We start from the raw sequence: 57,671 nt of genomic DNA on the forward strand, positions 1-57,671 counted from the left end.
TTCGCGAAGCCGGCGAACAGCGGCGTGGCGAACATCAGCAGCATGATCGTGCCATGCATGGTGAACGCCTGGTTGAACTGCTCGTTCGTCATGATCTGCAGACCGGGGCGGGCCAGCTCGGCGCGCATGAACAGCGCCAGGAGACCGCCGATGCAGAAGAACGCGAACGACGTGACGAGGTAGAGCGTGCCGATCGTCTTGTGGTCGGTGGTGGTCAACCACCTCACGGCCGCGGAACCGGGGCTCTTGCGGAGCGTGGGCGGGGCCGCCGGTGCCGCGACAACACTGTTGTTACTCATGCCCGGTAGGTGTCCGGCACCCTGCTCGATCGTCACAGGGGAGGCGGGAAAAAGAAACTTTCCCGTAGGTGTGATGATCAGGGGCGTGCCGGACACCTACCGGGCATGAGCCCCGACGAAGCCTTCGACACCGCCTACCGTGAGCATTACTGGGCGGTGAGCCGCTTCGTGGCGCGACGGCTGGACGGCCAGCCGAGCGAGGTCGAGGAAGTGGTGGCGGAGGTGTTCGCCGTCGCCTGGCGACGCCGCCGCGAGCTGCCCGATGCGCCCTTGCCCTGGCTGTACGGGGTGGCGCGCAACTGCCTGGCCAACGCCGTGCGCGGGCGCGGGCGGTACCGCAGACTGCTCGCCAGGCTCGGCCATCATGAGGTGACGGGGGGTCAGCGCACCGTGGCGAGCCCGGACGCCGACCGGCCGGGCTCCTGGGTGCTGGAGGCGCTGGACCGGCTCACCGAGGCGGATCAGGAGGTGCTGAAGCTGACGGCGTGGGAGGAGCTCACCGTCGAGGAGCTGGCCACCGCCCTGGGGTGCGGCCGGTCGGCCGCGGCCATGCGGCTGCACCGGGCCCGGCAGCGGCTGCGGGCGCAGATCGACACGGTGCGCGGGGCTGTCCCGGTACCGGCGCGAACGAGCACGGAGGATGAACGGAAATGACCGACGAACTCGATCTGCTCCGCGGCGCCAACCCCGTCCCCGCCGACGCCGACCGCTGGCGGGACCGGCCGCTGGACGGCGAAGGCGAGCGACGGCTGCGGCAGCTGGTGGCCGGCGCCCGCCGGCGCCGTACCGTCCGGCGGGTCGTCGTGGGCGTGGCCACGGCGACGGCGGGCGCGGTCGTCGCGATCGCCCTGACCGTCTCGGGCCCGGCCTCCTCCCCGGCCGTGGCCGCCCCGGTGGCGCTGCGGCCGCATGCCTCCAGCGCCGACGTATCGCTGGCGGAGATCGCCCGCCGGGCCCGGGCCGCGGCGGCCGCCGAGCCCGGGAAGTCGGTGCGCGGCAGTCATGTCCAGGACTGGTCGATGGGCCTGGAGTCGGGGAAGGACGCGGTGACGGTTCCCCAGGAGACGCTGACCCGCTGGAACGCGGACGGCAGCGGCTCGCTGCTCGTGGTCGCCACCGACCCCCGCCACCCGGGGCGCCCGGTCATCGACGACAGCTTCCCGCCCCGTACGGTCCACGACGGCAAGGTGGTGCGCCGGGAGAACTACCCGCCGGGCATCAGCGGCGCGAACCAGAGCTTCTTCGAGCCGCCGCCGGCCGGCGCCGCCGCGCTGCGCGACTATCTCGCCGTCTGGCACCCGGACGCGGACCGCGACCCGGACGAGCTGCTGGGCGCGGTCCAGGACTTCCTCCGCGTGTGGACACCCGGTCCGCGCGAGATCGCGAACCTCGCCACCCTGCTCTCCCGTGACGCGGGCCTGCGCCCGGCCGGCCGGGTCACCGACCGGATGGGCCGGGAGGGGCAGGCGTTCGTGCGCACCGGGGGCGAGCTGCAGCGCATGGTCGTCCTCGACCCGGACGACGGGAGGGTGCTCGATGTAGAGGAGACCTGCACCCACGACGACCCCGAGTACCGGGTCAAGGCGGGCGATGTGCTCTCGTACACGGCCTGGCTGTCGTGAGCGCTCCGGCCGTCACCTGTTTCCATCCGTTCGTCATGATCCGTCCGGCTGGCAGCGGGGGCACCAGGTCGTGGTTCGCCCGGACATCCGGCCGCGGCGCAGCGGGCCGCCGCACCGCGGGCAGTGCGGGTCGGGGTCGTCGCGGCGGCCGGTGAGCCAGGAGGGGCTGGTGGGCACGTGCCCCGCCTGCACCGAGGTGCGCAGCACGCCGCGCATCGCGCGCTCCAGCCGGGCGCGTTCCTCGGGGGTCAGATCGGCGGTCCGCCGCGCCGGGTGGATGCCCGCGCGCCACAGGATCTCGTCGCCGAGGAGATTGCCGAGCCCGGCGACGACGGACTGGTCGGTCAGGGTCGCCTTGACGCGTCCGCGCCGCCCCGCCAGCCGCTTGTCGAGTTCGGCGCGGCTCACGGACAGCGCGTCCGGGCCCTGGTCCCCCAGGATCCGGTCGACGTCGGCGCCGGTGGCGGCCAGCCACAGGCCGCGCAGCTTGCGCTGGTCCCGGTAGCGGAGGTCGTGGCCGTCGTCGAGGACGAAGGTGACGCGGTCGTGCGGGTGGGACGGGTCGTCGTGCGGGCGGCACAGCAGGTCTCCGGTCATCCCGAAGTGCAGGAGTACGGTAGGACCGTCGGTAGGGGCGATCAGCCACTTGCCGTGCCGCTCCGGCGCGTCGAAGCGGCGGCCGGTCAGCTCCCGCCGCAGCCGTTGAGGCGTCACCCCGCGCAGCACTCCGGCGTCGCTCACCTCGACGCGCTCCACCCGGCGGCCCTCCGCGCAGGAGGCCAGCACCCGCCGGTAACCCTCCACATCGGGCAGCTCTGGCATAGCGCCACACCCTCGTGATTCACGGCCTTTACAGAACGGTAACTCCGAAATATCCCGTAATCCGATTAAAGTAGCAGGTTATGCGATTCATCCGCTCTTCGGCGGACCGGGGGGCGTACGGTCACAGCCGTAGGCTCTTCGCGGTTGCGCGGTGCCTGCCCTTCGTGGCCCTGGTCACCGTGATCACGATCGAGTTCTCGCCGGCCCATGTCATTTACACCGGCCCCCTGCTGTCCCCGGCCGCGGCACTGGCCGCGGTGACCATGGGGCCGCTCGGCACGAGCGTGGTGGGGCTGCTCGCCATCGGGGTGAGCTCGACCACCGCGACCGTCAACCATGCCTGGGGCACCCAGCAGGTGTACGCCAACATGACCGCGCTGCTGCTGGTGGCGATCGCGAGCGTGGTGGGCAGCACGGTGCGGGTCCGCAGGACGCGCGAGCTGACACAGGTGCGGCGGATCGCCGAGGTCTCCCAGAACGTGGTGCTGCGGCCGCTGCCCAACCGGATGGGCATGGTGACGGCCGCCAGCGTGTATCTGGCGGCCGAGCGGGGGGCGCAGATCGGCGGCGATCTCTACGAGGCGATGACCACCCGGTTCGGGGTGCGTCTGATCGTCGGGGACGTACGGGGCAAGGGGCTGGCGGCCGTGCGGTCGGCCGCCGCGGTGCTGGGCGCCTTCCGCGAGGCGGTGCACTACGAGAGCGACCTGGCCGAGGTCATGCACCGCTGTGCGGCCGCGCTGCAGCGGGAGTACGCGCTGCTGGACCGGACCGACCCGCGGAACTGGGAGGAGCAGGCCGAGCAGTTCGTCACCGTACTGCTGGCGCAGGTGCCGGACGACGCGACGATCCAGCTGATCAACCGCGGCCATCCGCCGCCGCTGATCGTCCAGGGCGGATGCGTACGGCCCCTCGCCCCCACCCGCCCGCTGCCGCCGCTCGGCCTGGAGGAGTTCCTCACCGGCCCGCCCATCGCCACCGAGAGCTACCCGTTCGCCTCGGGCGAGCGGCTGCTGCTGCACACCGACGGCGTGCTGGAGGCGCGCAACCGCTCCCACGAGTTCTTCCCGCTGTGGGAGACCCTGGAGATCCTGGACGGCGCCACCCCGGAGGAGTACCTGGACCGGCTGCGCCAGGCCCTGGTCCGGCACGCCGAGGGGCACCTGGCCGACGACGCGGCGATGATCCTGATCGAACGGGCCGACGGCTCCCCCGGGGCCGGGCCGCCCGGCGACCCGTAGCTCCCGCGGGCCGGTGACAGCGCCCGCTGGCCGTCGTCGGGCGCGGTCCACTGGAGCGCCCCGTCGCGGACCAGCGCGGTCAGGTCGGTGACCGAGTCCCGGTCCAGCGGCAGCGGCGCCGGGGCCGCGGCGGGTGCGCCGGCCGGGCTGACGCGGGCTGCCTGCACCCAGAGCAGCCTCCGGGCGGTCACGCCCTCGGCCGGTGCCACCACCGGCGGCGGCACCGGGCCTGCGTAGGAGCCCTGGGAGCCCTGGAAGACGACCAGGCCGTGGGCCAGCTCGCGGGCCGCCGCGTCGCTGTCCGGGGTAACGGTGGGTACGGCGGCGGGCCAGGCCGGGCCGGGCCGATGGTCACATCGACGGTGAGGCCCCGCCGGTCGGCCTGGCGCAGCGCGCTCTCCAGACCGGCGCCCCAGGCCGCGGTCCCCCAGCCGTGGCGCACAGCGTCAATCGGCTCGCTCAGGCTGTGGGTGACGGCCGCGACCTCCATTCCGCCGAACCCCGGCGTCGGCGATCTGGTCGACCTCCCGGGCGATCTCGGCCGGGTCCACCAGGCCGTCCGGCCACCACCAGCGGAACTTGGGCCGCACCGCGCGGCCGGGCGAGGCGAACGCGGCGGCGAAGCCGGGCCGCGTGGCCTTGCCGCGCGCCGCGGCGGGAGCCGCAATCGCCGCAGTCGCCGGGAGGACCGCGGCCGCCCCGGCCGCCGCGCCCAGGCCGAGCAGCGTGCGGCGGCGCGGGCCGTCCGTGCTCGGGTGGTTCCTGCTCGGGTGGTTCGCCTCGCTCATGCGTCGCTCCCGGTCCGCGGTTCGGATACGGACTGGTATACGGACGTGAAGCTCCAGGTCCCGGCGGCCTGGGCGGCGTCTGCCCGGTGACGCGGGCGGCCTCGGTGAACGGGCCGGTGGCCGCGTCCGCGGTGGCGACGGTGGAGTCGACGGGGAAGCCCGGCACCCGGCCGTCGGCGGTGAGGACGTCGGCGCGCGGGCAGAGCAGCACCCGGTCGAAGCGGGCGGTCTGCTTCAGGTCCAGGGTGAGGGTGACCGGCGTGGCGGAGACGTCGGCGTCGGGGTGCGGTTTGCTCGCGTACCCGGCGGCGGTCTGCGCCCCGCTGTTGGTGAGTCCGTCCACGGCGAGGGCGGGCTCCCAGGTCTTGCGGACGGTGTTGCTCTCCGAGGCGGTGACCGCCGCCCCCTTGGCGAGGTCGGGTCCTTCGGGATCGGCGTCGTCGCGGACCTCGACCTCGGCCAGCTGCAGCCGCCGGGTGAGGGCGGGGAAGTCGCCCTCGGCGAGCGGCAGTCCGAGCCGGGTGACGTCGAGCCGCACATAGCGGGCGGTGGTCTTCGGCAGCTCGACGACCACGGGCGTGACCTCACGGCCGCGTCGCTGCCAGTCGGGGTGGCCGATCCACCGGGCGGACCAGTCCTTCGGCGAGGTCAGCCCGGTCTCGAAGACGGATGGCGCGCTCCGCGTAGGTGGTCCGCGGCGCGGCGGAGCCGACCCGGCCCGAGTCCCACAGGTCGGGGCGGCCCGCCTCCAGCCGGGCCGCGCTGGTGGCGGCCTGTACGCGGTAGGCGCGCTGCAGGGTCTCCCGGCCGGTGACGGTCGGCCGCCAGCTGAGCTCGGGCGTGGTGTCGTCGATGCCGAGCGCCTGCCGCAGGGCCCCGGTGCGCAGCGCGGTGGGACGGCCGGTGTCGCTCGCCTCGGCGGGGGCCGCCGAGGGCACGGTGGAGGCCAGGGCGGCGAGGGCCGCGAGGGCGGTGGTGACGAGCCGGGCGAGACGTCTGCGGCGCAGTGGTGGCCGCGGGGGTCGGTCCATGGGGAGTCTCCGTGAGTGGTCGGGGGCCCGGGAGGGATACGGGCAGAAGTCGGGCGCGCGCGGACGCGAAACGGGCGCCGGGCGGGCGCGGGGCGGGCGCGGGGCGGGCACGGGGCGGTCCGCGGGGCGGGCGTCGGTCGGGCCCAGGTCAGGCGGCGCGGGTGAGACGGACCGTCACCGGGCGCAGCGGACGCAGCGCCACCGGCCCCAGCAGCCCGGACGGCAGTGCCTTGCCACGCTCGTTGGCGAGGGTGTTGGCGACGCGGACGGCGATGGAGTTGACGCCGGGGCGGAGGTGGTCGGTGACGTCCACGGTGTACGGGGCCCACAGCGCGGGCGGCAGCGCGGTGCCGCCCACCGTCACCCGGGCCACCTCGCGTACCTCGCCGAGGTCGAGGTGGAGGCGGCGGCCGTCCAGGTCCGCCCGGGTGAGGGTGATGTCCTTGGTGTAGGTGGCGCTGCCGGAGAACCGCGGATCCAGGTCGGTCCAGCTGCCGAGCGGCCGTACGACGGGCTCGGCGCCGTCCCGCTCCAGGGTCAGGGTCCAGTCGCCGTCCAGCGCGATCGCCCGCAGCGGGTCGGTCACCTGGACCTCGCCGCGGTAGGCGTGGCGCCCGTCGGTACCGGTGAACGCGTACCGGCCGGGGGCGTCGGCCAGCGCCTTCGCGCGCAGTCGGCCGTCGTCGGCGGTCACGGCGGTGACCGGGAGCTCCGCCCGGGTCAGATGAGGGCGGGCCCGGGCGCCCGCGCGGAACACCACGGCCAGCGTCTCGTACGGACGGAGGCGCAGCGGGAGCCGGGTGGCCTCGGCGCCGGGCCGGCCGGCCACGTCGTGGACGGGGGCGGCGGTGACCGCGCCGGTGGCGGGGTCACGCAGCTGTGGTGCGCCGCCGACCGGGAAGACCGCCTCGGTGACCACCGTTTCGGCGCTCTCGTTGTTGAGCAGGAAGGCCGTGTCCCGGCCGGAGGTGGTGCGCAGCACCAGCACCGAGGCGGCGGGCGGATCGAGCACGGCGGCCGCCGCGCCCGCGGCACGGACCGCCTCGCCCAGCGCGGCGGGGTCCGCGACCCGCGCGGCCCGGCCCCGGCCGACCCGGCGGCTGCCCGGGACCTGCTCGGGGAACAGGGCCCGCAGGGCGCGGCGCAGCGCGGCGTCGTCGCCGCCCGCCTCCTGGCCGGGCAGCTCGCCGACGGCGAGGACCGTGCCGCCGCCGCGGGCGAACTCGGCGAGGGTACGGGCGGTGGCGGCGTCCAGGACCGGGGTGTCCGGCAGGACGGCCACCGCGTAGCGGGCGTGGCCGATGGCCAGGGTGTCGCCGTCGGTCCGGGCCTGGTCCCGCAGCGCCCGGTCGCCGGACAGGGCACCCTCGTGGACGAGGTCGAAATCGGTCTGGGCGCTCTCCAGCGCCCGGGCGGCCGCGCCGAACGCGGTGTCCAGCGCGGTGCCCCGGTCGGTGCCGCGCCACTGTTCGGCGGCGCGCTGCGGCTGGATCAGGGCGGTGCGGGCGCCGGAGGTGCCGCGAACGGACTCCATCACCCGCCCGGTCCAGTCCGCCAGCGGGCGCATCGCCCACCACCAGGGGGCTCGCGGACCGAAGGGCGGCGGGAAGTAGACCCGTGTCTCGTCGGTCCACAGCGCGTGCAGCACGGTCATGTTGACGCCGCGAGCGGCGGCCGCGCCCAGCAGCGCGTGGGCGAAGGCGGGCGCGACCTGCCAGCCCATGTTGCCGAAGGCCTCCAGCAACACCCGCTCGCGGCCCGCCTGGTGGGCGGCGCTGGCCGGGTTGCGCGGGATCATGGTGGGCTTGCCCGCCTCGTACTCGCCGGTGATGATGTCCCCGCCGGGGATCTGCGCCCACTGGTTGATCTTGTGCAGATCGCCGGTGGAGGCGATGCGTTTGGCGGGGGCGGTCTCGTCGTAGAGCGGGTTGGTGATCAGCGCGACGCGCCGCTCGGCGTGCCAGCGGGCCTGTTTGCGGAACGAGAGCGCGAACCGGTCGGACACCGCCTGCCAGAAGCGCCCGCGCAGCACCCGGCCCTCCCGGCCGAGGCCGTCGTCGAAGAGCGCGGCGTACGCCCGGCCGGGCTCGGCGCCGACCGCCCGCAGGGCCGCCTCCAGCGTGGGCGACCAGGGCAAGCGCTTGAAGTGCGGTTCCGCGGAGGCGAAGAACGGCTCGTCGTCCCAGAAGCCGGGCACGACGGTGCCGAAGTAGCGGCCGAATCTGCGGTGGTACTCACCGGGAACCATGTCCAGCAGCAGCTCGACGGGTTTCTCGTCGAGCAGGTCGACATAGGCGCGGCTGTAGCCCTGGGTGTCGTCGACGAGGGCGGTCCCGCCGAACACATCGATCTGCCACCGCCCCGCGGGCACCTCCCAGCGGCGGGTGGTCCGCAGCCGCTCGGTCAGCTCGACCAGCCGCGTGGCGTCGGCCGCGCCAACCGGGCGGGCGGCGGCCGCCACCGGCGCGGCGGTCTCCGGTCCGCGGCGCGGGGCGAACTCGCCGGGGGCGGCCGGGTCGGCGAAGTCCTCGCGGTAGAGGACCGTGCCGTCGGCCGCGGTGACGGTCAGGTCCTCCCACAGGGCGCGCTGGGTACCGGTGGCGTGCACACCGACACTGCCCGCCGGGTGGGCGTCGTCGGTGACCGTGCCCTTGTCCCTGTCGTCCAGCCGGACGGCGAGCGTGGCGCCGCTGACGGTCACCCGCAGGGTGTGGAACTTGGTCCGGTTGAAGCCGTCCGTGCGGGTGCTGCGGGCGAGTTCGGTCCGCTCACCGCCGCTGCGCCGGGAGATGGTGACCACCCCGGTCTGGTCGAACTCGACCACATAGCCCTCGTCTCCGGTGGCGGAGGCGCGCAGCAGCAGACCGGCGGCGGCGGTCTCGGCCTTGGCGCTGCCGGTGACCGTGCAGTCGCCCCAGCGGGCCCCGCGGCGCAACACGGCCGCGCCGCCGAGGACCGCGGCGTCGGCCACCAGCCGGCCGCTCTCGACGCCGACGCCCGTGGTCTCGTACAGGTCGACGGTGGCCGGTCCCTCCACCACGGTGGTGGACCGCCACAGCGCCTTGAGCCGCAGCTCGGGGCGGGCCGGGTAGTGGCGGTTCCCGACCGTGCCGCCGTTGACGATCAGCCCGGCGGCGCGCCCGCTGGGGAAGTGGTTGTCGTTGAACACCCACACCCGCATCCCGGTCCGCTCGGCGACGGCCAGGACGTGTCCGACCGCGTCGAACCAGCCCTCGCTGAAGAACACCGGGCTCATCTCGGCGTTGTCGAAGGGGAAGATGACGACCTCGTACATCCCCTTGTCTCGCAACTCGGCCATCTGGCGGTCGATCAGCTCGTGGGTGACCGGTCCGTTCCAGTACCAGTACACCGTGGGGCGGCTGTCGCGGCGGGGGTCGGCGAACCGGGCGGCCGGGAAGCCGGCCGCGGACTCCGCGTGGGCCGGGGCCGCGCCGGGCAGGCCGGTGCCGAGTGCGGTGACGACCGCCCCGGAGGCCATGACGAAGTGGCGCCTGCTCGGTCGGATCGGTCTTTCGGGCTCTGGTGCGCCGGTTTCGGGCATGAGGATGCTCCCAGAGGGACAAAGGCGGGGACAGGGGTGCGGACGGGAGTGGAGGTAGAGGTGGAGGTGAGGTGAGAGGTGAGGTGAGGGGTACGGGTCAGCCGGAGCAGCCGGCTCAGCTGTCGCGGCGATGCAGCGCTGCGACCTCGGCGGTGGTCAGGGCGCGCCCCAGGACGCGGAAGTCGGCCACGGCGCCGTGCAGATACGGAGGGGCCGGGTTCTGCGAGCGGCCGAGGTAGTTGCGGGCGGTCGCGCCGAGCAGCAGCGGTCCGGAGACCACCGCCTCGTTGCGCCCGGCCTCATCGCCGTCCACGTACAGCACGCCGGTGCCGCCGCCGAGGGTGAGCGCCAGATGGGTCCACCGGCCCGGCTCCAGGGCGGCCGAGGCGTCGAGGTAATCCTCGCCTCCATGCCCGCGATCCTCCACGCCGCGCGGGCCTTGCCGGCGCCGGTGCAACGGGGGTGAGTTCGGGCAGGCCCGTCAGCAGCACCCGTCTGCGGTTCATACAGGGCCCTGCGACTGATCCGGATCCGGTCATGGCGGTGCGTCTCCTTCGGGGGCAGGGTGGTCCCGGGGTCGCGACCTGCCCGAAGTTGAAACGTTTCGATTTGATGGCCAGGAAGCTATGGGCGTATGCGGCCAGGCGTCAAGGGTTGTGCGGTCCAGAGAAGTTGACACGATTCAGCCACGGCACCGACACCAGCCGACGGTCCGGTTGGCGGTCCGGTCGGCGGACCGGCCCGGCGACCGGGCCTCGGGCCCTGGGCCCGGGCGACGGACATCGGCACGGGAAATCCTCCCCGCGTGCCGGATATTGAGCGGTACGACATTCGGTGCGAATTTCTCCCGGGGATGCCGCCGCCCGGCAAAGCAAACCATCATCTGTTGACGCATCATGCCTATCCCTCATGTATGCGAGCCGAGTAACCTGTTCCTCTTGCCGCAACTGTCGAGCTTGGGAGGCTGAGAGCCAGTGATCGTGCTCGGTTACAACGGATTCAGCAGAGGTGCGGAGCTTTTCGGACGTCTCTACGGGGCGACTGGTGTCGGCCGTAATCTTTTGGTGGGTCACGACGCCGCGGCGGCTCTGGTGATCGACGGCGAGTTGGTCGCGGCGATCGAGGAGGAGCGGCTGAGCCGGGTCAAGAAGACCTCCGATTTTCCGGTCAGCGCAATCAAGTGGTGCCTGGACTCCGCCGGTGTCGACCTCGACCAGGTGGATGTTTTCGCTTTCCCCTGGCGCTTTTCGCCGACGGTGGCCGAGGGGATGATTTCGCAGATATGTGACTCCGACATGCCGGTCACGGCGAAGTTCGACGCCCTGCGCAGCACGGGTGAGCTCTACACCGACATGCTCAGCCGCGAGGCGGTGTACAGCGACTTCGTCCAGCGCACCGGCTATGAGCTGGATCCCAACAAGCTCACCCTGGTGCCCCATCACCTGGCCCATCTCATGTGCGGCGCCTACCTGGCCGGCGGGGGGGACGCCGCCTTCCTCGTGAGCGACGGCCGGGCGGAGACCCTGTCCTCCGTCATGGGCGAGCTACGGAACGGCGTGGTCAGCCTGTTCGAGGACAGCACCGTCCCCATGACCAGCTCGCTCGGGGTGGCCTATGGACGGATCACCCGCTACCTGGGGTTCGTGCCCAACAACGACGAGTACAAGGTGATGGGCCTGGCCGCGTACAGCCCGCCGCCGCAGCACAACCCACTGCTCGAACACGTCGTACGGCTGCACGAGGACGGCTCGTACACCATCTCCATCCCCCGGGACATCGGGGCCTACTACGCGCTGTTCGACAGCCTGTTCGGCGGCGACAGCGAGAAGCGCGAGCAGTTCGACTTCCGGGTCAAGGTCGCCGGGCTGGCACAGCACATGGTCGAGGCCATCACCGCTCATCAGCTGCGGACGCTGACCGCGGCCTCCAGTCTGGACACCCTGCTCTTCGAGGGCGGCCTGGCGCTCAACTGTGTGGCCAACACGAAGATGCTGGAGAGGTCGTCTTTCACCGGCATGGAGGTCAGCTTCGGGGCCAGCGACCCGGGCGTCGCCATCGGCGCGGCCGTGTACACCGCCGGTCTCAGGAATCGGCCGGTCAACACGGTCACCACCCCCTACCTGGGGCCCTCGTACGGCGAGAGGCAGGTCCTGGACGCACTGGCGGAGTACGCGGACCGCGTGGAGTGGCAGGAGGAGCCCGACGCCGCCGCGGTCGCCGACAGGACGGCGGAGCTGCTGGCCGGGAAGAACGTCGTGGGCTGGTTCCAGGGCCGCGCCGAGTTCGGACCGCGCGCCCTGGGCAACCGCAGCATCCTCGCCAACCCGGCCTTCCCCGACATCAAGGACATCATCAATCTCCGGGTGAAACACCGGGAGCCGTTCCGCCCGTTCGCGCCCGTCGTCCTCGAATCCGAGGCTCCGCGCGTCTTCGAGCTGGGCAAGAAGACCTCGTCCCCCTATATGACGTTCGTCTTCCCGGTGCGGAAGGAATACCAGGAGCGGATCCCCGGCGCCTGTCACGTGGACGGCACGGCGCGGGTCCAGACGGTCGACGAGCGGCAGAACCCCGCGTTGGCGGAGCTGTTGCGCGCCTTCACGGCGCGGACGGAGGTGCCCTGCCTCCTCAACACCTCGTTCAACGTGGCCGGTGAGCCCATCGTCTGCTCACCGCGGGACGCGCTGGAGTGCTTCCTCGCCACCGAGATCGACTACCTGGTGATCGACCGGTTCGTGATCACCAAGAAGGAAGGGTGAGCCGTCGGCCCGCAGGGCGGTTTCGCCCTGCGGGCCGACGTCCTTCAAGCCTTTCAGAGCTGAATGGGCTCGTTGGGGCCGCCCTTTGTCTCGATGGTCAGGAACGACAGAACTTCATCGCCGATGTTCTTCAGGTCATGCAGATGGCATCGCCCTGTCGCGACATCAAAATACCGGGTCTGTCCGCGGACATAGGAAATCTCTCGCGTGCTGCCATCGCTGTTGTGCTGACGGGCCCGGCCGCTTGTGAGGGCTATCCAGTGGTAGTCCAGGACATGCCGATGGACAGGAATCCGCTCGCCCGGCTGGAGGTGGGTCTCCCAGATGCGCAGCGAATCGGTCTCTTTCAACAGTGACTGACCGACGCAGCCGTTGTGGGCGTTGTTGTCGAATTCCTTTTTCAGCGCGGGGCTCCAGCGATCGAACCCTTCGGCGACGACAGTGCTGGAAAGGGGGGAATCGGAGCAAGAATCGTTACCCACGAAGCGGATCCTTTCGGCTGAACGGTATGGCTCACAGAGCAGAGGAGAGTGCTTCGAGCAGGGCGGTGTTCGCACGCTGATCGCCGATGGTGATGCGGCAGGTATCGGGGACGAGACGCCCTACATCGGCGACGAGAATCCCCGCACCGCTCAGCTGTTCCACGACGCGCTCGTGCTTGTGAAACCGGACCAGCAGGAAGTTGGTCTCCGAGGGGAACACTCGATCCACGGCGGGGTGGTCGGCCAGTACCCCGGCCATCCGATCGCGCTCCGCACGGATGCGCCGGATGCCGTCGAGCACCGGTTGCGAGTTGGTCAGCCGGTCCCGCGCGGCGCGCTGCGATGCGTTGGTGAACCCGAAGGGCACCTGCACCCGCCGCAGCGCCTCGATGATGCCGGGGTCGGCCAGGGCGATCCCGCAGCGCGCGCCGGCCAGGCCCCACGCCTTGGAGAGCGTCCTGAGCACGATGAGGTTGTCGTGCTGGCCGACCAACCCGGCGTACGAGGGCTTCTCACTGAATTCGACATAGGCTTCGTCGATCACCACCAGCCCACGGCCGCGCGTCACCAGGGCGTGCACCTGTACCGGATCGATCCTGGTGCCAGAGGGGTTCCCCGGATCGCACAGGAAGGTCACCCGCGGATCAGCCGCCAGGATCCGCTCGGTGTCGACCTGGGACAGATCGTCGCCACCCAGCGGCACCTCGGTGACGGGCAGGCGCAGGACGCGGGCGAAGTGGCCGTAGAGCGGAAAGGTGGGGGGCGTGACGCAGACGCCCTCGCCCGGCGAGGCCAGCGCCGCCAGGAGCAGCAGGACGCCGTCCACCGCTCCGCTGGTGAACAGCAGGTGTTCCGCGCTCAACGCACCGACGCCGTCGTGACCGGGCAGCTTCGAGATGGTCGTCAGATATGTGTGGGCAAGCTCAGCCGTGTCCAGGTCGGGATAGTTGCCATCGGCACCCAGGAACGGGTTGGTGTTGCTCGACAGGTCGATCTGGTCGAACCGTGGCACATGGCGAAAGCGGGCCGGACCCGGGACCGGCACGGCCGCGACGGGGGGCGTCGCGAACTCCGACAGCGCCTGCTCCTCCTTCTCCGGGGTCGCGAGGCCGGGGGCGCGGAGCCAGTGGTCGAGGGGGACGAACAGGTCCGCTCCGAGGCGCCGCATGTGGTGCGCCTCCCCCCGGCCGAGATGGACCCAGTCCAGGCCGGAGTGACGGGCGTGGAGGTACAGCCGGTACGCGGACGCCAGGGAGAAGTCGCGGCGCGCATCGGGATCGTCGTGGTCGATGGCCCGCGTGAGGACGTAGAGCCCCCTGCCGTTGTGGGACCGCGTGATGAGCCCGGCCTCGGCCACGGTGTTCTCTCTGTGGCACACGAACATCTCGGTACGGTCCGCCAGCTCTCCCTGTGCCAGTGCGGCGAGGGCGTCGGCGTTGTACAGGTTGGCGTGGCCTCCGTCGCGCTCGGCCCGGCGCTGGTGGAGCTCCACGAAGGCATCCCGCGCCCACGGCTTCCCGTCGAGGTCAGTCAGCGGGATGTGCTCCCAGGCGACGTCACGGGACACCTCCTCGTGGCGGCGCCGCAGTTCGCCGAGTTGCTCGGCACCGACGCGCTCCCGCAGGACATCGTCCAAAGCGCCCGCCGCCGGCTCCCCGGGCAGCCGGACGACACACTCGCTCTCGGCGGCGACAGGGACGAGGCCGGCTGCCCGCAGCGCGCCGGTGTCGTCACTGCGGCGCACGTTGGGCACGAGGATCTGGGGCACGCCCAGCTCCTCTGCGCGGCGGACCAGCTCATCGATGGCGTGGGGGGTGGGGGCGGGGTTGGTCGGGTTGTGCAGGGAGCCGCCGCCGACGAGGGTGGGGCGCTCGAGCACCGCGGGGTCCAGGGCAGCGAACGCGCGGGCGTCTTGGCCTAGTCGAGCCAAAGAGCACACAGGCGCGCGGGACCCGAGGGCAGCGCACAGCACTTGCTCAAGCGCGTCGATATCCGCGGACCTGCGCATGCTCGGATCTCCACTCCTCGTTGTCACTTGGACGTCTCGGCTGCGAGCGCATCGGCGTACTCGTCGATGCGGTCGCGGTATTCCTCGAACAGATCGGCCAGGGTGCGGGCGATCCCGGTCTTCCAGCCGACGGAGCAGTCGCCGATCAAGGCGCGGCGGGCGCTGTGGTCGAAGATCGCTGTTTCTCGGCTGTAATCGCCGCGGTCCAGTTGCACCGGCACGCCGGTGAGCGCGGACATGTATTCCAGCAGGTCGGTGATGCCGACCTCCTCGTCGCCGCCCCAGTTCACCACCCGCGCGGGCGCCTGCGCGACATCCCACAACAGCGGTACTTGGCGGACGAGGTCATCGGTGTGCAGCAGGTTGCAGTAGTTCTGCCCCTCGCGAGGCACCGCGCACGGCTGTCCCCTGCGCATCTCCCTGAACAAGATCATGGGCACGCCGCCGTGACCGTACGGGCCGTAGGCGATGTTGAGGCGGGCTATCACCGTCGGCAACGCGAGCGTTTCGGCCAGGCCGCGCACCACCCCTTCGGCGGTGATCTTGGCGACGGGGTACGTCGGCAGCCATGGCGCCGCCCCGCCCAGAGGATCGCTCTCCCGGTATCGATGTGTCCGATCGGCCCGGTTGTAGACCACGCCGGACGAGACGTACAGGAACGACTCGGCCGCGGAGCAGTGTGTCATCAACCGCGCGGTGCCGACGGCGTTGATGTGCGCGGTCTCCTCGAAGTCATGGCCGTCGCCCCGGTGCACCGCCGAGTGCAGTACGTGGGTGAAGTCGCGCGGCAGGCCCTCCAGATCATCGGTGGCCATGTCCCAGGTGGCGGTGCGGGCACCCAGTTCTTCGAGAGCCTTGCGGGCGTCCGCGTCGCCGAACCGGCCGAGGCACCACACCTCGTTGCCGGAGGCGAGCGCTTCTGCGACGGGTCTGGCGACCTGTCCGGTTCCACCGGTGATGAGAATCTTCTTGCCTTGCATGATCAGCGGCTCCTGGTCGTATGAGCGGTTGCCTCTCCCGGTCCTCAGCCGAGCGCCGGGCCTCAGCCGAGCGAGCGGGCCAGTTCCTGCCGCAAGGTCGCCTGGAAGGTGTGCACATGCTGCGGGCTCATCAAGGTGTAGTGCTCCCCGTCGACCTCGATATAGGCGTTGGGGTCACGAGTGAACTCGTCCCAGTGGCTCAGCTGATTGTCCAACCACTCCTGTTTGGTGCCGCGCAGCGGAGTGCAGTAGAAGACCTTCACCTGCCCGACCGACCCCGACGGTTCGTAGTCACGGCCCAGGTGCACCATGCTCTGGGCGAGGTCGACCCAGGCGGTGAACCGCTCGAGGGTGAGGTCCAGTTCGGTCAGCCGGCGCCTCGGCGCATGGTCGATCAGATAGGCCAGCTGGTCGGCCTCGGGCAGCGGGCGGAGTGTGGCGGTCAGCTCCTCGATGTCCGCGGCGTTGATCAACTCGAGGAACAGCGCCAGGTTGATCGCGCCGTCGGTGAAGGTAATCTCGTTCATGCGGCCGGAGATCCGCGGAGGCAGGTTGAAGACACCCACGAAGTCGACCTGGTCGCCGTCGGCTTCCAACCGCTTGGCGATCTCGAACGCCACCGCCCCGCCGTAGGAGTACCCCGCGACGGCGTACGGGCCGCTGGGCTGCACCCGCCGGATGGCCTCCACATAGGTGGACACCATGTCGGCGAACGATCCGAAGTGGGTCTCCCCCTGGCCGAACCCGCGTGCCCGCAGCGCGTAGAACGGCCGCTCGCCCGTGAAGTACTTGGCGAGATTGATGAACACCAGCACCTCCCCCAGGCCGGGATGGACGCAGAACAGGGGCGTCCCGTCCCCGGTAACCTGCAGCGGCACCAGCGGATCGTAGGCGGAATCCCCGGCAGCATCGACGACCCGCCCGGCTCTCAGGCGGCCGGCCAGCGCGCGCACCGTCGGGGCCTGCAGGAGCGTGGACATCGGCAGATCGTCGATGCCGAACCCGATCTGAATCTCCAGCTTGAGCCGCAACACGTCCAGCGAGGTGCCGCCCAGATCGAAGAAACTGGCGGTCGCCGGCACCTTCTCGGTGTTCAGTACGCGGGCGTAAATGTCGGCCAGTGCCATCTCGACGTCACCCTCCGGCGCCACATAGCCGCCGAGGAACCGGGTGCTCACCTCATCCGACCGACGGGCCGCCGCGTCCAGGCTCCCGGCCTCGACGGCCGCGCGCAGCCGCGACCGTTGGACCTTGCCGAGGTTGCCGCGGGGGATCTCGGCCTCGGCGACGGGGAGTATCAGCTGAGGACGGAACCCCCAGTGCATCACCGTGGAGCTGCGGATCGCCACGATGGCCCGGTACACGGCCGTGTCGTCGGCGGGATCGCCTGCCGGGACGAACGCGACGGCGAGCTGTTCGGAGTCGGCCCCCTTCGGTCGGATCGGAAAGGCCGCGACCTGCCCGCGCTTCACCCCGTCCAGCTCGTCCAGGACCGCTTCCAGGTCATGGCTGTAGTAGTTGACGCCGCTGACGATGATGGAGTCCTTGGTGCGGCCGACCAGCATCAACCGACCCTCGGGGTCGAGGTAACCCAGGTCGCCGGTGCGGAACCAGCCGTCGGGGGTGAACGCCTGGGCGGTGGCCTCGTCATTGCCGAAGTAGCCGGCGGAGACCATCGGGCCGCGCAGCTGCACCTCACCCGGCTCCGCCGTGCCGGGCTGGCCGGTGGAGGCCAGCACCGCGCCGTCGCCGCCCGTGATACGGATCCGCAGACCCCGCACCGGGCGGCCCAGCGGAGGGAATTCCGTCCCCCGGTCGCGGGTGGCGAAGTGGCGGTTGAAGATGGAGCCCGCGCAGGTCTCGGTCATCCCGAACGCGGGCACGATCACGTCCTCGCGCAACCCGTAGCGGGAGAGGGTGTCCAGGAATGTCCGTACGGTGGTGGTCACGGTGGCCTCACCGCCGGAAATGATGTACCGCACCCGTGACAGGTCCAACTCCCGCTGGGAGGGTTGCCGCCCTGCGAGGGCTTGATTGATCTGCCCGAACAGGAAGTTCGGGGTGAAGGTCACGCGCACCCGGTGCGCCGCCATCAGCCTGAGGAACTCCACAGGGTCCGCCAACACCGTGGCCGGAACCGTCATGACCTGGTCGGCGCCATTGAACATCGGCAGCAGGTGCGCCTCTATCGCGGCGATGTGATCGGCCGAGATCCAGTTCAACGAGGTGTCATCGGGCCCGAGTTCCAGCGCCCTCGCCTTCCCGGCCTGAGCCGCCAGCAGGTTGGCGTGGGTGAGCCTGACCGCCTTGCTCGATCCGGTGGACCCGGAAGTGAGCATCAGCAGGGCGAGATCGTCCGGCGCGGGCGTATGGAGCTGATCGTGCTCGGCCGAGGCATGGCTCAGCTCCTCGACCGTCACGGTCCGCAACCCGACATCGGGCAGGTCTGCGTGAGCCGCCTTGGAAACGACCATCAACGGGTCACCCAAGAGCGTACGCAGATGCTCCAACTGCGCACGCCACCGGGAGGGGTCGGCCGGCGGTGCGATCGGGCACGGCACGACACCGGCGAGCACACACCCCCAGAAGGCGCGGAAGAAATTCTCCGGATCATTGGCCTCGATCAGCACCCGGTCGCCCGGGGCGGTGCCGCAGCCGCGCAGCCCGTGAGAAATCCGGCAGGCGCACTCCCGCAACTCGGCGTACGACAGGAACGGGCCGCCGATGAACGTGATGCCTTGAGCTGTGTCAGAGGCGGCACGCTCGAGCAGCTGTGGGAGCGTCGAAGCAGGACGTTGATCCGGCATGGGGAAAGTCCTCCGATCGGGAGTGACGGAAAACAAGAGAGAGCAGAGGCTCGGGCGAGGCGTATCGAGAAAGACACCAGGCCTGGCTCTGAAATCCCATCGCGCACGGATGGTGATGGGGACCCTGGGGCTGGCGCGGATCTTGGGCGGGTCACAGGTGAACGCGGCTGGGGCCGGGCGCGGCGTGGCGCCTGCGGCACATGGAAGCGCGGCGAGATGATCTCATGGGCGCCGGGCGCCCTGGTCCGGGCGCCCCGGTCCGGGTGGTCCAGCGGATCAGGTGGACCCGGCCTCGTTGAAGCGCACGATGTCCTCGATCATCTTCTGCAGTTTCAGCTCGTCCGGGTCGGATACGATTGCCTTACCCACGAGGCCGTATGGCCCGATCGGCGCATCAGGAGATGAATCATAATCGATCTCATCGAAAAGGAAATTGCGTTCGAAGTCCTCTTGGGTCAGATTGCCGTCCTTGGAAGGGCGCAGCAGAATGCATCCGTGGAAGCGATCCGGCGCCCTGTTCTGGCTCAGGGCTTGAGATGCCCCTTCCCCGAGCGCGAGGCTGATTTCGACGTCGAAGAGGTCGACGCCGAATGTCAACTGGTTCATCTGAGGGGTCAGCCCTCCTGGGATGCGGATGGCGCACTCGCCAAAAGTCAGCCCCGCCTCTGTGGTGAAGATCTCCAGGTGGAATACGCAATCAGGTGCGTTCAGGCCGGCGAGTGCCTCACTGGCGAGCGTCTCCGACTGATGGAACAGGGTTGAATGCCGCCTTCTGTCCAGCAGGTAGGCGGCCATGACGCCGCCTTGTGCGGCCGTCAGCGGTGATACGTGGTAGTTGCTCATGGACGACCATCGGAGATCGCCATCCTCCCAGACTCCGTCGATATAAACTTCCGGGGCGTCTATGAAGGACTCGGCGACGATCTGGACGTCCGAGTGGCCCGGGAACGGCTCCAGGGCTCGTGCATACTCTTCCGGGGAACGGACGATGCTCGTACGGAGCGAGCCGGCTCCGGTCGCCGGCTTGATCACGAAGACGCTCCCCAGATCGTCGACGAGATCCGCGTACGACGTGTCCTGTGACGCGTACCGGCAGCGAGCCCGCCTGATGTGAGGCGGCAGCTTGCTCTTCTGGAGGTACTTGTCCCGGAAATAAAGAGCTGTCTTTGAATCTGTATTCCCGGGCAGGTTCAGCTGTTGCCGCAAATAGATTGCCCCGAACACGCCCATTTCATGGACGCTCAGCGCCCCTACCACGTCATCGATGCGCGCGGAGAGCACTGCCCGCAGCACTTCCTGGACGTCCTCGATATCGATGACACGCTTGAATCGTCGATCCTTCGGGGGGATCGCCGGCTCCTGCGCGATATAGAAGGGATCCAAGCCCCGGCGCCGCAGAGCCTGGTCAAGATCGGCTCTATATCCGATAACAATCATCGTCGGCATTCTTGCCTCCCCGTTTGACGGCCGACCAAAACGCTTAGTCACGTCGTCAAGGCCAACACCGTGGCATCGTCGCACAGGGATACAGAGTTGTGATCCATTACCGATAGGCTGTGATGCAAGTCACAAGTTGAATGATGGGCGGGAATGGAATCGTTCACTCCATTCCTGCTCCACAGGGCGTATTTCGCCGACCTCAACCGAAACGTGGACCTTAGTGCGCGGCGGCGCCGAACTCCCCCATCGCCTGCCGGACGATCGCCTCCAGCCGGGCGTGGTGCGCGCCGCGCCAGTACACACGCCCGCAGGCCGTGCACTGGGCGAAGACGTCGTAGGTGCGGCGCGTGCCACCCTCCAGGCGCTCTCGGACGGCGTCCTTGTCGGCGTCCTTAAGGGGGCCGTTGCACGCGGTGCACCGCGTCCAGGGGGCGAGCGCCGGGGTGAACCGGCCCAGCACATCGCGCAGTTGGTCGTCGGGGCGGTCGCTGTAGACGAACGCCCCGGCCCAGAGCTCGCGCCGCCGCAGCAGCCCCCGGTCCCGGGAGAGCAACACCCGCTGCTGGGCGGCGGAGAGCGCGGCCAGGGCGGGGTCGCCGATGTCCTCGCTCTCGTAGGCGGCGTCCACGCCCAGCAGTCGCAGCCGCCGGGCCAGCGTGCCCAGGTGCACATCGAGGAGGAAGCGCAGCGGCGCGCCGGGCACCCGCTGCGGCCGCGCGACCGCGCGCACCTCCACGGACTCGCCCGCGCGCGGCACATGCGACACCAAAGTCTCGCGGCCGTCCACGAGCAGCCCGCCGACCTCGGTGAGCGGCACGCCGAGCGACTCGACGACGTGGCCGAGCGTGGACGCTCCGTCGGTGACGACGGCGGTCCGGTCCCGGCGCCGCTCCGGGACGGCGAACATCCGCAGTTCGGGGGCCAGGCTGAGGTGGATCTCCGGTCCGTTCACATGGCCAGCATGCCAGGCCTCGGGGCGGGGTGCGGGCACCACTCCCGTCACTTCCGTCGCCTCCCGTCACTCGCCATCGAAATGCAGAAATGATCGACACGCGGAGCACAAGGGCCTCTCGGCGCAATTAAATAGGCGGAAGAAAAATGGCGCGAATATTATGCCCGTTCGGGCACCCTGATCACCGACCATCCGGATCGCCTTGTTCCTGTTGACACTCACGACCGACCACCCCAATGCTGTGATGGTTCGGCCGATCTGCCGCACAACCCATGCCCGCCCTTGCGATGGGAATACGCCATGCCCCCATCGTCCATCGCGCCCGAAAATCAGGGCCGACTGTCCGGGAGCGGGTGACCGCAAGTCCCAATCGCGAGAAAGGACGAATCATGGAAAGTCCTGCCTGGGTGAAGCCGGAAATGCTCCCGATCGAGTTCGAGATCGACCAGCCGTGCTCCTGCGACTGTTCGGGCGGTGCCGGCGCCGGGTCCGGTAACGCGGAGTCCGAGCCGAGACTCGAGATCTGACCGACGGCTGTCGGCAGTCCCCGTCAGCCGGCAGGCGGGGCCCGGCGCGCGGCCGGCGCCCCGCCTGCTCATGGGAGGTGCAGGATGAAGCTACTGGAACAGTGGTCCGACCTGGTCGTTCCCGAAGATCTCGTCTATTTCCGACACTCGGAAAGGCATCTGGTCGCCAACCCCGAGCTGGCCGCCTGGTGTGTGCTGAGCGAACCGGAATCCGCCGTACTGAAGGCGCTCAGCCGTGGCCAGGAGCCCCCGCCGTACGACGGCGGACCCGCTGGGACGGAGCGCGTCCTGGCCAAGCTCGTGCTCAAGTGGATCGTCTATCTGCCCGGACACCGCCCGGCGGTGCGCCGGCCCGAGCCGAGCCTCACCACCGTCTATTACGCGATCACCGACGGCTGTAATCTCCGCTGCCCCTACTGCTATGCCTCGTCGGAGAAGTGCCTGCCCGGCGAGCTGTCCACCGAGGAGTCGCTCGATCTCGTCGACCAGGCGGCGGACATGGGCGTTCGGCAGATGATCTTCACGGGCGGCGAACCGATGTTGCGCAAGGACCTGCTCCTGGTCGCGTCGCACGCCCGCGACCGCGGACTGACCGTCAACATGATCACCAACGGCACGATGATCCGCACGGCGGAGATCGCGCGGCGGATCTCGGAGATCTTCGGCACGGTGACCGTGAGCGTGGACGGCGGCACGGCGGAAATACACGAGCGGACCCGCGGCAAGGGCACGTTCGCCCGGACCGGCAAGGGGCTGGGGCTGCTCAATGAGGCGGGCGTCGTCCCGGTCATCAACCATGTGGTGACACCGGAGAACGTGGACGCCCTGGAGAAGGTCTGCGCATTCGTGGACGACCTCAAGGTGCGCCGGGTGCGCCTCATGTACCACTCGGACCTCGGCCGCGCGGCGACCGACGGATACGATTTCGGATGGCGGGACTTCCAGAAGATCCAGGAATTCTTCTGGACCAATCCGATGGCCGACAAGCTTCTCCCCGACGGCCCCAAGCCCAGCAAGCCCTGCACCATCAGGGGAAACTGCGGCATGGGCGGCAATGAAATCTATATAAATTCACTGGGCGATGTGTATCCGTGCAAACTCGTCACCGAGCCGGTGCACAAGGCCGGTAACGTACGGGAGCACCGGCTGGCCGAACTCTTCGCGGCCCCGGTGCTGGCCGATATGCGCGGCAACAGCGTATTCAGCGGCGAGAACCTCAAGGACTGCCGGCGCTGCTACATCCGGGCGGCCTGCGGCGGCGGCTGCCGGGCTTACCACATGGCGGAGAGCGGGGATGTGCACCGCAACGGCCGCCATCTGTGTCGGATGCTGCGCCACTCCATGATCTCCAACTGGTGGCGGGCCGCCGGAGTGTCCGGACACCAACTCACCGAACACCAGGACCAGATGCTCCAACCCCACCTGGTCCGGGACGACACGGTCCATCCGGTGTACGAGGACTGGAAGACCGCAGGCCGCCGCCTCCTCCCCCTCGTCGACTGAAGGGATACGTCCATGCTCTACCGGATCGCCCCCGACGTCGTCTGGATGGCCGACGACGGCGAAGTGCGGCTCTACGACGCCGGTTCAGGCGAGTTCCAGACCCTCAACAGCACGGGGGCCGAGTTGTGGCTGCTCGTGTCCGAAGGACAGCCCGTCAACGCCATCGCCTCGCAGATGGCGCAGCGGTACGCCGCCGAGGACACCGGAGCGGCAGCCGTGGTCGTGCGGGATGTGCGCGAGTTCCTGGACTCCCTGGCCGGGCAGGGGCTGCTGTTGGCCGACGACGTCGCCCCGCCCAGGACCGCGGGCCCGTCGGCATGACGCCCGCGGTTCATGCGCATGAGCTGGTCAAGCGGTACGACGGCATGGAACACGACGCGGTGAGCCGCCTGTCGTTCGCCATCGAGCCGGGCGAGGTCATCGGGCTGCTGGGCCCGAACGGGGCCGGGAAGACCACGCTCATCAAGATGATCTGCGGGGCCACCGTGCCCACCCGGGGCGCCGTCGAGGTGTTCGGGGTCGACCCCGCGGCGCCCTCGGGAGCGGCCAAGCGCGGGATCGGCGTCGTCCACCAGAGCGGCCCGTTCGACATGATGCTGCCCGCCCTGGACAATCTGCGCAGCGCCGCCAGATACAAGGGGCTGCGCTGGCGCGACGTCCGACGGCAGGTGGACGATCTGCTCACCGCCTTCGACCTGGACGGCAAGACCGCCCAGCTCACCTTCACCCTCTCCGGAGGGGAGAGGAGGCGCTTGCAGGTCATTCGGGCGCTGCTCGGCGATCCGCCGCTGCTGCTGCTCGACGAGCCCTCCGCCGGGCTGGATGTGGGCGGCCGCCGCCAGGTGTGGACGCTGCTGCACGAACTGCGCCGCCGGCACGGGACCACCATGCTGTGGACCAGCCACTACGTGGAGGAAGTGGAGCGCAACTGCCGGCGGGTCCTGGTGGTCAACCACGGCAGGCTGGTCGAGTTCGCGGCCCCGCGCGAACTCGCCGAGCGGTTCGGCGGCCAGGTGGCGTTGGTGCGCCCGGGCAGCCCACGGGACACCGACGAGCTGCTGGCCGTGCTCGGCCGGGGGGAGCCGGCGCTGCGGGTGACGGCCGGGAACGGCGAGGTCGAGGTCAGGGGCCAGGGCATGCGGGCCCGCCTCCCCGCGCTGCTCAGCCATGCGGAGGCGCTCGGCATCGGCATCGGGGCGGTCGAATACCGTACGCCGTCGCTGGAGGACGCCTTTCTGACGCTCGTGGGGGCCGGACATGACGGCTGACCTCGCCCCGGGGTCGGCGCCCGCATCCGCGCCCGCGCCACCGTCCCGGCTGCACGGGGACGTCGCTGCGACGATGTACCGCGAGTACCTGCTCCTCACCCGCAACCGCACCAATCTGCTGCTCGCCATCACACCGAGCGCGGTGTACCTGCTGCTCTTCGCCACCTCCCTGTCCCGTCTGGTCGGGGACGTGCGGTACGAAGGCCGTCTCGTCAGCTACCCGGAATTCGCCGTCCCCGCCCTGCTGCTCTCGTCGATGCTCGCGGCGGCCACCACCGCGGGCACCTCCCTCTTCCAGGAGCGCATGGGACGGATGGATGTCGAACTCTGGTCCTACCCCCTGCGGCGCGGCAGCTATGTGGCGGGGAAGCTCCTCGTCAGCACGCTGCTCGTGCTCGCGCAGAGCCTGGCCGCGCTGGGAGTCTCCCTCCTCGTGTTCACCTTCCGCTGGCCGCCGAGCCATTGGGCTGCGATCTTCTGTGGGATCGCCGCCGCGTCGATGGCCTTCAACGGTCTCTACCTGCTGCTCGCCACCTTGTTCAAGGATTTCCAGCGCTTCACGGTGACCATCAATGTGCTCGCGCCCACGCTCCTGTTCGCCAGCCCCTCGTTCTATCCCGCGCAGCAGATGGCCCCCGTGCTGCGCTGGCTGTCCTGGGCCGATCCGGTGACCTACGGGATCCGCTGCATCCGCGACGGGGCCCTCTTCGGGTTCGGCGCCGCCTGGCCGTGGATGCTGATGCTGCTCGCCATCGCCGCCGTCGCCTGCGCCCTCATCGGACGCTCTCTGATGGCTCGCGCCCGCGAGATCTGACGCCGGCGGACCCGGGCCGCGCTGTCCGTGCCCGGCCCGGGTCCGCCATACGAGCCTGACCTGCTGGTCAGGGGATGAGGTGGACGACGATCTCCGTCTGGGGGGCGCCCGGGTTGACGGCGTGGATGAAGCCGTGTGCGGTGCGGTAGCTGCCCGTGCCTCCCGTGATGGCCAGCGTGACGTCCCCGGCGCCGGCGGCCGTGATCGTGAACCGTCCCTGGAAGGTGATCTGGCCCTGCGGCAGGACGAGGGTGCCCTGGCACAGCAGGTCGCTCTCGTCGACTGGCTCGACCCGGGTCAGTGTGCACACCTCGCTGAAGGTGCCCACCGGTTGGCCGTCCCGCAGCACGTTCCCGCTGATGATGAGCTCGTCTCCCTGGCTCGCCCCAGGGCCGTCGAAGTCCAGGGAGGTCTGCTGGGTCGGCTGGGTGAGCAGGTGGAAGACAGTCTCCCGACGGGACGGGTCAAGGTCGTCGCCCCCGAGGGCCGAAGCCGGGACGGCGCAGGCCACAAGGGCGGCAAGCCCGGTGACCACGCTGAGGCCGGCACGCTTCAGGTGATGCATGGCGCTTATCTCCTCTGCAAAGCACAGGGCCAACAATGCCCATGTGTCAGATAAATAGAGGATCCGACCAAGATCGTGACTGCGCGACTGGTCCTAGCCATCCGTGTGATCCGGCGCGGGCCCGGCGCCCGGTTCGAACACCACCGACCACGGCCTCGGCCGCTGCTGGTGCCGCTCCTCGTGCCGCTCCTCGTCCGGGCGCGCGGGCAGCCGCCGTGCCGTCGTCGCGTCGCGGGCCACGGCCTCCGCGGCGACGCCCGCGAACCGCCGGGCCTCCGGATGCGTACGCTCCTTGGGCCAGACGGCGGACATCTGCTGGACGAGCGGGCGCCCCGCCAGCGGACGCCAGATCACCCGTGGCTCCCGTCCGGCCACCCGGCCGTCGTCGAAGGCCACCCCGCACCCGGCGGCGACCAGGCCGACCAGGAACTCGGGGTTGCGCGCATGGCGGACGGCGGTCGGGGCGAAGCCGCCCGCCCGGCAGAGGTCGAGCGTCCGGTCGTACCAGCCGGGGGCGCCCTCCCAGGGGAAGAGGACCAGGTCATGGCCGGAGAGGTCGGCCAGGGAGACCTCCGGCAGACGGGCGAGCGGGGAGGTACGGGCCAGCACCACCCCCAGCTCGACACCGACCATGGGACCGAGCGTCAGATCGGTGGCGCCCTCGCACGCGACAGGATGGTGCACCCAGCCCACGTCGAGCCGCCCGCGGGACAGCAGCCGCACCTGCTCGGCCGTGTCCACCTCCTGCAGATCGATCCGCAGCCCCGGGCACTGGTCGGCGCACGCCGCCAGCAGGGCGTGCAGGGTGCGGGCGGGCGTCTGGGGCGGCACTCCGGCCCGCAGGGTGGCCGGCTCCCCGGCGCGGGCGCGGTGCATCACCGTACGCAGCCGCTCCTCGCGGGCCAGCAGTTCGCGCGCCTCCCGCAGCAGCAGCGCACCCGCGGCGGTGAGCCGCACCTGACGGCGGGACCGGTCGAACAGCTCCACCCCCATCTCGCCCTCGAGCCTGCGGACGGCCTGGCTCAGCGGAGGCTGTGCCATGCCGAGCAGGTCGGCGGCGCGGCTGAAGTGCAGCTCCTCGGCGACGACAATGAACAGCCGCAGGTGGCGTATGAGATCCACCGGCCGACCATACGCGACACACGAGGGGGACCGTGACATTGGCATCGATCGGGGAGGCCGGGGACGTCGGGAAGCTCGCGGAGATCGAGGGGCAGGTGGCGGCGGTCTTCGAGGCCGCGGGGGCGCGGGGGCGGCTGCACGCGGTCGGTGTCGACGGCGGGCGGGAGATCGGCGTCGGCGCGGACGAGCCGGTGGTCATCGCGTCCGTGTTCAAGATCCTGCTGGTGCTGGAGTTCGCGCGGCAGTCGGCGGCCGGACAGCTCGACCCACGGGAGCGGGTGCTGCTGACTGCGGCCGACCGGCTCGGCGGGTGGGGCACCGCCGGATGCCTCGACGACGTTGAGATGTCCCTGCGCGATCTGGCGTACTTCGCCCTGTCGGTGAGCGACAACACGGCGGCCGATGTGCTGATGCACCGGGTGGGCCTGGACACGGTGCGGCTGCTGGCCGCCGAACTCGGCCTGGAGCGCACGGTGGTCGTGGGCGGCCCTCGGGAGCTGCTGGAGTCCATGCTGGAGGACGTGGGCGCCCGCGACGAGACCGAGTTCGCGGCCGTCTTCCCCACCCTGGGCCCCGAGCGGATGCGGGAGCTGCGGGTGCTCGACCCGCGGCGGACCACCAGCAGCACGGCCCGCGACATCACCCGGCTGCTGGGGCTGATCTGGCGGGACGAGGCGGGGCCGCCGCGGGCGTGCGCACAGGTGCGCGACCTGATGGCCCGGCAGGTCTTCCGCCACCGGCTGGTCTCCGGGTTCCCCGGCGACGTACGGGTGGCCGCGAAGACGGGCACCCTGCCGAGCCTGCACATGGAGGCGGGCGTGGTCCACTACCCGGACGGCGGCCGGTACGCGGTCGCGGTGTTCGCCCGGACCCGCGAACCCGGCACCGTGAACACCGCCGTGGACGCGGCGATCGGCCGGGCGGCCCGGCTGGCCGTGGATCACCTCAGAGGCGCTGACCTGCTGTGATATCCACTCGCATATCGATGGGGAGAAGTTCAGATCTTGGACGGGGGCGGCCGGCGCCTGCTGTGCTGTGGCCATGAACGACGAGCAGAGACCACGCTTCGCCCGCCGTCTGCTGTTCCGGGGAGCCGCCGCGGGGGCGGCCGTCCCGGTGCTGTCGACGGCCTCGGGGGCGGCCGCCGCACCGCGCCGGACCAGGAAGGTCTCGGGGGCGGAGTTCCGCTGGCTGGGGACCACCGGGTGGCGGATCGACTTCGACGGGCGGACCGTGCTGTCCGACCCCTATCTGACACGCTTCGAGACCGGCCTGTTCACGGGCTCCTTCAACGCGCGCACCAAACTGGAGACCAACGAGGAGCTGGTCACCCGGCACACCGGCCGCCCTGAGCTGGTCCTGGTCAGCCACAGCCACTGGGACCACATCAGCGACGTCCCGTTCATCGTCCGCTCCACCGACGCCCGGGTCGTGGGCACCGAGACCACGTACCACCTGCTGCGGGCCTTCGGGATCGACCCGAGCAGGCTGATCGTGGTCAAGGGCGGGGAGGTGCTGGACTTCGGCGGATACGTGGTGGAGGTGGTCGCCGGCCGCCACAGCCGCAACAAGGCCCAGGGCTACTTCGCCCCGGGCACGCTGCACACCCCGCCCTCCGGCAGGCCGGAGACGATCTCCGACCTGCCGGAGGGGGACACGCTGGCGTTCCAGGTGACGGTGGGCGACGGCCCGTCGGCGTTCCTGATGGGCGCGAGCGACTTCAGCGAACGGGACGCCGAGGGCCTGCGGCCCGATGTGGCGATGGTCGCGGTGCCGAGCAGCACCTCGACGCACCGCTATGTGCCCCGGCTGCTGGCGGCCCTCGGCCGCCCGGCCACCGTCGTCCCGGTGCACTGGGACGTCTTCGAGACCCCGCTGAAGGACGGCCCCCGGCAGGACCCGACGATGGACCTGGACGGCTTCCAGGCGCAGGTGCGGGCGGCAGCGCCCGGGACGCGGATCCTGCTGCCGGACTATCTGGCTCCGTACCGTTTCTGAGCTCGTCGTTTCCCGGTCGCACCGGCGGGCCGGCATCAGCCCTTCCGGCGCCGGCGCCGGTGCGACAGCAGGACCCACTCCTCGTGCGCCAGCCTCCCGAGGAGCGCCCCGCCGAAGACCACGTAGCCGACGCCGACCAGCCAGGACTGGACGACCAGGACCGTGCCGACGGGGCCGTACGAGACGGCGCTGGAGGCGATCAGCGGGGAGAACACCAGCCGGGAGAAGATCCGCAGACCCAACAGCCCGAGGCCGGTCGCCAGTGCTCCGGGCAGCAGGGCGCCCCAGCCGATCCGCCCGCCGAGCAGCACCCGCTGCGACCACCAGAAGAACACGACCGTCCCCACGATCCCGATCCACAGCCGCCACCCCGGCCCGAGGTGCGAGGAGAGCAGGAGGTAGCCGATGAGCACCGCGAGCCACACCAGATGCCGCCAGACGGTGTGCCAGCGGCCCGGGGGAAGCTCCCACACCTTCTCGTAGCCGGTCTGCACCGCCGCGCCGAACCGGAGGCCGAAGACGCACAGCGTCGCCAGACCGAAGGCGGTCGTGGTCTCCAACGCCTGCCGCGGTGGAGCGAACAGCCGCCTCACCTCGTCCCGCGACCCGTCGGCCACTCCGAGGCCCTCGGCCAGCCACTGGGCGAACCCGTGCCGGTTCACCGGGTCGGCAGCGGCGACCACGATGAGCAGCGGTACGAGCGTGAGGAACCCGAGCGCGGCGAACCCCATGGCGCGGTGCAGCAGTTCGAACTCGCTGCCGCGCCGCCAACCGCGCCCCATCGGGGAGGCGTGGAAGGCCTCGTGCAGCCGCTTGAAGGGGGATTCATGGTCCCGCCGCGCCCTTGCGCCGCGCGGCGTTTTGTCGTCTCGCGGCGCTCCGTCGTCCCGCGGTGTGGGCCCGCGCACTCATGAACCTCCGCTCGGCCTGTGCTCGGGTTCCGCACGGAACACCATACCATTTGTCCCGCAAGTCCATTTCAGGAGTTGGCTACTCGCCGTCGCCCACAGCCCGGTCACCACCGCGAGCCGCTGTGCCACACTGTGACTGAGGAGAGCGACTCCATGAACGGGCCCGAGAGGCAGCACTCACCAGTGGAGGAGCTGTTCGCCGCGAGCGGTTCGCTGGGCAGGCTGATGAGCGGCATCGACTGGTCGGCGACCCCCCTGGGGCGGACGGACACGTGGCCTGTCCGGCTGACCGAGGCCCTCCGGATCACCCTCGACTCCGAACAGCCGATGGCGCTGTTCTGGGGCCCCGAACTCCGGATGCTGTACAACGCGGGCTACGGCAACCTCATCGGCAGCAAACACCCGGGGGCGCTGGGCCGGCCGTGCGGCGAGGTGTTCCCGGAGAACTGGGGGGCGACCACGGGTCCGCTCTTCCGCTCCGTGATGGACAGCCGCAAGCCGATCCTCGTCAAGGACATGCGCTTCGCGCTCATCCGGCGCGGCTTCCTGGAGCAGTCCTACTACGACATCTCCTTCCAGCCGGTGACGCTGCCGGACGGCACGGTGGGCGGGGTGCTGTCCGTCGTCACCGAGACCACGGCCCGGGTGCTCAGCGAGCGGCGGCTGCGGCTGCTGGCCGCCCTCGGCTCCAGGACGGCCGGGCTGCTCACCCCGCAGGACGTCGCCCGAACGGTCGCGGAGATGCTGGACTGCCACCGCGAGGACGTACCGTTCACCGCCGTCTATCTTGCGCCGCGGCCCGGAAGGCTGCGGCTCGCCGCCGCCACGGCCGTAGCGGCGGATGCCACGGGGCCGGCCGAGGACCTCCGGCTCGACGGGGCCGCCGAGGAGGGCGGGCTCGCGGCGCGGCTGGCCGCGGTGGTCGGGGACGCCGCCCCGGCCTGGCTCCCGGGTTCGCTGCTCGGATGGCCGGAGGAGAAGGCGCTGGCCCATCCGCTCATCCGCTCGGATGAGGTGGCGGGCGTACTCGTCACGGGGGTCAATCCCAAGCTGCCCGTCAACGCCCCCTACCGGGACTTCTACGATGTGCTCGCCCGCGGTGTCAGCTCGGCCCTGGCGGCGGCGCACACCCAGCAGGAGCACCGCCGGCGCGCGGAGGCGCTGGCCGAGCTGGACCGCGCCAAGACGACGTTCTTCTCCAATGTCAGCCATGAGTTCCGCACCCCGCTGACCCTGCTGCTGGGGCCGGTGCAGCAGGCCCTCTCGGTGGAGGACCGGCCCGAGCGGCGCAGGCAGCTGGAGCTCGCCGAGCGCAGCGCGCTGCGCCTGTTGAAGCTGGTCAACACGCTGCTCGATGTCTCCCGGGCGGAGGCCGGGCGGCTGAAGGGCAGCTTCGAGCCGGTGGATCTGTCGCGTGTCACGGCGGAACTGGCGGCGGTGTTCCGCTCCGCCTTCGACCTGGCGGGGCTGAGCCTGCGGGTGGAGTGCCCCCCGCTGCCGGAGCCGGTGCACGTGGACCGGGAGATGTGGGAGAAGATCGTCCTCAATCTGCTCAGCAACGCGCTGAAGTTCACCTTCGCGGGCGGGGTCACGGTGCGGACGGCCGCTGCCGGGGACCGGGCCCGGCTGACCGTGGCGGACACCGGCACCGGTGTGCCCCCGGAGGAGCTGCCGTATCTCTTCGACCGCTTCCACCAGGTGCGCGGGGCGCGCTCGCGCTCGCGCGAGGGCAGTGGCATCGGCCTCGCGCTCGTCAAGGACCTGGTCGAGCTGCACGGGGGCACCATCTCGGTGAAGAGCAGGCCGGGCGAGGGCACCACGTTCACCGTCGAGGTGCCGTTCGGCACCGACCATCTCGCGGCCGGGGCCACCGGCGCCGTCGCCGGCCACCGCGGCCATGAGGGGACCGCCCGGCAGGAGCGCACCGCCGCCTATGCCGGGGAGGCGCTGCACTGGCTGCAGAGCGGCATGGACAGCGACATGGACAGCGACACGGGCATGCCCGCGGACACCGGCGCCGCCCCGGCCACCGCTGCCGACGAGCGGTCCGCGGCGGCTTCGCAGGAGGGCGACGGCACCCGTCGGCCACTGCTGCTGGTCGCCGACGACAACGCCGATGTGCGCGACTACCTCAAGGAGCTGCTCGGCCCGGACCACGACGTGCTGCTGGTCGGGGACGGACAGACGGCGCTGGAGACCGCCCTGTCGCGCCCGGTCGACCTGGTGCTCACCGATGTGATGATGCCCCGCCTGAACGGATTCGCGCTCGTACGGGCGCTGCGCTCGGATCCGCGGACCACCCGCCTGCCGATCATCGTGTTGACCGCCAGGGCCGGGGAGGAGGCGACGGTGCGGGGCCTGCGGGCGGGTGCGGACGACTACCTCGCCAAGCCCTTCTCCGCCCGCCAGCTGCTCGCCCGGGTGCGCGCCAACCTGGAGCTGTCGCGGCTGCGCGAGGAGGTGCTCACCGAGAGCCGCCGCCGCGCGGCCGCGCTCACCTCCCTCGCCCAGGCGAGCATGCTGTTCTCCGACAGCCTCGACCCGCCGCAGGTGCTGGAGACCGCGACGGAGGTGCTGATTCCGGCCTTCGCCGACGAGATCCGGATCCGCGTCACCGACCCGCGGGCGGAGCAGTCCGTGTTCGCCGCCGGAGAGCGGACGGCCGGGCCAAAGGAGCTGGAGCGCGCCCTCGGCGACAGCCTCGGGACGGGCCGCGCCGGGGCGCCCCCGCCCGACACCGTGCTGTCCGTGCCGCTGGTCGCCCACGGCCGGACGCTGGGGGCGCTGGCCGTCGCCAGGTGCGGGCGCGCCTACCGCGAGGAGGACCGGAGCCACCTCGAATCCCTCGCCAGCAGACTGGCCCTCGCCTACGACAACGCTGCCCGGTTCCGCAACGAGCGCCGGCTGGCCCTGACCCTGCAGCGGGCGCTGCTGCCCCAGCACCTGCCCCAGGTGGCCGGTCTGCGCACCGCGTCCTACTACCGGGCCAGCACCACCGGTACGGAGATCGGCGGCGACTGGTACGACGTCATCGCGCTGCCCGACGGGGCCATGGGGCTGGCGATCGGCGACGTGATGGGCCACGACGTGGCCGCCGCGACCGTGATGGGCCGGCTGCGGCCCGCCCTGCGCGGCTTCGCGCTCGACCGCGCCTCCCCGGGCGCGCTCCTCGCCAAGCTGGACGCGTATCTGCGGTCGCTGGACGTCGAACACTTCGCGACGTGTCTGTACGCGATGTACGCCCCGCGGACCCGCCTGCTGCGGTGGGCCTCGGGCGGACACCTTCCGCCGCTGGTGGTGGCGGGCGAGACCACCGGTTTCCTTGAGACCCGGCCGGGTGCTCCGCTGGGGCTGGCGCAGGGGGCGCCCGAGGACCACGAGACGCGGCTGCCGGCCGGCGCCGGGCTGCTGCTGTTCACCGACGGCCTGGTGGAGAACAGCAGGCTCTCCGTCGACGAAGGGCTGGCGGCCCTGCGGGCCACCTGCGCGGGGCTGTCCGCGGCGGCCCGGCTCGACCCGCAGCGGATCATCGACCGCTCCATGGGCCTGCTCCGCGCCCCCGGACACGTCGACGACGACACCGCCCTGCTCGCCGCGTCGGCCGGGTCCTGAGCCTCAGCCAGGTCCCAGGCCCTCGCCAGATCCAGGGCCTCGCCAGATCCCTGGGCTCCGCCCGGGCACCGGTCTTCCGCCGGGTACCGGGAACGGCCGGGCCAGGCCGGATCGCGGTCCAGCAGCGCGGCCCGCACCACCGGGGCGACCGGCCGCCGTGGCGCCACCCGCCGCGGGGCGGCAGCGCGGGCGAGGGCGCGTCGGGTGAGGGGCCGTGCCGGTCTCCGTCCCCTCCACGAAGGCGCTGAACCGCCGTCTGCCGGGGCGGCAGGCGCCGCCGACCGCGCGGCGGCCGGAGGTGGTGGCGCCGGGCGCCCTTGCGCCCGGACGTACAGTGGGGAAAGGCGTGGCGTGCCGCGATGCGCCCGCCACCACGCGGCCGGTCCGTGACACGGACAGACACGGGTAAAGGATGCCGCCATGGCCGACCCGAAAGGCTTTCTCACCACACCTCGCCGGCTTCCGCCGCGCCGCCCGGTGGCCGAGCGGGTGCGGGACTGGAACGAGGTCCAGGTACCCGGCGGCCTGCTGCCGATCGTCGGCGCCCAGGCCGGGCGCTGCATGGACTGCGGCATCCCGTTCTGCCACGAGGGCTGCCCGCTGGGAAACCTCATCCCCGACTGGAACGACCTGGTCGCGCGCGACGACTGGCGGCGGGCGAGCGAGCGGCTGCACGCGACCAACAACTTCCCGGAGTTCACCGGCCGCCTGTGCCCGGCACCCTGCGAGAGCGGGTGTGTGCTGGCCATCAACCAGCCCGCGGTGACCATCGAGAACGTCGAGCGGGCCATCGCGGACCGGGCATGGGAGAGCGGTCAGGTGACCCCGAAGCCACCGGAGCGGCTGTCCGGGAGGACCGTCGCGGTCATCGGCTCGGGCCCGGCGGGCCTGGCCGCGGCCCAGCAGCTGACCCGCGCCGGACACACGGTGGCGGTGTACGAGCGGGCCGACCGGGTGGGAGGTCTGCTGCGCTACGGCATCCCCGAGTTCAAGATGGAGAAGCGCCACCTCGACCGCCGCCTGGAGCAGATGCGCGCGGAGGGCACCAAGTTCCGTACGGGTGTGGGCGTGGGCACCGATGTGGACGCCGCGGAGCTGCGGGACCGCTACGACGCGCTGGTCATCGCGGTCGGGGCCACGGCGTGGCGGGAGCTGCCGGTGCCGGGGCGGGAGTTGGCCGGAATACACCAGGCGATGGAGTATCTGCCGCTGGCCAACCGGGTCCAGGAGGGCGACTTCGCCCGGCCGCCCCTCACGGCCGAGGGCAGACACGTGGTGATCGTCGGCGGCGGGGACACCGGCGCGGACTGCCTGGGCACCGTGTTGCGCCAGGGCGCGGCCTCCGTCACCCAGCTGGACATCCACGCCCAGCCCGGGGCCGAGCGGCCCGAGGACCAGCCCTGGCCGGTCCACCCCAGGATCTACCGGATGTCCGCCGCCCACGAGGAGGCCCAGGAGCTGGGCGCGTCCCCGGACGCCGACGTGGACGCGCGGCTGTTCTCGGCCGCCACGATCCGCTTCGAGGGGGCGGAGGGCCCTGGCGCGGCGGGAGCGGCGGGAGCCGTCCGGGCGCTGCGGCTGGTCGGGGTCGACGCGGGCGGGCGGCCCGAGCCGGGCTCCGAGCGGGTGCTGCGGGCCGACATGGTCCTCCTGGCGCTGGGCTTCTCGGGTCCTGAGCGGGACAGCGGTCTGATCGGCCAGCTCGGCCTGGAGCTCGACGCCCGGGGCAACATCGCCCGGGACGAGGGGTTCGCCACCAGCAGCGAAGGCGTCTTCGTGGCGGGTGACGCGGGCCGCGGCCAGTCGCTGATCGTATGGGCGATCGCCGAGGGCCGCTCCGCCGCCGCGGCCGTGGACCGCTATCTCGCGGGCTCCACCACGCTGCCGGCCCCCGTGACCCCCGCGGACCGCCCGCTCGTCGTCTGAGCACCACGGCCCCGGGGTCGCGCTGTCGGACCCGGTGGATAACGTTCTTGGTGGCGGGCCGGGCACGGCGCGCCGGAAAGCGGCATGCGCGAAGAAGGGGAGACAGTGGCACGGGTGACGGGGGAGAGCCGGCATGCCGCGGCGCGGGGGGTGATCGACCTGAGCGACCGCCGGGCGCTGCTGGAGTGTCAGGTGGCGGATCCGGCCGTGGCGGAGGAGGGCCGTCGGCTCAAGGAGGCGGCGCTGCTGGACTTCGGGGTCAAGGACAGCGTGGTGGGCTCGTGGCTGTACGCCAAGTGTCACCACCAGATCGCCACCGCGGCGGTGGAGACGGCGGCGGTGGTGGCCGTGGGCGACGGCAGTTGCCTGCTGCTGTACAACCCGGAGTTCTTCGTCCGGATCGGGCCGAGCGGAGCGCGGTTCGTCCTGTTCCACGAGGCGCGCCATCTGATCCACCGCCATCTGTACGTGGACGAGGAGCTGCGCGCCGACCCGGTGTTCGAGCTGGCCGCAGAGGTGGCGATCAACCATGTGGCCATGGTCCGGCTGGGGCGTACCGAGCTGCCCACCCAGGAGGTGCCCGACGGCCTCGGGGGCACCCGCCGCGAGCCGGTGGGCGTCGACCCCCGCGAGGTGCACCGGCGGTATGTGGCCGATCTGTCCGAGCAGGGCCTGGCGCCGCTGTCGTATCAGGACTTCGTCGACACCGACCTCGGGGTGTACGGGGAGCTCAAGCGGATGAGCCGGCCCCCCGTTCCGCCCGCGGTGTGCATCCACATGCGCCTGGCCGGGGCCGAGCAGGGCGAAGGGGCGGGCCCCGGGCTGCCGATGGACGAGGAGACGCTCTCCGGGGTCGTCGAGGCCACCTTGAGCGAGGTGATGCGCGCGGCGCTGCGCGGCGAGGGCATCGCCCGGGAGGAGATGCTGGGCCTGGCGGACCGCAGTGCCGGGGGCGGCAGGCGGCTGGAGCGCATGTGGGGCCGGATGGGCCTGGCCGCGCTGCGGGGTGAGACCCCGCGGACCCGGCGGGTGGAGTGGTGGCGGCGCTGGCTCTCCGATGTGCTGGCCTCCAAGCTGCGCGAGGGTGAGCGGCTGATCTATCCGAAGAAACAGGGGGCCGTGTTGCTGGCGCTGGGCCACGACCCGATGCTCTCCCGGCGGGGCGCGGAGCGGACCAAGGTCGTGGTGGTCGCGCTGGACACCTCGGGGTCGATGCCGCAGGCGGTGGTCGACTGGATCACCTCGCTGGTGGGCCGGACCGACGGGGTGGAGAGCCACTGGCTGAGTTTCGACGGCGCCGTGATGCCCTTCGTCCCCGGAGAGCGGGTGCTCGGCGGCGGCGGGACGAACTTCCAACTGGTCGTCGACTATGTCGAGGGCCGACTGGCGGTGAACGGGCGGCGGTTCGAGGAGCGCGCCGACGCGGTGATCATGGTCACCGACGGATACGCGCCCAAGGTCACCCCCGCCCGCCCCGACCGGTGGATCTGGTTGATCACGGACGGCGGGAACGACTGGCCGGAGCGGCACGATCCGCCGATGGCCTGCCACCGGGTGATCACCGGCGACAGCTGACGGTCGACTCGTCGGCTGACCGTTTCGGACAATCGACAGACACACAACGAGGGAACAAACCACTGTGAGCAGCGTGGAGACGATGGCACCGGCCGAGGGGGACGCGTCCGCCGGGCGGGCGGGCGGCGCGCGGCAGCCCCGGAAGACGGCGCGGCAGACGCCGCGGCGGACCGGGCCGGGCGGCGGCGCCCGTCTGGAGCAGTTCATCAGCGCGATGATCGCCATGGGACAGACCGGTCAGGTCTTCGGCGAGCACGGCATCGGCAAGACGTCGACGTTTCTCTCCTACGTCCCCGAGGCACACCCCGGCACGGAGGTGATCCTGGTCCCGGCGGCCAATCTGACCCCGGACGACCTGTTGGTCAACGCGCCGGTGCGGGACGACCACAGCGGCGAGCTGGTCCTCACCCAGCTGATCATGCGCCAGCTCACCCCCGGCACCCCCTTTGTGCTGCTGATCGACGACTCGCTGCAGGCCGGCGAGACCATTCAGTCCCAGCTGATGCAGATCGCCTGCAACTGGACGCTCGGCGAGCACGATCTGCGCGCGCTCGGCTGCGTCGGTGTCTTCCTCGCCGACAACGAGTCGCTGGCCGAGACCAGCGCCCGGCGCAGCGATCTGGCCGTTCTGGACCGCATGGTCACGCTGCGGGTGACCGCCAATGACACCGCCTGGCGGCAGAAGCTGGCCGAGCGCTACCCGGACTGGGACCTGACCGAGGTGTTCCGGCTCTGGGCCGGGCTGACCCCGCGGCTGCGCTCGCTGCTGTCCCCGCGCACCCTCCAGCATGTGCTGGACTGCGCCCGCGCCGGGTTTCCATTGTCCTGGGGGCTGCCGCTGGTCGGCGGTCAGCGGCTGCGCCTGCGGGATGTGAAGTCGGACGGCAAGCCGGGTCCCGACCGCACGGCGGAGATCCTGGACGGCATCGCGGCCGCCATCGGCTGTCCGAACCCGGCGGCCATCGCCGACCCGGTGCGCGCCATTTTGCGCACCGCCGTCCGGGAGAACTGGTCCGTGCTGCTCCAGGGTCCGCCCGGCTGCGGCAAGACGGAGATCACCAAGGCGGTGGTCCGGGAGGAGACGGGGCGCGACCCGGTCTACTTCTCGCTGCCGGTGACCAACGTCGAGGACCTGTGTGTGCCGATCCCGACGCCCGACGGCACCTTGGACACGCTGCTCAGCCGCTCGCTCATGGGGCCCGAGTCCAAGGTGATCGTGTGGGACGAGTACAACCGGCCCAAGGACAAGGCCACCTTCGCCAAGCTGATGGAGATCACCCAGGAGTGGTCGCTGGCCGGCCGGCCGATTCCAGGGCTGTGCGCTCAGATAGCGCTGCAGAACCCGCCGTACCACCTCGGCCGCAAGCTGCTGGTCAGCAGCAACAACGTGGCGCAGGCCAGCCGTTTCACGGTCAGCTACGAGGTGAGCCCGCAGGACATCCCCGCCAATGAGTGGTTGATCGGCACCTATGGCGAGGTGGCCGAGACGGTGCTGGAGTGGTGGAAGAGCGACATCGACGACGAGGGCCGGGAGTGGGTCACCAAGCGGACCCTGGAGCGGCTGATCAAGCTGCATCTGGCCGGGCAGCCACTGGAGACCGGGCTGATCTACCTCGGCGACGGGGAGTACGCCCCGGTGCCGCTGTCCCAGCTCGAGGCGCGGCTGTCGGAGAGCTCGGGGCATAAGGTCATCGGGCTGAAGGAGTTGGCGCGCGATGTGGCGGAGTGGGAGACCAGGCTGGCCGCGGCCTGCGAGAGCTCGTCCGAGGGCACCAATGACACCGATCTGGTGCACCAGGTGTTCGCCAACGCCGAGGTCTCGCAGCTGAAGCGCCATGCCGAGGTGGTCGCGCGGCTGTTGCGCCATATGCCGCCGAAGCTGCGCGCCGCCCATCTGGTGGGGCAGACGCCGGAGCGGCAGCGGTTCTGGATCGGCGCGCTGTCCAAGATGGCCGAGCTGTCCGCCACCCCCTGACCCCCGGCTCTTGCCCCTTCGCCCTTCTTGCTCCCCCGCACTCTTCTCAACGATCGGAGAACACCCGACGTGGCGACCCTCGACGACTCCCTGCTCTCGGTCACGTTCCGGCTGGCCGGCCCCGTACTCGCCCCGGACCTGATGGCCCGGCTGCGCGAGGAGGTCATGGCGCTGATGGCCGGGCGGGAACCGCTGCCCGACTATCTGGTGGACACGGCGTTCGCCACCGGCGACGCCGAACTGATCTGGACCCTGTCCGGGTGTCCGCTGACGCGCGAGCGGGAACCGGTGCTGCTGCGCCTTGCCGCGCTGGGCTACACGGCCCTCGGCCCGCGGCTCTACCGGGGGTACGGCGACCGTCGGAAACTGCGGGCCACGGTGTTGGAGGGCGCGAAGCGGAATCTGGACGATCCCGACTGGCATGAGCCGGACGGGCTGGTGGAGTATCTGCTGAACACCAGCAGCGTGGAAGAGCTCCTCCCGGCGCTGCGTGCGCCCTTCCCCGGGGTCGTGCGCCACGCGCTCAAGTGCGTCGGCTACAAGGCGGGGGCGGACGACCAGCTGGCGGCCTGCCAGGCCGTGCTCACCTACGGCGGCGTTGCTGAGCTGGCCGAACTCGCCGAACTGCCCGCGCTGCGCCCGACGGTGGCGGACCTGGTGCGCCGAGCGGTGGCCGCGCCTGACCCGGCGGTTGTGCTGGCGGGTGCCTCGGTGTCCGAGGCCACCGACGAGACCGCCGACAAGCCCGCGGGGCCCGTGCCGGCCCCCGACGCCCCGGCCCTGTCCGGGGCGGACCTGGTGAACCGGCTGCGCGAGGTGAGGTGGACGCACGACGCATTCCCCCTGGGCCACGTGGACTGGGACCCGCTGCTGGCCGAGCACCGGCGGGAGCCCCTGCCGAACAGGGCGCTCCTCATGCTGGCGGCCCGCCAGGACTGCCCGGACGAGATCGTGCTGGCGGCCTACAAGAAGGCGCCCCGCGATCTCCCCGGCTCCTCCCCGCTGCCGTGGCAGCTGCTCACGGACGGCGACTGGAACGGCTCCCACTCCCGCTTCGACCTGGCCAAGCTGCTGGGCCGGGGCATCCACAGCGGTGCCTATCCGGTGACCCGGGTGCTGGCAGAGATCCGCCCTGCCCGCACGGTCCTCAATGCGCTGCCCTACGGTGAGGCTCCCGTCCGCGAGGCGCTGACCGGCCTGGCGGCCGAGCTGGGCGAGGACTTCGCCGCCTGGCGCGCCCTGTACTCGCTGATGCCCCGCTTCGCAGGGACGAGCACGGAGCTGGTCACCGCGGCCCGCGAACAGACGGCCAAGCACCGGGGCAAGACCTGGCCCCGGCCGCTGGCTCCCGAGTACCCGGTCAGCGCACCGGAGGGTGCCCGGGCGGTGTTCCTGCAGCTGTACGGTCTGGCCGCCGAGGACGTCCAGCTGGCGCTCGCGGAGCACCTGGACCGCCGCTCGATCCAGCATCTGCTGGTCCACCACAAGCCGTCGGCCGCCCTGCGCGACCGCTTCGTCGAGCTCTACGGAGTCTCCGTGCTGGCCGGTATCGCCTCCGACTGGGAGCTGCCGGAGAACACCATCGCGGAGCTGCTGCTCCACGACGACCCCGAGATCAACGCCAAGCTGTACATCAACACGCCGCTGACCCCCGAGCAGCGCCGACAGATCCTCTCCGGGCAGCGCAGCCGGCCCGACAGCGGCGAGGGTCCGCTGCCGCTCACCGAGGAGGTGTTCGCGGGGCTGCGGGACAGCGGGCGCCGCCACTGGCTGCTGCCGATCTGCGAGGCCGGTGATCCGCGCCTCGCCCGGATCCTGCTCGGCAAGGTCAAACTGCATACGCTCGCCGGGCAGCTGCTGCTGCTGGTGCGGCTGTGGGAGCGACACGGTGGGGAGGAGGTGCGCGCGCTGCTGGACGAGACCGAGTTTCCCGATCGGCGCAGCAAAAAGCACCCGCTGCCGGCGGCGACCCACAAGATCGTCCGATCCGCGCTGGAGGCACCGGACGGCCTGGCCGAGCTGCGTGAGCGGCTCGCGCGTGCCAAGTCACCCACGAGCCAGGCGACGCATCTGCGCAGCGCGGCCGAGGGACGGCGCGACCAGCTCTCCGCGGCGCTGGAGCGGCTGGCCGAGGAGACCGGCCCGGACCTCCCATGGGAAGAGCTGACGGCCGAGCACGGCCGTGACCCGCTGCCGGACGCCCTGCTGGTCGAGTTGGCGAAGCGCGACGACTTCCCGGAAGAGCTGCGCGCCGACTGCCGGCTCGCGGAGGTGCGGCTGGAGCACCGCGCACATCCGCACCGGCTCACCGGCCCCCGCCCCACCGCTCTGGAGCTGCTGCGCCACCACCAGCTGCCCGGGTATGTGTACGGCCACCAGGAGTGGCTGAACCTGGCGACGTCCTACGGGCAGCTGACCTTGCCGGACATCCTGCACGAGGCCAAGCCCGCCCGCGTCGCCGCGACCTATCTCGCCAACCGCCACCAGGAGTCCCGGGACAGCGACAAGGAGCAGCTGCGCCGGGTCCGCCGGGAGACCGTGGACCTCATCAACGCCCACCTGGGCAAGGATCCGGAGGCGTGGGCGGTGGCCATGCGGCTGATGCCCGAGTTCACCGGCACCCTCCCGGAGCTGCTGGCCACCACGGCCGCGGTGATCAGCTGACGGCGAGCGCGGGCGGCGCGGCCGGTGTGGACGCCTCGGACGAACAGCGTCTGCTCGGTCCAGATGACCTTGCCGCTCCTGGTGCAGCAGGTGCCCCAGCGGTCGACCAGGGCGGGCGGCGGGTGGCCGGCCCGCGCCAGGCCGCAGCGCCGGGCGACCGGGTCGTAGATCGCGTACAGACAGGCGGCATCGGCGACCCCGGGGCCGGTCGGCGCGCCGTCCGCGGCGACCACGAGCAACGCCATGCCGCGGGCCGCTCACATATTGATCATGTGGCCCGCGAGGCCGTGCACGGCCTCCTTGACCGCCTCGGAGAGCGTGGGGTGGGCGTGGACGTTGCGCGCCACCTCGTGGGCGGTCAGGTCCCAGCGCTGCGCCAGCGTCAGCTCCGGCAGCAGCTCGGTGACCTCCGGGCCGATCAGATGGCCGCCCAGCAGCTCGCCGTGGCGGCCGTCCCCGATGAGCTTCACAAAGCCGACCGGGTCCCCGAGGCCCTGCGCCTTCCCGTTCGCGGTGAACGGGAACTTCGCCACCCGCACATCGAAGCCCCGCTCCCGGGCCTGGGCCTCGGTCCAGCCGAAGCTGGCGATCTGGGGCTGGCAGAAGGTCGCCCGCGGGATCATCACGTAGTCCAGCTCCATGGTCTCCGCGCCCGCGATCGTCTCGGCGGCGACCACGCCCATCGCCTCGGCCGCGTGGGCGAGCATCAGCTGCGCGGTGACGTCCCCGACCGCGAAGATGTGCGGCACGCTGGTGCGGCAGTACGCGTCGACGGCGATGGCGCCCCGCTCTGTCAGCCGGACACCGGTGTTCTCCAGCCCGTAGCCGGTGACCCGGGGCCGGAAACCGATCGCCTGCAGCACCGCCTGGGCCTGCAGCGTCTGCCGCTGGCCCCCGGTGGCCACCATGACCTTCACCGAGGGGCCCGAGTCGTTGATCGCCTCGACCCGGGTGGAGGTGAGGACGTCGATGCCGAGCCTGCGGTAGCGGCGCGCGAGCTCCGCGGAGACCTCCTCGTCCTCCAGCGGGACGATCCGGTCCAGGAACTCCACCAGCGTCACCCGCACCCCGTAGCTGCGCATGATGTACGCGAACTCGACGCCGATGGCGCCCGCCCCGGCGATGATCACGCTCTCGGGCAGCTCGGGGCTGAGGATCTGCTCCTCGTAGGTCACCACCCGCTCGCTGAGCGAGGTGCCGGGCAGCAGATTGGTGATCGCGCCGGTGGCGATCACGCAGTGGCCGAAGGTGAGGGTCTCCGTTCCCCCGGCGGCCAGGTCGATCCGCAGCGTACGGTCGTCGGTGAAGGTGCCCCGGCCGTCGTACTGGGCGATCTCGTTCTTCTTCATCAGGTAGTGGATCCCCCTGACGCGCCCGTCGGCGACCTTGCGGCTGCGCTCGTGGGCCGCCCGGTAGTCCAGGATCACCTGTCCGTCCACCCGGATGCCGAAGGTCTGGGCCTCCTTGGTGAACAGATGGGCCAGCTCGGCGTTGCGCAGCAGGGCCTTGGAGGGGATGCAGCCCACGTTCAGACACACCCCTCCCCAGAACCGCTCCTCCACGACCGCCACGGACAGGCCGAGTTGCGCGGCGCGGATCGCCGCGACATAGCCGCCCGAGCCCGCCCCCAGGACCACGACGTCAAAGTGTGCGCTCATGCGTCGCACCTTAGACAGCAATCCCGGATAAAGCAGGACGTACCGCCTCGGACGGAGCCGATAGAGTCAGGGCATGGCTTCAGGCATGGCTTCAGATGAAGGGCCCGTGCGGGTCGACAGCTGGATCTGGTCCGTACGGCTGACGAAGACGCGGTCACTGGCCGGCACGGCCTGCCGAGGCGGCCACGTCCGCGTCAACGGGGAGCGCGTCAAGGCCGCCCATGCCGTGCGGCCCGGGGACGAGGTGCGGCTCTTCCACGCCGGGCGCGAGCGCATCGTCGTGGTGAAACGCCTGGTGCGCAAGCGGGTCGGGGCGGCCGTCGCGGCGGAATGCTTTGTCGACAACTCCCCTCCCCCGCCCCCGCGCGAGGAAATCGCCGTGGTCGGCCATCGCGACCGCGGCGCCGGCCGCCCGACCAAGCGGGACCGGCGCGACATGGAGCGGCTGCGCGGCCACTGAGCGGCCCGGGCCGTACCCGCCGCCCTGTGCCGACCCGAGTCAGCGCACGGCGGCGGCGGGCGGGTGCTCGCGCCGCGCGCCGTAGGCCAGGAAGTACGCCGGGGCCCGCTTCAGCCAGGGCGCCGCGTTCAGCACCCGCACCACCCGGGGCGGCCGGGACCCGTCGCCGAGCAGGGTGCGGCCGGCCAGCACCGGCTCGATGACCCGCGCGTGGGCGATCCGCTGCAGCGACTGCGCCGCCACGGCCGTCGGCCATCTGCGGCGCTGCACCTCGCGCACCTCCCGCAGCCCGACCCCGCCCCCGGCGGTGCCCGCGGACAGCGGCGCGGAAAGGATGCGGGCGGCGGCCACGGCGTCCTGGACGGCGAGGTTGATGCCGATCCCGAACACCGGCGACATCGCGTGTGCCGCGTCCCCGATGCACAGCAGCCCGGGGCGGTGCCAGCGCCGGAGCCGGTCCAGCCGTACGTCGAGCAGCTTCACCTCGTCCCACGACCGCAGCACATGGGTGCGGTCCGCCAGCCACGGGGCGACCGCCGCGAACTGGTCCATGAACCGGTCCAGACCCGCCGCGCGCCGGGCCGCGTCGGTGCCCTTGGGGATCAGCGCGGCGCACTGCCAGTACTCCCCACGGTCGATCATGGCGGTCAGGAAGCGGTCACCGGCGTTTCCCACCAGCCCCCGCGGGTCGCCCTCGTGCCGGGGCAGCCGGAACCACCAGGCGTCCATCGGGCAGGGGAACTCCCGCAGCCCCAGTTCGGGCAGCCGTCTGGCCAGCGACCCCCGGCCGTCACAGGCCACGGTCAGGGTGGCCCGCAGCTCGCCGGTGCTCCCGTCCGCGGTGCGGTAGCGCACCCCCGCGACCCGGCCGCGCTCCATGAGGAAGGAGGTCGCCTCGGTCCTCATGCGCAACCGGAAGGAGGGCTCCCGTTCAGCCTCGGCCGCCAGCAGGTTCAGCAGATCCCACTGCGGGACCATCGCGACATAGTTGTACTTGACCGGCAGCGCGCCGATGTCGCCCACCGTGAACAGCGAGCGGCCCGGGCCGATCGGCAGCTGGATGGTGTGCACACGCCGCTGCGGCAGCGCGGCGAACCGCTCGGCGAGGCCCAGTTCGTCCAGGAGCGACAGCGTGCTCGGGTGCACGGTGTCGCCGCGGAAGTCACGCAGGAAGTCGCCGTGCTTCTCCAGGACCGTGACCTCCACACCGGTGCGCGCCAGCAGCAGCCCGAGCACCATCCCGGCCGGCCCACCGCCCACCACACAACACCTCGTGCGTTCCATCGTCTCCACTCCCTTCGGCTACCGGCCACGGCACCCGGGGGGAAGGGCGCAGCCGACAAGGACGTCTCCCGGTTGAGTCTCCCGGGCCTCCCGTCCGTATGCCCTTCTGACGGTCCTGACGGTCCTGACGGCGTGGCGCGCAAGAGGAGGTCTGTATGGCTGCCGGAACCGATCCCGAACAGCCCACCGGGCGGCAGGTGATCGAGCCGACCCGGATCTTCCGTGCGGTCGTGAAGCCCGACAGGAAGGACGGCCCGCCGGCCGATGCCTGGATGGAGGATCTGGACCTCTTCCGCCCGCTGGTCGCGATGCCGCCGCCCCGCGCGTATGACATCGCCGACGCGGACACCGAGGAGTTCGAACCCGGCCTGGGGGCGGCCGCCGAGCCGCCGACCTCCGCCGCCGAGCCCGCCGCCCCGGCCGCGTCACCGCTCTGGCGTCGGTCGCGCCCCGCCGCCCTGGCCGCCGCGGGGGCGGTCGGGGCGGCCCTCGCGCTCGCGCTGGTCCTGCTCCTGCCCGGCGCCGACGGATCCACCGCGGCACAGCCGGATCCGGGGAGCGGCACCCCCACCGGCGGCACGTCGGCCCCCGCCTCGCCCACCGCGCCCACCGCGTCCGCCACTCCGCCGGGCGGGGAGGGGCGGGAGGGCCAGGGCGCGGTGCTGTCCCTGGGGGACAGCGGCCCGGAGGTCTCCGAGCTCCAGTCCCGGCTGCTGCGGATCCCGGATGTGTACGCGGGCGGGTCGGTCAACGGCCGGTACGACCAGAGTCTCGCCTCCGCCGTGGCCCGCTTCCAGCTGTGGTACGGGATACGCGGCGACGAGGACGGGGTGTACGGCGACGCCACCCGGCGCGACCTGGAGTCCCGGACATGAACGATCGATCACTTGACGAAGTCGCGGACGACCTTCGGGGGCCAGGAGCCCACTTCGAGCACGCCCATGGAGTAGGCGCGGGAGACCAGCGCGGCCCGGTTGGGAACCCGTAACTTACGGAGTAACCGCGTCACGTGGTACTCGACCCCCTGGCGGCTGAGGTAGAGGCGGGACGCCAGGGGGACGGTCGAGACCCCGGCGGCGATGCCTTCCAGGATGCGCGCCTCGATCTCGGTGACGACCTTCTTGTGCGGGGTGACGACGTCCGCGTCCTCGAGGCCTGCCGCGGAGCGCATCACGACCAGGATCGAGGTGACGCGGGAGGACTCTCCGCGTACCGGGACCGCCGTGAGCGCGCTGGTGAACGCCGTGCCCTCGGCCACGACGGCGACGACATGGGTGGCGAACCGGCGGCGGCTGCCGTCGACGAGCCGGGTGAGCTGGTGCTTGAGCGACTGCCGCAGGCTGGGGTGGGCCAGGTCGCAGAAGGCGCGGCCGCAGACGTCCGTGGAGGAGCCCCCGAACTGCCGGAAGAACTCCTGGTTCGCCTGCTGGATGAGCAGGTTGGCGTCGAGGCGGGCCACACACGCGCCCGGCTGGTCGAACTGCCCGAGGAGATCGGCGTACTCGAGCTGATCACGTCCTGCGTCGTGGGATATCGCTGTGTCTGCGGGCGCGGGAATCGCCAATGGCCTGCCGTCCCTTCGGGGATCCGTTCCCCGGAAAATAACGGGAACGAAATAGTGGTTGTGCAATTTAATATTTCGGTTCGGAGACTAGGTAGCCCCGGACGCGGGAGTCAACGTCCACTGGCGGCGCGTCGCAAATCCTGTGGTGTGTACGGCGGATGGTACGGTCCGCGGGCCGCGGTTTCGGTGGTTCGGTACGGTGTCGCCGCCAAGCACACCGAACCCATAGTCAACGTTCTGACCTGGCCATCAGGTTGCCTCGCCGAAACATGGCCGTCCGCCGCACCGGGTGCGGGGCGTCGGCCGGGCCCCGGGCCGGGACACACCACGGGAAACCCGTGGGGACATGGCCGGGCGGCAGGGCATTAGCGGCGTTAACTCCCTTTGACCGCCTGCAGTCGCGGCAGGGCGGCGATGAGTTCACGCCGCCCGGATACGGACAGCTTGCGATAAGAATTCGTCAGGTGCTTCTCGACGGCACGGGACGTCACGCCCAGCTCTTTGGCGATCTCCGTATTGGTCAGTCCCCGGCCGGCCAGCGCCACCACCCGCCGCTCGGTGCGGGTCAGCGCGTCCTCCAGCCGGACGGTGCCGTCCCCGCCGCCGCTGCGGGCCCGTTCGACCAGCCACGGCGCCTCGCACTCGGCGGCCAGCGCGGCGGCCTCCCGCAGCAGGTCCTCGGCTTCGGCGCGGCCTTCGAGGCGCCGGCCCAGCAGCAGGAGGGAACGGGCGAGTTCGAGTTCGTTGGCCGAGCCGCGCAGCACGCCGACCGCCTCGCGCAGCAGGCCCTCGCCCGTCTCGCCGCCCATCAGCGTGCCCTTGAGCCGCAGCGCCCGGCCCAGGGCGACGGGCGCGCCCCACTCCTCGGCCCGCAGCCGATCCTCCTCGGCGAGCGCGAACGCCGAGCGGGCGTCGCCCAGCCGCTGGTACAGGCCGGCCGCGCGCAGTCGCCAGGGGAACAGCACCGGGTTGCGCCAGCCCGCCGCGTCCAGCCGGCGGCCGCATGCCATCAGGGTCTCCACGGCGGCGGCCCAGCGGCCGCGGTGGGCGTCCACGGACGCGCCGAGGAACTGCACGGCCGCCGCCAGGGGCAGACAGGAGGAGGTGCGCCGCGAGGCCTCGTCCAGAACCCGCTCGCTCAGCGCGGGGTCGCCGATCTCCAGGGCCGTGCGGACGAGGGCGATGGTGGCGGCGACGCCGAGTTCGTGCCAGTGGGCGTCGGACAGCCGCAGGGCGCGCTCGGCGTGGGCGTGGGCCAGGGTCGGCCTGCCGCGCGCCATGAGCACCATCGCCCGCTCGAGGTGGCCAAACCCGCCGACGACCGTGCCGACCGTGGCGGTGGCGCGCGACCGGCCGATCCGCTGCTCGACGGACAGCCAGGAGCCGACGGCGTCGACGGAGTCGGCGGCGACCAGCGCGACGGTGGCCAGCGGCAGCGCGGAGTACACCCGCGCCGACGCGACCGGTTCGCGCTCCAGCAGGCGCATCGCCAGCCGGGTGACCTCGGCCGCGGGCAGCCTGCAGGTGAGTGTGGCGGCGCTGACCAGCACCGCGACCAGTTCGCGCTCGGCGGCCGTGGCCGTCGGCGGCTCTTGCCCCATCCCGTCCAGCCGCTCCACCGCCGAGGCCAGCTCCGCCGGGTCGTCGATGCCGTTTTGGCGCAGCCGCGCCTCCAGCCGCAGGGCCACCTCGCGCGCCGCTCCGGCCAGCGCGTCCGGCGGGCCGAGCTCGTCGGCTACCTGCCGCAGCAGATCGACGGCGGAGGGCCGCATCAGGCCCATGACGGCCGGGGTGAGCCGCAGCGCCGCTGCGGCCCGGTGGCCTGCCGTGGGGAGCAGGGGGATCGCCTGGGAGATATGGCGTTCGCACGCCACCGGGTCGAGGCCGCGCTCCGCGGTGGCCAGGTCGATCAGCAGCCGCGCCCGGCCCTCGCCGGTCAGGGAGCCGTCCAGCAGGGCGCGCCGCAGATAGCGTACGGCGACCTCCGGGGCGCCCCGGCGCAGCGCCACATCGGCGGCGGCCCGCAGCACGTCCACCGACCACGGGTGGCGGGAGGTGACGCCCTCCATCAGCTGGGCGGCGACCTGTTCGTCGGAGCGCCCGGCGCGGTACAGCAGCTCCGCCGCGCGGTCGTGCAGCCGCTCCCGCTCCGCGACGGCCAGCGACGAGTGGACGGCGTCCGCCACGACGGGGTGGACGAACCGCGGCTGACGCTCGTCGACCGCCAGCCCGAGCGCGTGCAGGGCGCGCAGCGCCGCCGCGGAGTCGACCGGGTCCAGGTCGGCCAGTCGGGGGACGAGCTCGGGGTCGCCCTGGTCGCCGAAGGCCGCGATCGCGGCGGCCAGGGCGCGTACCGGCCGCGGCTGCAGGCGTACGCATCTGGCCAGCCGCTCGCGCAGGTCCGGGGGGCGGGCCGCGCGGACCGCGCCGACCCGGTCGGCGGTCGGCCGGTGACCGGCGGCCGCCAGGTCCAGCAGCACGGAGGTCAGCGACAGCGGGCTGCCGGCGCAGGTCTCGTGGCAGGCGCGGATGAACTCCGTCTCGCCCGGCTCGCCGAAGTGGTCGCGGATCAACTCCGCGGTGGCCGCGGACGACAGCGGGCGGGGGCGCAGCCGGTGTGTCGCGGCTTCGACGACCTCGCTCAGCAGGGGGTGCCGGCCGCGGGGCTCCCCGTCGCGCAGGGTGCACACCAGGACGGCGCGCAGCCCCGGCAGCCGTTTGGCCAGGTAGGCCAGCCAGCGCAGCGAGGGGGTGTCCGCCCACTGCAGGTCGTCCACCAGGATCAGCAGCGGGCCATCGGCGCAGACGCCTTCCAGCAGCGAGCGCAAGGCCCTCAGTACCGGTTCGTAGGCGGCGGTGGGTCGGTCGTCCACGGGCATGGCCTCGTCGGCGAGGGCCAGCCGGGCGAAGGCGGCGCTCTCGCGCGTCCAGCGCTCGCGCAGCTCCCGGGGGGCGCCCGCCAGCAGGCTGTCGAACAGCTGGCGCACCACGCCGAAGGCGAAGTCCTGTTCCACCGGGGCGGCGTTGGCGCGCAGCACGCGCACACCCTCGGCCTCGTTCACGGCTCGCGCGGGCAGCCGCTGGAGCAGCGCGGACCGGCCGATGCCGAGCGGGCCGGTCAGCAGGACGAGGGACGGCCTGCCCTCGCCTGCGGCCCGTAACGCGCTGGTGATCTGCGCCAGTTCGGCGTCCCGCTCATGCAACATCCGTGTCGTAGCCCTCCATCGAGCGCACCAGTTCACGCAGTTCGGATCGGCCGCTGATCCGCAGCTTCTTGTACGCCCCGCTCAGCCGCAGCTCCACCGTGCGGGTGGTGACCGAGAGCATGTCGGCGATGTCCCGGTTGCCGTGCCCGAGGCCCGCGAGGGTGGCGGTCCGCCGCTCTACGTCGGACAGCGCGGCCCAGTCGGGGTGCGGTCCGCGGACCTCGGCGCAGGGCGGTTGGCCGAGCCGCTGGGCGAGCGCACGCGCCCGCGCGGCCGGTCTGCTGCCGGGCTGGGCCGAGGTGAGCCGGGACACCTCGGCGACCAGGGGCTCCGCGGCCCGCCGCCGACCGGCGTCCAGCTCCGCCGTGGCCAGCTCGATCAGCGCCCCGATATAGGCCATGTTGGCGGGGGTGGCGCGGAGGGTGCGCACGGCCTCGCGAAGCCGGGCGGCCCGTCCCTCGCGGGCCACCCGTCCGATGCCCAGTTCGGCCCAGCCGACGGCGCTCGGCGCGCCCCAGCGCCGGGCCAGCGCGAGCTCTTCGCGGCTGAGCCGGTGCGCCTCCTGGTGGTGGCCGAGCGCGTGGCAGACCCGGGCGGCCATGGAACGCCAGGGCAGCAGGGCCGGGTTGAGGTACTGCAGGCGCAGCAGCCGCCGGCCGGCGGCGAGCAGCAGGTCGATCGCTTCGACCGGCTTGCCGTCGGCGATGTCCACCAGCGCCCTGGCGAACAGCAGATGGGCGCCCGCCATGCTGTTCCACGACGCGTCGGGGTCGGGCAGGGCCATGAGCGCCGCGATCTGCTCGCGGTCGCCGCTCTCCAGCGCGACGAGGATCCGCACGGCCCGCGCGTACGGGGCGTAGAGCGGGTGCAGATGGGTGTGCGGCAGGGCCCGCTCGGCGGCGGCGACATCCCGCTCGGCCAGGTCGGGCCGGCCGCGGCGCAGGTTCAGATCGCCGCGCCCGGTCAGCACCAGCGCGGTGGCGGCGCGGGCGTGGTCGCGCCGGGCCTCGGTGAGCAGGGCGTCCAGCCGCTGCCCGGCCTCGTCCATCTCGTCGGCCAGGCACAGCGCCCGGCACGCCGCCAGCCGGGGCAGCAGCAGTGCGGCGTCGGCGTGGGCGTGGTCGCGGCCGGCGAAGGCGCTGCGGGCCAGCGCTCTGGTGGTGAGCAGGTCCTCGCCGAGCAGGGCCAGCTGCCAGGCGCGCGCTCCGGCCTGGGCGGGCGAGGACGGGTGGGCGGGGAGCGGGGGGACCTCGTGCAGCAGCAGGTCGGTGTCGTCGTGGCGGCCCAGTTCGGCGAGCCAGAACAGGGCGGTCAGGGCGCTGCGTTCACCGTCCCGCGCGGCGGGCAGCGCGTCCGTCAGCGCCCGCCGTACGACGTCGGCGCCGCCGCGGACCAGCGCCAGGTCGGCGGCGCGCAATCGCGCCCCGGCGAGCTCCGCGCCGGGTGACCGGAGGATCTCGGCGAACCGCCGGTCCCCGGCCTCCGGCGCCTCCAGCACCTCGACGGCGGCCAGCCGAAGGCTCAGCCGGGCCCGCTCCTCGCGGTCCAGCGGCTCCTCCAGCGCGCGGGCCAGGCAGGCGATCGCATGACCGTGGTCGGCGGCGTGCAGCGCGTCGGCACCGGCGCTGCGCAGTACGTGAACGGCCCAGGGCGCCCCGATCGGGCGGGCGGCGAGCAGCAGCCGGGCGACGTCCGCGTCGTCCACGGCGGCCCGGTGGGCGAGTTCCGCGGCGCGTGCGTACAGGTCGGCCCGCTCGTCGGCCGGCATCTCCTCCAGCACCCGGGCCCGGACCTCCGGGCCGGTCAGCCGCGGCGCCGCACCGGTGCCCGAGGCGGTGAGCCCGGTCGCCTCCAGCGTCTCGCGCAGCCCCGCCTCGTACGTCGGGCGCGGGCGGGCGAGCGTGCAGATGAGGGGGAAGTCCAGCAGGTCGCCGCAGACGGCCAGGGCGCGCAGGACCGCGACCGCCGGGGCGGGCAGACCCCGCAGCACGCGGGTGGCGTGGTCGGCGGCGGCGGCGGCCGCGATCGCGCGCAACTGGGGCACCCGGGCGTCGGCCGGTTCGTGTCCGGCGTCGGCGAAGCGGCGCAGCGCGTCGTGGAGCACCGCCGGGTTGCCTCCGGTGGCCTTGGCCGCCACCGTGGTGAACCGTTCCTGCCCCTGGCCGCCGCACACCAGGGTCACCGCGGCCGCGACCTGGGCGGGGCTCAGCGGCGGAAGCACCAGCCGGGTCACGGGGACCCCCGGAGCGCCGTCGGCCGGCGGCACGGGGCCGGTGGCGCCGGCCAGCACCGCGACCGGCGCCCCGGGCAGCCGCCGTACCAGCGCCTGCAGCCAGTGCAGCGAGTCCGCATCCAGCCACTGCAGGTCCGCCACGGCCAGCAGCGTCGGCCGGTCCCGGGCCGTGCGCAGCAGCTCGGCCAGGCCCGGTAACGGCCCGTCGCGCCCGGAGGGGCCTTCGGACGCGGCGTCGGTGGGCGGCCCCAGCAGCTGTGTCACCGCCGCGTGGGGCAGGTCGCTCTCGCCCGGGGTGCCCTGGGCGCGCAGCACGCGCAGGCCGCGGTCCTCGGCGAGCCGGGCCGCCCACCGCAGCAGCGCGTTCTGTCCGAAGCCCGCCGCGCCGCTCAGGGTGACCACCGCCGGGCGCCGCGCGCTCAGTGCGATGACGGCCTCGGCCAGGACCTGTTGCTCAGGTTCGCGCCCGAGGAGCGGGAACTCGGGGAGCTGCATGGCGCGCACTATATACCGCGTTTATAGTCGGGGCGTGCCCGAACGGCAGGGCTCACCGCTCAGCGCCTGCCGCGGGACGCGGAGACCCAGGCGGGCGCCTGGGGGCCCGCGACGGTCGGGGAACGCAGCGCCGCGCCGAGCTCGGTGCGGTGGCCGACAATCAACTTGCGGTAGACGCTGCTCAGATGCATCTCCACGGTGCGCACCGTGATGAACAGCGACTCCGCTATCTCACGGTTGCCCGCCCCGGCCGCGGCGAGGCCCGCGACCGTGCGCTCCATGCCGGTCAGCAGGTCGACCGGCGAGGTGGTGATCTCCCGCATCCGGCCGCCGGAGGCCACCAGCCGCCGCCGGGCCTCCTTGGCGAGCGCGAGCGCCCCGCAGCGCCAGGCGAGGTCGGCGGCGGTCCGCAGATGCTCCCGCGCGCCGCGCGGGTCGCCCGCCTCCAGCAGCGCCCCGCCGAGCAGGTACTCCGCCCGGGCGTGCTCGGCCCTGGCGGGCGACCGGGACAGCAGCTCGACCGACTCTGCGAGCAGTTCGACGCCCGGGCGCCCCTTGGTGGTCACGCCCCGGGCGAGCGCGGCCAGCCCGAGCGCGCGGGGAGTCCCCCACCGGCGGGCCGGTTCGGCGCCCCACTCGACGAGGTCCCCGGCCTCCTCGGGGCGCTTCAGCTCCGCGAGCAGACAGGCCGCCTCGGCCCACCAGGGCGCGAACGCCGGATTGGTGATCCCCGCCTCCTCCAGGGATCTGCCGCAGTCGAGCAGCAGGCCGAGTGCCGCCTCGCGGTCGCCCAGCGCCCACCGGGCCCGCGCCCGCGCCATCAGATACCAGTGGTACTCCATCACGAAGCCGTCCAGGTTCGGCCGGGCGATGCGCTCCAGCAGCTCCTCGGCCCGCTCCGGCTCGCCGCGGTCCACGAGCGCGGTGGCCAGCGCCGTCTGCGGCATGGTCACATTGCCGCTCCAGCGCTCCTCGGCGATGATCTCCACCGCCGTCTGGGCGTCCGCCAGGGCGTCGGGGATCTCCCCCATCGAGTGCCGCATCACGGAGCGGGTGGAGAGCGCGAGCACATACGTCCACACCGCCGCGTTCTCCTGGCTGTAGCGCAGCGAGCGGTCCAGCGCCTCCAACGCCCCCCGGGCCTCGTCGGCGAGGCCGAGCGTGAACGCGGAGAAGATCAGCGGCAGGGTGCCGGTCGCGGCGTCCGACACCCGCTGCGCACGCCGGGCCTGACGCACCGCCCGCTCCGCCGAGCGGCCGTCCATCGCCGTCAGGACGCTCATCATGGCCAGCGTCTGGCGCTGCGCCGGGGTGTCCCCGGCCGGGGCGGCCATCCGCGCGAAACGGCCGCGGACGGCGGCGATCGTCGCCTTCTCGTCGCACCCGGTGATCAGCAGCACCGACTGGACGAGGGCACGCAGCTCGCGGTCCGCGGGGTCGGGGCGGGGGTCGGATCCCAGCTCGGCCTCCAGCGCGTCCAGGACCTCGCCGAGCACCCGTACGGCGGCGGGCGCCCGCTGCACGGTCAGACAGACCAACCCCAGCTGTACGGCGAGGGTCGCCCTCACCCGTACGTCCACGGCCAGCGCCAGCGCCTCCTCCAGCAGCGCGACGGCCTCGGGCGGGTTGATCTCCGCCAGCGACCTGGCCAGCTGGGCGCGCGCCGACACACTGTGCGGCTCCGCCTCCAGGACCCGGTACAGACAGCGGATCGCCGCCTCGGGGGCGCCCCGGGTCTCGGCCCCCGCCGCCGCCTCCCGCAGGACCCGCCGCATCCATGGCTGGTCCACGACGGGCACCAGCAGAAGTTGGCCCGCGACCTCCTCGGCGGGCCGCCCCGCGTCGCTGAGCAGCAGGGCCGCCCTGGACCGCAGTTCGCCCAGTTCCTCGGCCGCGCACGAGTCGAGCACCGCCGAGCGCACCACGTCATGCACCAGGTCCACCCGGTCGGGGGCCACCACCTCGGCGCGCCGCAGCGCCGCCACCGCCTCCTCGACCAGTGCGGCGGGCACCCCGGCCAGCGCCCCGACGTGCTCCGCCGCCTCCTCGCCGAGCACCGCGATCGCGGTGGCCACATCGCGCACCCAGGGGGACAGGCGGCCCATCAGGGCGCGTACCGACAGCGCGACCACGCCCTGGCCCACTTCGGCCACCGCGCCCAGGCCCTTCTCGTCCGGCGACGCCCCCATGGACCGCACTTCGCTGAGCAGCTTGGCGAGCATCAGGGGGTTGCCCCCGGAGACGGCCGCGACGCGCTCGACGAAGGCGGTGTCGGGGAGATGGTCGGGCGTCGGAAAGACCCGCCCGACCATCTCCCCGACCCCCTCTTCGGTCAGCGGCTCCAGGCGGATCGCCGTGGAGCGGGGCTGGACCGCGATGTCCGCGAGCGCGCCGGGGGCGGCCGGCTCGGTCTCGGTGCGCTGGGCCAGCACCACCAGCAGCGGCAGGTCGTCCGCGCGGCGCAGCAGGAAGTCGATCCAGCGCAGCGACCGCTCGTCGCACCAGTGCGCGTCGTCCAGGACCAGCACCAGCGGGCCGCGCGCCGTCAGGTTGACCGCGAGCCAGTAGAGCCCGTGGAGCACGGGGTAGACGGTCGCGGCCGTGCCCGGCTCCTCCTCGCCGGGGGAAGGCCGCAGGGCGGGCAGCGCGCGGCGGGCGCTGCCCTTCAGCAACGGGGAGGCATGAACGCCTTCGTCCCCGGCCTCGGTGAGCCGCAAGCCGCCGAACAGGGCCCGTACGCCGCCGTAGCCCGCGTTGGTGACGACCTCGCCGCACCGGCCATGGAGCACCGTCATGCCCTGGCACGCCCCGCCGTTCACGAAGGCGTGCAGCAAAGTGGTCTTGCCGATACCGGCCGGGCCGGAGAGGATCACAAGACCGGCGCGTCCGGAGCGCGCCGCCTCGGCGTGGTCCCCCAGCGCCGCCAGCTCGCGGGCGCGCCCGATCAGGGCGCCGGGTAACCAGGCGTCGTCGGTCCGGTCCATCACAGTAGCCCCCTCGCGCCCCAACTCGCTGCGATAAGCCGGACAGTGTGCTACTCACTGCGATCATCAGACTACACGAGTGGTACGAAGGTGATCAACCAATACGACAGTGATGGGTGATGTCTTACGGAATCGGTGTTCGCGCCACGGCGGGCACCGGCATGACGAGGCCCGGGGACGGAAGTCGCGGTGGAGGGCACTCACCTTCCGGTCCCCGGGCCTTTTCGGCATCACGGAGTGCGTGTATGCGCTGTACCGTCCGATGGCATCTCCTTTCGTCGTAGGTCACATGTCGTCGTGGGTCACATGCCGTCGGGGTTCCGACGCCCCTCGGCGCCGGGGCGGACGTGCAGTTCGAACCACACGGTCTTGCCCGTTCCCGTCAGGTGGCTGCCCCAGCAGCGGGCCAGCAGATCGATCATGTAGAGGCCCCGGCCGCCCTCGTCGTCCTCGCGGGCCTGGCGCGCCCGCGGGAGCGTGGGGTCGGCGTCCTCCACCTCACAGCGCAGCGCCTCGTCCGCCGGGCACAGGCACAGCGTCAGCCGGACGGCCCCGCCGGTGTGCCGCAGCGCGTTGGTGACCGCCTCGCTGACCAGCAGCTCGGCGTCTTCCGCCGACCCGGCGAGCGCCCATACGGCCAGCTGCGACAGGACCAGCCGACGGGCGCTGGACACCGAGGAGGGATGGGGCGGCAACACCCAGGAGACCCCCCGGTCGGCGACGCGGGCACCACGCCGCACCGGCCGCCGGAGGGTACCCGGCGGCGGGGCCACGGCCACCGCGGGCGAATTCATGCGGCCTGGCCCGGACTGATACGGGGGGCGGGGATCACGCGACCGTCGGGGAGCAGTTCACCCGTGTCCGCGAAGATCACCACGCCATTGCAGAGGAGACTCCACCCTTGTTCGGGATGGGTCGCCACCAGACGCGCCGAGTCGTGGTCGGAGGCGTCGGCGGGCGGGCAGGGGGGCTGATGATCACACATGGCTGGGCCTTCGATCTTCCGCCGACTTCCGGCGGAATCCGGAATCGAGACGACCACCAGCATGCGTCGGGGCACATCCGGCGGGGAGGGGAGAAATCCCCGCACGGGTACCCGATCCGCGGCCGCGGGGCCGCCCCGGCGGGCCCTCGCCCGACAGGCGCCGCGAGATCCCACCGGCCACCGCGCCGCGCGGCGCGGTGGCCCCGCTGGTGCCCCCGCCGTCCCCAGGTCCGAGCGCCGCTCGGCGGGGACATCTCCCCGCGACGGCCGGTGTACCCACCGACGCCACGCCGCGGTCCGACAGAGCCACGGGGCCCGCACCGCACCGGGCCGGCCGCTCACGCGCCGGCAGCGCGGCTCCGGAGGTGCCCGACGGTTCAGAGGCTCCGGCCATTCGGCGGGGACATCCTCCCCGCCGCCTCCTCACGACGGCCGGTGCACCCACCGACGCCACGCCGCAGTCCGACGGAGCCACGGGGTCCGCCCCGCACCGGGCCGGCCGCTCACGCGCCGGCCGAGGCCGCGCGGCGGCCGTGGGGGTGGAGGCGGGGCGGGTCATACAGGGCGGTGGCCGCCGCCTCGTCGGTCGTCAGCCGCGCCCCCGCCCGGTACGCGGCGGCGTACGCGCCGGTCCCCAGGTCGGCGCGGAGCCGGGCGGCCACCTCGTCGTGCACGGCGGCCAGGTGCCGGAACCCCGAGGGCGAGGCGCCCAGGGAGCTCCACATCGCGTCCGCCGAGCCCAGCAGCCGCGCACCGTGCCCAGGCTGCCCGCCGAAGGCCGCGGTCCAGGCCAGCGCCTCGATGCACAGCGCCATCCCCCACCCGTCGCGCACCGCCCAGCGGGTCCGCAGGGCGCCCCGCACCAGGGCGGTCGCGCGCCGCCGGTCGCCGCGGCGCCAGGTGTGCAGGCCCAGTGCCCACAGCGCGTAGGAGCGGGTCCACTGGGCCCCGGCGGCCTCGCACAGCGCCAGGCACTCCTCGCCGTAGACCGACGCGCGGTCGTCGCCGGACAGGGCGCAGGCCATGGTCAGTTGATAGAGCGCGGTCATCATGCCGTTGCGGTCGCGGGCCGCGCGATGGCCCTGCAGCGCCTTCTCGATGAGGCGGATCGCCCGGGGGAAGTCGCCCTCGTACAGCGCGAGGGCGCCCCGGTGCTGGATGGCGCGGATCAAGGTGGGCTCGTGCCCGAGCCGGAGGGCCAGTTCCCGGCATTCGTCGAGCCGGGGCAGGGCCGAGGCGGTGTCCCCCTGGAGCGCCGCGAGCCACGCGTCCACCCACAGGGCCTTGCCGCGGGCCACGCTGTCCTCGGGGGCGAGCCACAGCGCCTGGCCGAGCCAGTGGCGCCCCTCGCCGAGGCTGCCGCCGCAGATCCAGTGGGGCCACAGCCCCGCGGCTGTCTCCAGCCCGGCGCGGGCCTCGCCGGGCTCGGCGCAGCAGAACTCCAGGGCCGCGCGGAGGTTCGCGAGCTCGCCGCGCAGCCGGGTGAGCCACTCCTCCTGCCGCGGGGTGAGCCACTCCCCCTCGGCCTCGCGCACCAGATCGCGGTACCAGT

42 protein-coding genes and 1 pseudogene (1 of these 43 running past the window's edge) are annotated in these 57,671 nt (G+C 72.3%); 18 read left to right on the forward strand and 25 right to left on the reverse strand.

All coding sequences use genetic code 11. The features are described from left to right. The coding region (locus PV419_RS42570) for a cbb3-type cytochrome c oxidase subunit I (protein ID WP_319698291.1) at window positions 1-299 on the reverse strand (299 nt) is incomplete at its 3' end. A gap of 105 nt (window positions 300-404) precedes the next feature. Between PV419_RS42570 and PV419_RS42575 the strand changes: the two genes are divergently transcribed. Further along, the gene (locus PV419_RS42575) at window positions 405-953 is read left to right on the forward strand and encodes a sigma-70 family RNA polymerase sigma factor (RefSeq protein ID WP_319698292.1); all 549 of its coding nucleotides are present in this window, start codon (window positions 405-407) and stop codon (window positions 951-953) included. Then, complete coding sequence (locus PV419_RS42580; protein ID WP_319698294.1) at window positions 950-1,921, forward strand: CU044_5270 family protein; 972 nt, start codon at window positions 950-952, stop codon at window positions 1,919-1,921. The genes PV419_RS42575 and PV419_RS42580 overlap by 4 nt, the downstream gene beginning before the upstream one ends. A gap of 33 nt (window positions 1,922-1,954) precedes the next feature. Here the strand turns inward: PV419_RS42580 and PV419_RS42585 are convergent, their stop codons facing one another. Then, a complete protein-coding gene (locus PV419_RS42585; RefSeq protein ID WP_319698296.1) occupies window positions 1,955-2,743 on the reverse strand; it encodes an Fpg/Nei family DNA glycosylase in 789 nt (262 codons plus the stop codon). Window positions 2,744-2,823: 80 nt separating this feature from the next. On the opposite strand from PV419_RS42585, the gene PV419_RS42590 reads away from it, so the two are divergent. Further along, entirely contained in the window at window positions 2,824-3,984 is a 1,161-nt protein-coding gene (locus tag PV419_RS42590; RefSeq protein ID WP_319698298.1) for a PP2C family protein-serine/threonine phosphatase, read from the forward strand. A gap of 459 nt (window positions 3,985-4,443) precedes the next feature. On the opposite strand, the gene PV419_RS42595 is transcribed toward PV419_RS42590, so the two are convergent. From PV419_RS42595 to PV419_RS42610, 4 genes are all read right to left on the reverse strand, one after another. Then, the gene (locus PV419_RS42595) at window positions 4,444-5,346 is read right to left on the reverse strand and encodes a hypothetical protein (RefSeq protein ID WP_319698299.1); all 903 of its coding nucleotides are present in this window, start codon (window positions 5,344-5,346) and stop codon (window positions 4,444-4,446) included. Window positions 5,347-5,356: 10 nt separating this feature from the next. After that, on the reverse strand, window positions 5,357-5,803 hold the full coding sequence (locus PV419_RS42600) for a hypothetical protein (RefSeq protein WP_319698301.1): 447 nt from the start codon (window positions 5,801-5,803) through the stop codon (window positions 5,357-5,359). Between the two features lie 148 nt (window positions 5,804-5,951). Then, on the reverse strand, window positions 5,952-9,302 hold the full coding sequence (locus PV419_RS42605; RefSeq protein WP_319698302.1) for a glycosylhydrolase-like jelly roll fold domain-containing protein: 3,351 nt from the start codon (window positions 9,300-9,302) through the stop codon (window positions 5,952-5,954). 178 nt (window positions 9,303-9,480) lie between these two features. Continuing rightward, on the reverse strand, window positions 9,481-9,792 hold the full coding sequence (locus tag PV419_RS42610; protein WP_319698304.1) for a LamG domain-containing protein: 312 nt from the start codon (window positions 9,790-9,792) through the stop codon (window positions 9,481-9,483). A gap of 547 nt (window positions 9,793-10,339) precedes the next feature. Here PV419_RS42610 and PV419_RS42615 point away from each other — a divergent pair. After that, on the forward strand, window positions 10,340-12,121 hold the full coding sequence (locus PV419_RS42615) for a carbamoyltransferase (RefSeq protein ID WP_319698305.1): 1,782 nt from the start codon (window positions 10,340-10,342) through the stop codon (window positions 12,119-12,121). A gap of 53 nt (window positions 12,122-12,174) precedes the next feature. Here the strand turns inward: PV419_RS42615 and PV419_RS42620 are convergent, their stop codons facing one another. The 6 genes from PV419_RS42620 to PV419_RS42645 all read right to left on the reverse strand — a co-directional run bounded on the left by PV419_RS42620 (window position 12,175) and on the right by PV419_RS42645 (window position 20,790). After that, on the reverse strand, window positions 12,175-12,603 hold the full coding sequence (locus PV419_RS42620) for a hypothetical protein (protein ID WP_319698307.1): 429 nt from the start codon (window positions 12,601-12,603) through the stop codon (window positions 12,175-12,177). A 31-nt stretch (window positions 12,604-12,634) separates the two neighbouring features. Next, window positions 12,635-14,482: an aminotransferase class I/II-fold pyridoxal phosphate-dependent enzyme gene (locus PV419_RS42625; RefSeq protein WP_319698309.1), complete on the reverse strand. Its 1,848-nt coding sequence runs from the start codon at window positions 14,480-14,482 to the stop codon at window positions 12,635-12,637. A gap of 152 nt (window positions 14,483-14,634) precedes the next feature. Further along, window positions 14,635-15,591: an NAD(P)-dependent oxidoreductase gene (locus PV419_RS42630; protein WP_319698311.1), complete on the reverse strand. Its 957-nt coding sequence runs from the start codon at window positions 15,589-15,591 to the stop codon at window positions 14,635-14,637. A 62-nt stretch (window positions 15,592-15,653) separates the two neighbouring features. Next, window positions 15,654-18,398 carry a non-ribosomal peptide synthetase gene (locus PV419_RS42635; protein WP_319698313.1) on the reverse strand — a complete coding sequence of 915 codons (2,745 nt, stop codon included), beginning with the start codon at window positions 18,396-18,398 and terminating at the stop codon, window positions 15,654-15,656. Between the two features lie 276 nt (window positions 18,399-18,674). Then, window positions 18,675-19,844: an ATP-grasp domain-containing protein gene (locus tag PV419_RS42640; RefSeq protein ID WP_319698314.1), complete on the reverse strand. Its 1,170-nt coding sequence runs from the start codon at window positions 19,842-19,844 to the stop codon at window positions 18,675-18,677. Between the two features lie 211 nt (window positions 19,845-20,055). Beyond that, the gene (locus PV419_RS42645) at window positions 20,056-20,790 is read right to left on the reverse strand and encodes a Mut7-C RNAse domain-containing protein (protein ID WP_319698315.1); all 735 of its coding nucleotides are present in this window, start codon (window positions 20,788-20,790) and stop codon (window positions 20,056-20,058) included. 389 nt (window positions 20,791-21,179) lie between these two features. Between PV419_RS42645 and stsA the strand changes: the two genes are divergently transcribed. The 5 genes from stsA to PV419_RS42670 all read left to right on the forward strand — a co-directional run bounded on the left by stsA (window position 21,180) and on the right by PV419_RS42670 (window position 24,902). Next, window positions 21,180-21,317, forward strand: coding sequence for a StsA family sactipeptide RiPP (gene stsA / locus PV419_RS42650; RefSeq protein ID WP_319698317.1), 138 nt, complete (start codon window positions 21,180-21,182; stop codon window positions 21,315-21,317). Window positions 21,318-21,401: 84 nt separating this feature from the next. Further along, window positions 21,402-22,820, forward strand: coding sequence for a StsB family radical SAM/SPASM domain sactipeptide maturase (stsB, locus tag PV419_RS42655; protein WP_319698319.1), 1,419 nt, complete (start codon window positions 21,402-21,404; stop codon window positions 22,818-22,820). Between the two features lie 12 nt (window positions 22,821-22,832). Further along, entirely contained in the window at window positions 22,833-23,141 is a 309-nt protein-coding gene (locus PV419_RS42660; protein ID WP_319698321.1) for a PqqD family protein, read from the forward strand. Then, window positions 23,138-24,088, forward strand: coding sequence for an ABC transporter ATP-binding protein (locus tag PV419_RS42665; RefSeq protein ID WP_319698322.1), 951 nt, complete (start codon window positions 23,138-23,140; stop codon window positions 24,086-24,088). The genes PV419_RS42660 and PV419_RS42665 overlap by 4 nt, the downstream gene beginning before the upstream one ends. Next, the gene (locus tag PV419_RS42670; RefSeq protein WP_319698323.1) at window positions 24,078-24,902 is read left to right on the forward strand and encodes an ABC transporter permease; all 825 of its coding nucleotides are present in this window, start codon (window positions 24,078-24,080) and stop codon (window positions 24,900-24,902) included. The genes PV419_RS42665 and PV419_RS42670 overlap by 11 nt, the downstream gene beginning before the upstream one ends. A gap of 67 nt (window positions 24,903-24,969) precedes the next feature. Here the strand turns inward: PV419_RS42670 and PV419_RS42675 are convergent, their stop codons facing one another. After that, window positions 24,970-25,467, reverse strand: a complete 498-nt coding sequence (locus tag PV419_RS42675) for an allene oxide cyclase barrel-like domain-containing protein (RefSeq protein ID WP_319698324.1) — start codon at window positions 25,465-25,467, stop codon at window positions 24,970-24,972. A gap of 93 nt (window positions 25,468-25,560) precedes the next feature. After that, window positions 25,561-26,589 carry a LysR family transcriptional regulator gene (locus tag PV419_RS42680; protein WP_319698325.1) on the reverse strand — a complete coding sequence of 343 codons (1,029 nt, stop codon included), beginning with the start codon at window positions 26,587-26,589 and terminating at the stop codon, window positions 25,561-25,563. A gap of 38 nt (window positions 26,590-26,627) precedes the next feature. Between PV419_RS42680 and PV419_RS42685 the strand changes: the two genes are divergently transcribed. Further along, window positions 26,628-27,557, forward strand: a complete 930-nt coding sequence (locus tag PV419_RS42685; protein WP_415925505.1) for a serine hydrolase — start codon at window positions 26,628-26,630, stop codon at window positions 27,555-27,557. Window positions 27,558-27,630: 73 nt separating this feature from the next. Next, window positions 27,631-28,587 carry an MBL fold metallo-hydrolase gene (locus PV419_RS42690; protein WP_319698327.1) on the forward strand — a complete coding sequence of 319 codons (957 nt, stop codon included), beginning with the start codon at window positions 27,631-27,633 and terminating at the stop codon, window positions 28,585-28,587. 35 nt (window positions 28,588-28,622) lie between these two features. On the opposite strand, the gene PV419_RS42695 is transcribed toward PV419_RS42690, so the two are convergent. Then, window positions 28,623-29,369: a YhjD/YihY/BrkB family envelope integrity protein gene (locus PV419_RS42695; RefSeq protein WP_319698329.1), complete on the reverse strand. Its 747-nt coding sequence runs from the start codon at window positions 29,367-29,369 to the stop codon at window positions 28,623-28,625. Between the two features lie 282 nt (window positions 29,370-29,651). Between PV419_RS42695 and PV419_RS42700 the strand changes: the two genes are divergently transcribed. The 5 genes from PV419_RS42700 (at window position 29,652) to PV419_RS42720 (ending at window position 41,250) form a co-directional block, all read left to right on the forward strand. Next, window positions 29,652-33,110 carry a SpoIIE family protein phosphatase gene (locus PV419_RS42700; protein WP_319698330.1) on the forward strand — a complete coding sequence of 1,153 codons (3,459 nt, stop codon included), beginning with the start codon at window positions 29,652-29,654 and terminating at the stop codon, window positions 33,108-33,110. A gap of 420 nt (window positions 33,111-33,530) precedes the next feature. After that, window positions 33,531-35,036 carry a glutamate synthase subunit beta gene (locus PV419_RS42705; RefSeq protein WP_319698331.1) on the forward strand — a complete coding sequence of 502 codons (1,506 nt, stop codon included), beginning with the start codon at window positions 33,531-33,533 and terminating at the stop codon, window positions 35,034-35,036. 105 nt (window positions 35,037-35,141) lie between these two features. Next, window positions 35,142-36,611, forward strand: a complete 1,470-nt coding sequence (locus PV419_RS42710) for a DUF2201 family putative metallopeptidase (RefSeq protein ID WP_319698425.1) — start codon at window positions 35,142-35,144, stop codon at window positions 36,609-36,611. Between the two features lie 82 nt (window positions 36,612-36,693). Next, window positions 36,694-38,586, forward strand: a complete 1,893-nt coding sequence (locus PV419_RS42715; RefSeq protein WP_415925506.1) for an ATP-binding protein — start codon at window positions 36,694-36,696, stop codon at window positions 38,584-38,586. Window positions 38,587-38,655: 69 nt separating this feature from the next. Then, a complete protein-coding gene (locus tag PV419_RS42720) occupies window positions 38,656-41,250 on the forward strand; it encodes a hypothetical protein (protein WP_319698334.1) in 2,595 nt (864 codons plus the stop codon). Window positions 41,251-41,339: 89 nt separating this feature from the next. Here PV419_RS42720 and PV419_RS42725 read toward each other — a convergent pair. Together PV419_RS42725 and lpdA are read right to left on the reverse strand one after the other, a co-directional pair. Further along, window positions 41,340-41,459: pseudogene (locus tag PV419_RS42725) on the reverse strand (SpoIIE family protein phosphatase); the annotation flags it as partial. A 48-nt stretch (window positions 41,460-41,507) separates the two neighbouring features. Further along, on the reverse strand, window positions 41,508-42,908 hold the full coding sequence (lpdA, locus tag PV419_RS42730; protein WP_319698336.1) for a dihydrolipoyl dehydrogenase: 1,401 nt from the start codon (window positions 42,906-42,908) through the stop codon (window positions 41,508-41,510). Between the two features lie 85 nt (window positions 42,909-42,993). Between lpdA and PV419_RS42735 the strand changes: the two genes are divergently transcribed. After that, window positions 42,994-43,368 carry an RNA-binding S4 domain-containing protein gene (locus PV419_RS42735; protein ID WP_319698338.1) on the forward strand — a complete coding sequence of 125 codons (375 nt, stop codon included), beginning with the start codon at window positions 42,994-42,996 and terminating at the stop codon, window positions 43,366-43,368. Between the two features lie 39 nt (window positions 43,369-43,407). On the opposite strand, the gene PV419_RS42740 is transcribed toward PV419_RS42735, so the two are convergent. Beyond that, complete coding sequence (locus PV419_RS42740) at window positions 43,408-44,652, reverse strand: FAD-dependent oxidoreductase (protein ID WP_319698339.1); 1,245 nt, start codon at window positions 44,650-44,652, stop codon at window positions 43,408-43,410. A gap of 155 nt (window positions 44,653-44,807) precedes the next feature. On the opposite strand from PV419_RS42740, the gene PV419_RS42745 reads away from it, so the two are divergent. Then, window positions 44,808-45,527, forward strand: a complete 720-nt coding sequence (locus PV419_RS42745) for a peptidoglycan-binding domain-containing protein (RefSeq protein WP_319698341.1) — start codon at window positions 44,808-44,810, stop codon at window positions 45,525-45,527. An 8-nt stretch (window positions 45,528-45,535) separates the two neighbouring features. Here PV419_RS42745 and PV419_RS42750 read toward each other — a convergent pair whose 3' ends face one another. The 7 genes from PV419_RS42750 to PV419_RS42780 form a co-directional block, all read right to left on the reverse strand. Next, window positions 45,536-46,216 carry a LuxR C-terminal-related transcriptional regulator gene (locus tag PV419_RS42750; protein ID WP_415925502.1) on the reverse strand — a complete coding sequence of 227 codons (681 nt, stop codon included), beginning with the start codon at window positions 46,214-46,216 and terminating at the stop codon, window positions 45,536-45,538. Window positions 46,217-46,590: 374 nt separating this feature from the next. Beyond that, complete coding sequence (locus PV419_RS42755; RefSeq protein ID WP_319698343.1) at window positions 46,591-49,422, reverse strand: LuxR family transcriptional regulator; 2,832 nt, start codon at window positions 49,420-49,422, stop codon at window positions 46,591-46,593. Next, a complete protein-coding gene (locus PV419_RS42760; RefSeq protein WP_319698345.1) occupies window positions 49,412-52,150 on the reverse strand; it encodes an AAA family ATPase in 2,739 nt (912 codons plus the stop codon). The genes PV419_RS42755 and PV419_RS42760 overlap by 11 nt, the downstream gene beginning before the upstream one ends. 59 nt (window positions 52,151-52,209) lie before the next feature. Further along, entirely contained in the window at window positions 52,210-55,134 is a 2,925-nt protein-coding gene (locus tag PV419_RS42765; protein WP_319698346.1) for a helix-turn-helix transcriptional regulator, read from the reverse strand. A gap of 302 nt (window positions 55,135-55,436) precedes the next feature. Then, on the reverse strand, window positions 55,437-55,874 hold the full coding sequence (locus PV419_RS42770) for an ATP-binding protein (RefSeq protein ID WP_319698348.1): 438 nt from the start codon (window positions 55,872-55,874) through the stop codon (window positions 55,437-55,439). 50 nt (window positions 55,875-55,924) lie between these two features. Then, a complete protein-coding gene (locus tag PV419_RS42775; protein ID WP_319698427.1) occupies window positions 55,925-56,119 on the reverse strand; it encodes a DUF5999 family protein in 195 nt (64 codons plus the stop codon). Window positions 56,120-56,622: 503 nt separating this feature from the next. Beyond that, window positions 56,623-57,671 carry the 3' portion of an ATP-binding protein gene (locus PV419_RS42780; protein ID WP_319698349.1) on the reverse strand. 1,081 nt of this gene lie beyond the right edge of the window, so 1,049 of the gene's 2,130 nt are visible here — the last part of the coding sequence; its start codon lies off the right edge, out of view; the stop codon is at window positions 56,623-56,625.

The sequence above is a fragment of the Streptomyces sp. ME19-01-6 genome (assembly GCF_033793745.1).
In the GTDB taxonomy this organism is placed as follows: Bacteria; Actinomycetota; Actinomycetes; order Streptomycetales; family Streptomycetaceae; genus Streptomyces.

Coding starts and splice junctions, on each gene's coding strand:
- PV419_RS42575 (WP_319698292.1), top strand. CDS start 405: ATGAGCCCCGACGAAGCCTTCGACACCGCCTACCGTGAGCATTACTGG.
- PV419_RS42580 (WP_319698294.1), top strand. CDS start 950: ATGACCGACGAACTCGATCTGCTCCGCGGCGCCAACCCCGTCCCCGCC.
- PV419_RS42585 (WP_319698296.1), bottom strand. CDS start 2,743: ATGCCAGAGCTGCCCGATGTGGAGGGTTACCGGCGGGTGCTGGCCTCC.
- PV419_RS42590 (WP_319698298.1), top strand. CDS start 2,824: ATGCGATTCATCCGCTCTTCGGCGGACCGGGGGGCGTACGGTCACAGC.
- PV419_RS42600 (WP_319698301.1), bottom strand. CDS start 5,803: ATGGACCGACCCCCGCGGCCACCACTGCGCCGCAGACGTCTCGCCCGG.
- PV419_RS42605 (WP_319698302.1), bottom strand. CDS start 9,302: ATGGCCTCCGGGGCGGTCGTCACCGCACTCGGCACCGGCCTGCCCGGC.
- PV419_RS42630 (WP_319698311.1), bottom strand. CDS start 15,591: ATGCAAGGCAAGAAGATTCTCATCACCGGTGGAACCGGACAGGTCGCC.
- PV419_RS42635 (WP_319698313.1), bottom strand. CDS start 18,398: ATGCCGGATCAACGTCCTGCTTCGACGCTCCCACAGCTGCTCGAGCGT.
- PV419_RS42640 (WP_319698314.1), bottom strand. CDS start 19,844: ATGCCGACGATGATTGTTATCGGATATAGAGCCGATCTTGACCAGGCT.
- stsA (WP_319698317.1), top strand. CDS start 21,180: ATGGAAAGTCCTGCCTGGGTGAAGCCGGAAATGCTCCCGATCGAGTTC.
- stsB (WP_319698319.1), top strand. CDS start 21,402: ATGAAGCTACTGGAACAGTGGTCCGACCTGGTCGTTCCCGAAGATCTC.
- PV419_RS42660 (WP_319698321.1), top strand. CDS start 22,833: ATGCTCTACCGGATCGCCCCCGACGTCGTCTGGATGGCCGACGACGGC.
- PV419_RS42665 (WP_319698322.1), top strand. CDS start 23,138: ATGACGCCCGCGGTTCATGCGCATGAGCTGGTCAAGCGGTACGACGGC.
- PV419_RS42670 (WP_319698323.1), top strand. CDS start 24,078: ATGACGGCTGACCTCGCCCCGGGGTCGGCGCCCGCATCCGCGCCCGCG.
- PV419_RS42675 (WP_319698324.1), bottom strand. CDS start 25,467: ATGCATCACCTGAAGCGTGCCGGCCTCAGCGTGGTCACCGGGCTTGCC.
- PV419_RS42690 (WP_319698327.1), top strand. CDS start 27,631: ATGAACGACGAGCAGAGACCACGCTTCGCCCGCCGTCTGCTGTTCCGG.
- PV419_RS42695 (WP_319698329.1), bottom strand. CDS start 29,369: ATGGGGCGCGGTTGGCGGCGCGGCAGCGAGTTCGAACTGCTGCACCGC.
- PV419_RS42700 (WP_319698330.1), top strand. CDS start 29,652: ATGAACGGGCCCGAGAGGCAGCACTCACCAGTGGAGGAGCTGTTCGCC.
- PV419_RS42705 (WP_319698331.1), top strand. CDS start 33,531: ATGGCCGACCCGAAAGGCTTTCTCACCACACCTCGCCGGCTTCCGCCG.
- PV419_RS42715 (WP_415925506.1), top strand. CDS start 36,694: ATGGCACCGGCCGAGGGGGACGCGTCCGCCGGGCGGGCGGGCGGCGCG.
- lpdA (WP_319698336.1), bottom strand. CDS start 42,908: ATGAGCGCACACTTTGACGTCGTGGTCCTGGGGGCGGGCTCGGGCGGC.
- PV419_RS42735 (WP_319698338.1), top strand. CDS start 42,994: ATGGCTTCAGATGAAGGGCCCGTGCGGGTCGACAGCTGGATCTGGTCC.
- PV419_RS42740 (WP_319698339.1), bottom strand. CDS start 44,652: ATGGAACGCACGAGGTGTTGTGTGGTGGGCGGTGGGCCGGCCGGGATG.
- PV419_RS42745 (WP_319698341.1), top strand. CDS start 44,808: ATGGCTGCCGGAACCGATCCCGAACAGCCCACCGGGCGGCAGGTGATC.
- PV419_RS42755 (WP_319698343.1), bottom strand. CDS start 49,422: ATGTTGCATGAGCGGGACGCCGAACTGGCGCAGATCACCAGCGCGTTA.
- PV419_RS42760 (WP_319698345.1), bottom strand. CDS start 52,150: ATGCAGCTCCCCGAGTTCCCGCTCCTCGGGCGCGAACCTGAGCAACAG.
- PV419_RS42765 (WP_319698346.1), bottom strand. CDS start 55,134: ATGGACCGGACCGACGACGCCTGGTTACCCGGCGCCCTGATCGGGCGC.
- PV419_RS42775 (WP_319698427.1), bottom strand. CDS start 56,119: ATGTGTGATCATCAGCCCCCCTGCCCGCCCGCCGACGCCTCCGACCAC.